The 56560-nt window shown below is 63.1% G+C and carries 55 protein-coding genes and 1 pseudogene (1 of these 56 cut by a window edge); 22 read left to right on the top strand and 34 right to left on the bottom strand.

What is annotated here, in order from left to right:
* From R2N11_RS25050 to R2N11_RS25020, 7 genes are all read right to left on the bottom strand, one after another.
* Positions 1–188, bottom strand: the 5' portion of a protein-coding gene (locus tag R2N11_RS25050; protein ID WP_316682786.1) for an H-NS histone family protein. The gene continues 97 nt to the left of window position 1, outside the view; only the first 188 of its 285 coding nucleotides appear in the window; the start codon lies at positions 186–188; its stop codon lies off the left edge, out of view.
* Between the two features lie 135 nt (positions 189–323).
* A complete protein-coding gene (locus tag R2N11_RS25045) occupies positions 324–1283 on the bottom strand; it encodes a hypothetical protein (RefSeq protein WP_316682785.1) in 960 nt (319 codons plus the stop codon).
* Between the two features lie 235 nt (positions 1284–1518).
* Positions 1519–2115 carry a YkgJ family cysteine cluster protein gene (locus R2N11_RS25040; RefSeq protein WP_316682784.1) on the bottom strand — a complete coding sequence of 199 codons (597 nt, stop codon included), beginning with the start codon at positions 2113–2115 and terminating at the stop codon, positions 1519–1521.
* Between the two features lie 56 nt (positions 2116–2171).
* A complete protein-coding gene (locus tag R2N11_RS25035; protein ID WP_316682783.1) occupies positions 2172–4049 on the bottom strand; it encodes a hypothetical protein in 1878 nt (625 codons plus the stop codon).
* The gene (locus R2N11_RS25030; protein ID WP_316682782.1) at positions 4046–4543 is read right to left on the bottom strand and encodes an ABC-three component system middle component 2; all 498 of its coding nucleotides are present in this window, start codon (positions 4541–4543) and stop codon (positions 4046–4048) included. The genes R2N11_RS25035 and R2N11_RS25030 overlap by 4 nt, the downstream gene beginning before the upstream one ends.
* A complete protein-coding gene (locus R2N11_RS25025) occupies positions 4540–5667 on the bottom strand; it encodes an ABC-three component system protein (protein ID WP_316682781.1) in 1128 nt (375 codons plus the stop codon). Before R2N11_RS25025 ends, R2N11_RS25030 begins: the two co-directional genes overlap by 4 nt.
* Before the next feature lie 141 nt (positions 5668–5808).
* Complete coding sequence (locus R2N11_RS25020; protein WP_316682780.1) at positions 5809–6135, bottom strand: helix-turn-helix domain-containing protein; 327 nt, start codon at positions 6133–6135, stop codon at positions 5809–5811.
* Between the two features lie 308 nt (positions 6136–6443).
* On the opposite strand from R2N11_RS25020, the gene R2N11_RS25015 reads away from it, so the two are divergent.
* On the top strand, positions 6444–6836 hold the full coding sequence (locus tag R2N11_RS25015; protein WP_316682779.1) for a hypothetical protein: 393 nt from the start codon (positions 6444–6446) through the stop codon (positions 6834–6836).
* Between the two features lie 409 nt (positions 6837–7245).
* Here R2N11_RS25015 and glmS read toward each other — a convergent pair whose 3' ends face one another.
* Both glmS and glmU read right to left on the bottom strand, forming a co-directional pair.
* Positions 7246–9084 (bottom strand): glutamine--fructose-6-phosphate transaminase (isomerizing), encoded by a 1839-nt coding sequence (glmS, locus tag R2N11_RS25010; RefSeq protein WP_199032916.1) that lies wholly within the window; start codon positions 9082–9084, stop codon positions 7246–7248.
* 126 nt (positions 9085–9210) lie between these two features.
* Positions 9211–10578: a bifunctional UDP-N-acetylglucosamine diphosphorylase/glucosamine-1-phosphate N-acetyltransferase GlmU gene (gene glmU / locus R2N11_RS25005; protein ID WP_316682778.1), complete on the bottom strand. Its 1368-nt coding sequence runs from the start codon at positions 10576–10578 to the stop codon at positions 9211–9213.
* A 311-nt stretch (positions 10579–10889) separates the two neighbouring features.
* On the opposite strand from glmU, the gene R2N11_RS25000 reads away from it, so the two are divergent.
* Positions 10890–11711 (top strand): DUF6279 family lipoprotein, encoded by an 822-nt coding sequence (locus R2N11_RS25000; RefSeq protein ID WP_316682797.1) that lies wholly within the window; start codon positions 10890–10892, stop codon positions 11709–11711.
* A 9-nt stretch (positions 11712–11720) separates the two neighbouring features.
* Here the strand turns inward: R2N11_RS25000 and ttcA are convergent, their stop codons facing one another.
* Positions 11721–12644 (bottom strand): tRNA 2-thiocytidine(32) synthetase TtcA, encoded by a 924-nt coding sequence (ttcA, locus tag R2N11_RS24995; protein WP_316682777.1) that lies wholly within the window; start codon positions 12642–12644, stop codon positions 11721–11723.
* Between the two features lie 166 nt (positions 12645–12810).
* On the opposite strand from ttcA, the gene panE reads away from it, so the two are divergent.
* Positions 12811–13764 (top strand): 2-dehydropantoate 2-reductase, encoded by a 954-nt coding sequence (gene panE, locus R2N11_RS24990; protein WP_316682776.1) that lies wholly within the window; start codon positions 12811–12813, stop codon positions 13762–13764.
* A 285-nt stretch (positions 13765–14049) separates the two neighbouring features.
* Here the strand turns inward: panE and R2N11_RS24985 are convergent, their stop codons facing one another.
* The 6 genes from R2N11_RS24985 to R2N11_RS24960 all read right to left on the bottom strand — a co-directional run bounded on the left by R2N11_RS24985 (position 14050) and on the right by R2N11_RS24960 (position 20843).
* A complete protein-coding gene (locus R2N11_RS24985) occupies positions 14050–15486 on the bottom strand; it encodes an efflux transporter outer membrane subunit (protein WP_316682775.1) in 1437 nt (478 codons plus the stop codon).
* A gap of 322 nt (positions 15487–15808) precedes the next feature.
* Positions 15809–16972, bottom strand: a complete 1164-nt coding sequence (locus tag R2N11_RS24980; RefSeq protein WP_316682774.1) for an ABC transporter permease — start codon at positions 16970–16972, stop codon at positions 15809–15811.
* Complete coding sequence (locus R2N11_RS24975) at positions 16969–17940, bottom strand: ABC transporter ATP-binding protein (RefSeq protein WP_199032946.1); 972 nt, start codon at positions 17938–17940, stop codon at positions 16969–16971. Before R2N11_RS24975 ends, R2N11_RS24980 begins: the two co-directional genes overlap by 4 nt.
* On the bottom strand, positions 17937–18923 hold the full coding sequence (locus tag R2N11_RS24970) for an HlyD family secretion protein (protein WP_316682773.1): 987 nt from the start codon (positions 18921–18923) through the stop codon (positions 17937–17939). The genes R2N11_RS24975 and R2N11_RS24970 overlap by 4 nt, the downstream gene beginning before the upstream one ends.
* 48 nt (positions 18924–18971) lie before the next feature.
* A complete protein-coding gene (locus tag R2N11_RS24965; protein ID WP_199032948.1) occupies positions 18972–19709 on the bottom strand; it encodes a TetR/AcrR family transcriptional regulator in 738 nt (245 codons plus the stop codon).
* A 207-nt stretch (positions 19710–19916) separates the two neighbouring features.
* On the bottom strand, positions 19917–20843 hold the full coding sequence (locus R2N11_RS24960; protein WP_316682772.1) for a LysR family transcriptional regulator: 927 nt from the start codon (positions 20841–20843) through the stop codon (positions 19917–19919).
* 144 nt (positions 20844–20987) lie between these two features.
* Between R2N11_RS24960 and rocD the strand changes: the two genes are divergently transcribed.
* Both rocD and R2N11_RS24950 read left to right on the top strand, forming a co-directional pair.
* Complete coding sequence (rocD, locus tag R2N11_RS24955) at positions 20988–22214, top strand: ornithine--oxo-acid transaminase (RefSeq protein WP_316682771.1); 1227 nt, start codon at positions 20988–20990, stop codon at positions 22212–22214.
* Between the two features lie 32 nt (positions 22215–22246).
* On the top strand, positions 22247–23185 hold the full coding sequence (locus R2N11_RS24950) for an arginase (protein ID WP_199033250.1): 939 nt from the start codon (positions 22247–22249) through the stop codon (positions 23183–23185).
* Here the strand turns inward: R2N11_RS24950 and R2N11_RS24945 are convergent.
* Together R2N11_RS24945 and R2N11_RS24940 are read right to left on the bottom strand one after the other, a co-directional pair.
* Complete coding sequence (locus tag R2N11_RS24945; RefSeq protein WP_199033251.1) at positions 23182–23574, bottom strand: dihydroneopterin aldolase; 393 nt, start codon at positions 23572–23574, stop codon at positions 23182–23184. The two genes, R2N11_RS24950 and R2N11_RS24945, sit on opposite strands and share 4 nt — an antisense overlap.
* A gap of 21 nt (positions 23575–23595) precedes the next feature.
* Complete coding sequence (locus tag R2N11_RS24940; RefSeq protein WP_316682770.1) at positions 23596–24402, bottom strand: SDR family oxidoreductase; 807 nt, start codon at positions 24400–24402, stop codon at positions 23596–23598.
* A gap of 16 nt (positions 24403–24418) precedes the next feature.
* On the opposite strand from R2N11_RS24940, the gene R2N11_RS24935 reads away from it, so the two are divergent.
* Entirely contained in the window at positions 24419–25612 is a 1194-nt protein-coding gene (locus R2N11_RS24935; protein ID WP_316682769.1) for a class I SAM-dependent methyltransferase, read from the top strand.
* On the opposite strand, the gene R2N11_RS24930 is transcribed toward R2N11_RS24935, so the two are convergent.
* On the bottom strand, positions 25604–26905 hold the full coding sequence (locus tag R2N11_RS24930; RefSeq protein WP_199032767.1) for a muropeptide transporter: 1302 nt from the start codon (positions 26903–26905) through the stop codon (positions 25604–25606). The genes R2N11_RS24935 and R2N11_RS24930 overlap by 9 nt on opposite strands.
* A 104-nt stretch (positions 26906–27009) precedes the next feature.
* Between R2N11_RS24930 and R2N11_RS24925 the strand changes: the two genes are divergently transcribed.
* Positions 27010–27954 (top strand): M48 family metallopeptidase, encoded by a 945-nt coding sequence (locus R2N11_RS24925; protein WP_430715477.1) that lies wholly within the window; start codon positions 27010–27012, stop codon positions 27952–27954.
* On the opposite strand, the gene R2N11_RS24920 is transcribed toward R2N11_RS24925, so the two are convergent.
* Both R2N11_RS24920 and R2N11_RS24915 read right to left on the bottom strand, forming a co-directional pair.
* Positions 27955–28872 carry an EamA family transporter gene (locus R2N11_RS24920; protein ID WP_316682767.1) on the bottom strand — a complete coding sequence of 306 codons (918 nt, stop codon included), beginning with the start codon at positions 28870–28872 and terminating at the stop codon, positions 27955–27957. It lies immediately after the preceding gene.
* Between the two features lie 52 nt (positions 28873–28924).
* Entirely contained in the window at positions 28925–29512 is a 588-nt protein-coding gene (locus R2N11_RS24915; RefSeq protein ID WP_316682766.1) for a nitroreductase family protein, read from the bottom strand.
* Between the two features lie 121 nt (positions 29513–29633).
* On the opposite strand from R2N11_RS24915, the gene R2N11_RS24910 reads away from it, so the two are divergent.
* The 4 genes from R2N11_RS24910 to R2N11_RS24895 all read left to right on the top strand — a co-directional run bounded on the left by R2N11_RS24910 (position 29634) and on the right by R2N11_RS24895 (position 32663).
* On the top strand, positions 29634–30146 hold the full coding sequence (locus R2N11_RS24910; protein ID WP_316682765.1) for a MarR family winged helix-turn-helix transcriptional regulator: 513 nt from the start codon (positions 29634–29636) through the stop codon (positions 30144–30146).
* A gap of 81 nt (positions 30147–30227) precedes the next feature.
* The gene (locus R2N11_RS24905) at positions 30228–30581 is read left to right on the top strand and encodes a signal peptidase (protein ID WP_199032774.1); all 354 of its coding nucleotides are present in this window, start codon (positions 30228–30230) and stop codon (positions 30579–30581) included.
* Between the two features lie 92 nt (positions 30582–30673).
* Complete coding sequence (locus R2N11_RS24900) at positions 30674–31441, top strand: YdcF family protein (RefSeq protein ID WP_316682764.1); 768 nt, start codon at positions 30674–30676, stop codon at positions 31439–31441.
* Positions 31442–31751: 310 nt separating this feature from the next.
* Positions 31752–32663 carry a prohibitin family protein gene (locus R2N11_RS24895; RefSeq protein ID WP_199033203.1) on the top strand — a complete coding sequence of 304 codons (912 nt, stop codon included), beginning with the start codon at positions 31752–31754 and terminating at the stop codon, positions 32661–32663.
* Positions 32664–32731: 68 nt separating this feature from the next.
* Here the strand turns inward: R2N11_RS24895 and argC are convergent, their stop codons facing one another.
* Both argC and R2N11_RS24885 read right to left on the bottom strand, forming a co-directional pair.
* On the bottom strand, positions 32732–33745 hold the full coding sequence (argC, locus tag R2N11_RS24890) for an N-acetyl-gamma-glutamyl-phosphate reductase (RefSeq protein WP_316682763.1): 1014 nt from the start codon (positions 33743–33745) through the stop codon (positions 32732–32734).
* A gap of 125 nt (positions 33746–33870) precedes the next feature.
* On the bottom strand, positions 33871–34656 hold the full coding sequence (locus R2N11_RS24885) for an exodeoxyribonuclease III (protein ID WP_199033205.1): 786 nt from the start codon (positions 34654–34656) through the stop codon (positions 33871–33873).
* A gap of 32 nt (positions 34657–34688) precedes the next feature.
* On the opposite strand from R2N11_RS24885, the gene pyrE reads away from it, so the two are divergent.
* Positions 34689–35366, top strand: a complete 678-nt coding sequence (gene pyrE / locus R2N11_RS24880; RefSeq protein WP_199030944.1) for an orotate phosphoribosyltransferase — start codon at positions 34689–34691, stop codon at positions 35364–35366.
* Between the two features lie 81 nt (positions 35367–35447).
* Here the strand turns inward: pyrE and R2N11_RS24875 are convergent, their stop codons facing one another.
* The 4 genes from R2N11_RS24875 to R2N11_RS24860 form a co-directional block, all read right to left on the bottom strand.
* Positions 35448–36275, bottom strand: a complete 828-nt coding sequence (locus tag R2N11_RS24875; RefSeq protein ID WP_199030945.1) for a polyphosphate kinase 2 family protein — start codon at positions 36273–36275, stop codon at positions 35448–35450.
* Between the two features lie 61 nt (positions 36276–36336).
* Positions 36337–37215, bottom strand: a complete 879-nt coding sequence (gene dapF, locus R2N11_RS24870; protein WP_316682762.1) for a diaminopimelate epimerase — start codon at positions 37213–37215, stop codon at positions 36337–36339.
* 88 nt (positions 37216–37303) lie between these two features.
* The gene (locus tag R2N11_RS24865; RefSeq protein ID WP_316682761.1) at positions 37304–38197 is read right to left on the bottom strand and encodes a lipid A biosynthesis lauroyl acyltransferase; all 894 of its coding nucleotides are present in this window, start codon (positions 38195–38197) and stop codon (positions 37304–37306) included.
* A gap of 17 nt (positions 38198–38214) precedes the next feature.
* Positions 38215–39063, bottom strand: a complete 849-nt coding sequence (locus R2N11_RS24860) for a lysophospholipid acyltransferase family protein (protein ID WP_316682760.1) — start codon at positions 39061–39063, stop codon at positions 38215–38217.
* A 252-nt stretch (positions 39064–39315) separates the two neighbouring features.
* On the opposite strand from R2N11_RS24860, the gene metK reads away from it, so the two are divergent.
* From metK to R2N11_RS24840, 4 genes are all read left to right on the top strand, one after another.
* The gene (gene metK / locus R2N11_RS24855) at positions 39316–40506 is read left to right on the top strand and encodes a methionine adenosyltransferase (RefSeq protein ID WP_199030949.1); all 1191 of its coding nucleotides are present in this window, start codon (positions 39316–39318) and stop codon (positions 40504–40506) included.
* Between the two features lie 135 nt (positions 40507–40641).
* Positions 40642–41868 carry a DUF2252 domain-containing protein gene (locus tag R2N11_RS24850; protein WP_316682759.1) on the top strand — a complete coding sequence of 409 codons (1227 nt, stop codon included), beginning with the start codon at positions 40642–40644 and terminating at the stop codon, positions 41866–41868.
* A 63-nt stretch (positions 41869–41931) separates the two neighbouring features.
* The gene (locus R2N11_RS24845; protein WP_430715476.1) at positions 41932–42852 is read left to right on the top strand and encodes an AraC family transcriptional regulator; all 921 of its coding nucleotides are present in this window, start codon (positions 41932–41934) and stop codon (positions 42850–42852) included.
* A gap of 117 nt (positions 42853–42969) precedes the next feature.
* A complete protein-coding gene (locus R2N11_RS24840; protein ID WP_199030951.1) occupies positions 42970–44148 on the top strand; it encodes an HPP family protein in 1179 nt (392 codons plus the stop codon).
* 22 nt (positions 44149–44170) lie between these two features.
* Here R2N11_RS24840 and R2N11_RS24835 read toward each other — a convergent pair whose 3' ends face one another.
* Positions 44171–44785 (bottom strand): glutathione S-transferase, encoded by a 615-nt coding sequence (locus R2N11_RS24835; protein WP_316682758.1) that lies wholly within the window; start codon positions 44783–44785, stop codon positions 44171–44173.
* Positions 44786–44932: 147 nt separating this feature from the next.
* Here R2N11_RS24835 and R2N11_RS24830 point away from each other — a divergent pair, with 147 nt between their 5' ends.
* The 3 genes from R2N11_RS24830 to R2N11_RS24820 all read left to right on the top strand — a co-directional run bounded on the left by R2N11_RS24830 (position 44933) and on the right by R2N11_RS24820 (position 46976).
* Entirely contained in the window at positions 44933–45403 is a 471-nt protein-coding gene (locus R2N11_RS24830; protein ID WP_316682757.1) for an Lrp/AsnC family transcriptional regulator, read from the top strand.
* Between the two features lie 69 nt (positions 45404–45472).
* On the top strand, positions 45473–46372 hold the full coding sequence (locus R2N11_RS24825) for an RNA polymerase sigma-70 factor (protein WP_316682756.1): 900 nt from the start codon (positions 45473–45475) through the stop codon (positions 46370–46372).
* 133 nt (positions 46373–46505) lie between these two features.
* Complete coding sequence (locus R2N11_RS24820) at positions 46506–46976, top strand: carboxymuconolactone decarboxylase family protein (protein WP_316682755.1); 471 nt, start codon at positions 46506–46508, stop codon at positions 46974–46976.
* Between the two features lie 51 nt (positions 46977–47027).
* On the opposite strand, the gene R2N11_RS24815 is transcribed toward R2N11_RS24820, so the two are convergent.
* On the bottom strand, positions 47028–47543 hold the full coding sequence (locus R2N11_RS24815; protein ID WP_199030968.1) for a GNAT family N-acetyltransferase: 516 nt from the start codon (positions 47541–47543) through the stop codon (positions 47028–47030).
* Between the two features lie 575 nt (positions 47544–48118).
* Here R2N11_RS24815 and R2N11_RS24810 point away from each other — a divergent pair.
* Positions 48119–49513 (top strand): annotated as a pseudogene (locus tag R2N11_RS24810) (lactonase family protein); the annotation flags it as partial.
* A gap of 91 nt (positions 49514–49604) precedes the next feature.
* Here R2N11_RS24810 and R2N11_RS24805 read toward each other — a convergent pair.
* Positions 49605–50156 (bottom strand): contractile injection system tape measure protein, encoded by a 552-nt coding sequence (locus tag R2N11_RS24805; protein WP_316682753.1) that lies wholly within the window; start codon positions 50154–50156, stop codon positions 49605–49607.
* Here R2N11_RS24805 and R2N11_RS24800 point away from each other — a divergent pair.
* Positions 50155–50343, top strand: coding sequence for a hypothetical protein (locus R2N11_RS24800; RefSeq protein ID WP_316682752.1), 189 nt, complete (start codon positions 50155–50157; stop codon positions 50341–50343). The genes R2N11_RS24805 and R2N11_RS24800 overlap by 2 nt on opposite strands.
* Before the next feature lie 95 nt (positions 50344–50438).
* Here the strand turns inward: R2N11_RS24800 and R2N11_RS24795 are convergent, their stop codons facing one another.
* Both R2N11_RS24795 and R2N11_RS24790 read right to left on the bottom strand, forming a co-directional pair.
* Positions 50439–51386, bottom strand: a complete 948-nt coding sequence (locus R2N11_RS24795) for a bestrophin family protein (RefSeq protein WP_316682751.1) — start codon at positions 51384–51386, stop codon at positions 50439–50441.
* Between the two features lie 421 nt (positions 51387–51807).
* The gene (locus R2N11_RS24790; RefSeq protein ID WP_199030958.1) at positions 51808–52080 is read right to left on the bottom strand and encodes a fucose-binding lectin; all 273 of its coding nucleotides are present in this window, start codon (positions 52078–52080) and stop codon (positions 51808–51810) included.
* 501 nt (positions 52081–52581) lie between these two features.
* On the opposite strand from R2N11_RS24790, the gene R2N11_RS24785 reads away from it, so the two are divergent.
* On the top strand, positions 52582–54405 hold the full coding sequence (locus R2N11_RS24785; protein ID WP_316682750.1) for a hypothetical protein: 1824 nt from the start codon (positions 52582–52584) through the stop codon (positions 54403–54405).
* Between the two features lie 159 nt (positions 54406–54564).
* Here R2N11_RS24785 and R2N11_RS24780 read toward each other — a convergent pair whose 3' ends face one another.
* Together R2N11_RS24780 and R2N11_RS24775 are read right to left on the bottom strand one after the other, a co-directional pair.
* The gene (locus R2N11_RS24780) at positions 54565–56112 is read right to left on the bottom strand and encodes a GGDEF domain-containing protein (protein ID WP_316682748.1); all 1548 of its coding nucleotides are present in this window, start codon (positions 56110–56112) and stop codon (positions 54565–54567) included.
* A 328-nt stretch (positions 56113–56440) separates the two neighbouring features.
* The coding region (locus tag R2N11_RS24775) for an integrase core domain-containing protein (protein WP_316682795.1) at positions 56441–56560 on the bottom strand (120 nt) is incomplete at its 5' end.

Here is a 56560-nt window from a genome sequence, read left to right as displayed (position 1 = left end):
GGCGCGACCACCGTTCCCTTGCGCTTCTTCGCTTTAGTAGCGAGTCCGAGGTCCTCAGCCGTCAGTCCGTATTCGTGAACGATTTGACGCACCTGCTGGATAGCGGTCTCAACCTCAGCTTGCCGTGCGGCTTCGAGCTGCTCTTCAAGCTTAGCCTTCTGTGCGAGCAAGTCTTTATATGTCGCCATACGTTCCTCTTAAGTATCGTTGTTGCTCAATAAGTGGAGCAACTGGGGTTCTGAAAACCTGCGGTAATTTTGATAGGTAGCGGACACCATCGAGGCACAGCGAGGACCTAAGAGCTAGTTCACCGAGCCACTGCTTTAGCGCTGATGCTGACCAATCCAGTAGAGATGGTCCAAAGAGTCCACATTGAGCTCAAAATGGTCCATCTGGAGCATTGGCATACCGTAGGCATACCACTCGACATATTGGTCAGCGGTGGCAAGGCGCTCCAGCTCATCCAAAGCCCTCAAATGACTGGTCGGCGCGTCAGCCTCTAATATCCGACTGAGCCTGACCTCGAAGGGCACTAGGTCGGCCTTGTTTTTTGGCAGCTTCGGCCAAGAATCTTTGTCATTGATAACTAGATGACCGCCCTCTGTTCGAACCTTCCCTGAGCCGTAGTACACGCGCTCAATCCGCCAGGGTTGCAATTTGCTGCCTTGGAACGCGTTCCCATACGTCAGCTTGTGCTCGTAGAGCGACAAATTGTGGGCGTTGAGAGTCTTCCGGAAACTCTCGTTGTAGTCGGCACTTCCCTGTTTGAAGTTGGCTGCAACAGCCTGCTCATACGCATGCTTTCGCAGACGCTTGTAAGCATGAACGATGGGGCGGAGTTGAGACGTGGTGAAGAGGCTCGAAATTGTCTGGTCGGTAGCCACTAGCCTGCGGCGTCTGGTCACCTCAATCGCGTCAGGAGGTGCACCGAGTCCATCGTCACCAGGTCTGCGCACGACCGACGCCTTTCGGCGCTTCACCAGAGCTTCTGGGAGTTCGATTTCGCCCAAAACCCTTCGCCTCGGTCCATTCGGTAAGCCACTCCCACCAGGGGACACATCTTCGCCCGCTTCACCATTGCAGCCACTGCGGTGCGCCGTTTCATTCGGCAACTTGAAGTGTGGAGCCTTCACGCATTCGGTAACGATGCACCTGTCCTCGTATCGGACCTCGCAGAACGGACATCTGTAAGGCCCGTATGAGTTGCCTGTCTCCTCAAAGATTTCCTTGAACTCGGAGGCGCTGCGCACGTCCCCGTTTTTGTTCATACCGAGCGAACTCAAGTTGACCTCTCCTTCCTCATTGAAATTTCAGCCCCACTGAATCGCCCCGGCTTTCGAGGAGGCCGGTTGGTTTAAGTTGAGACCGTTGCGGTGGTCTCGCTGGCGAGTTCTGGCATTTGCACTCCGGTGATTTGCGTCGCCTGTTAGGGCGCTAGCCACAAGTCCACGGTTAGCGGCTCAGCATCCCAAAGCACGTAGCGGGGCAGGAACCGGCCCGCGCGCTGCCGCGCCGCACTCAAGGAAAGAAGTCTCGGATGTCACCGTGTATGCCGCCGGTGTCCAGTCGGGTGACCGAGCGGTGAGCCTGCTTTGCAGCACCAAAGGAAACCATTGGCATCTCCGCAAGGTGCGCTCTCTCCGGTGCGCACCAGTACGCATCCAAATTGAACGACAAGTGATGTCGGCACATGAACGGGCGAACCGAATATATCGAGCAAGCTCCATCTACCAAGAATGGGCAGGGCACTCCAGTGAACTTGTCTAATGGATGCCGAACGGGTGTAGCTAGTCGTGTATAGCGTCGCCCAGTTTGCTCTTCGATAACCTGCGCTTCGACCTCTGTGATATTGATGTTGATATGACAGCAGGCGCTGCAGCCGCGTTTGCAAGCTACAAAAGGACCAGCCGCGTCGACAAGCTTGTCGACCAGCGCATAAATCTTGCGCAGCTTCGGCCGAGCCCCACTGTTCATCAGCCCAACCGTCCGGGCAATCGTATCTTCCTCTTCCAGCAACTCTTTGGAGACACTTGCCATGAACAGGTCTCGCTGCTGTAACGCCTCAGCGCGCGCATGCTCTGCGTCGGTCGAACCAGCACCATTTCTCTCATGCATGGATAGTTCACTCCCCGAATATGTATTGGTTACACCGACTGACACAGCGCGCACGCTCAAGTTTGCGCGGCGACGGCAGGAATTAGTGCGGCGCGCTCCCCCGCGTTGGCGTACTCTCCCGCAAACCATTCGTAGTGAACCTCGTCCGCGACGGAATTCGGCGGCTCCTTATTTTCAATAACAATTATTTGCACGTCCTTTGGTACGCGCGTGAGTGAATGCCAGAAACCCGCTTCGACACCGGCTTCAATTGGCTCGTCAGAGCCTGACACTTCCTTCGCTGCTTTCTTCTTATAGCTTGTTAGCGGAGAGTCGATTACTACTACACCGGGGTGAGGAAGTTGGTTTGCGGCGCAGAATCGAAGGAGACCGATGACAAAGGCCGAATAGAGAACCGCCCGTACACCTTTGCCGTGAGATTGGCGCGCTTGCCCATCGACAACGATGTCAAACTCCTTCTCGTCAAAGGAAACGCGAGGCGTGCCCTTCCAGTGCCACTCGACCAAGACCTTTTCAATTTCTACGCAAAGGCCGCGCAAAGGCTCAGAAGGCAACGCATCCCATTCTTGCTTCACTTGACCGCGCTCGTTGATGGAGGCTTCAAGATTTGCTCGGAGCTCGAGCAGACTTGACCAGCGCTCACGTTCAGCGCGCTCAGCTTCTTTGTCGGCACGTAGCTCGACTAGCAGCTCAAGGCGTTTTGCAGTGTCATCCAGCCTCGGTGCAAACGTCTGGGTAAGCTCTTCTTGGAGAAGCCAAAGAGCAAGCTCCGCGTTTTGCTTTTCATCGCTGAGTTCGTCCCTCCGCAGCTCCAGACTTCCGATTGCTCTTGCAAGGTCGGTTCTGTGCGCAAGAATCTTTTCGGCCTCAGCAGTCGCGGCACGTCGAATCGACTGGCCGTCGGTCGCCGTATCAGTTCCCTGTTCCTCGGTATGTCCGTGCGGCATCTTCTGCTCGCAGAGCGGACAAGGGACCTCTTGTAGAGAGCCAAAATAGTGGGCGCCTTCGCTGAGAAAGTCCAGTCGCTCCAAATCAGTGCGATACCGTTCGCTCAGAAGGTGATACTTCGAGAGTATTTCGGAAACGCCAAGCAATTGCGAATCGGCGCGTACGCTCCGTGTCATTGCCGCCTGAGACTTCTCGCGCAAGGCGGCGGTGGCGCCAGTGACCGACTCAAGCTCTTGGGTCAAGTTGCCAATGAGCTCGTCGAATTCAATTGACGGACCCGCCTGCGTATCTCTATCAGATGCAGCGAAGCGCTCGTTGAGTGGTCGCAGCAGGTCATCGACAAGCTCGAGCTTCGCCTTGAGGCGGGCTTTTACAACCTCGTCCTTCTCAGCCGCGACAATACCGTCATCATCCTTGCCAGTGAGCAGGAACGAGAGCATGCGCTTGCGAGCCGTATCATCGAATCCTGTTCGACCTGTTACGGGCGACTGCTCATCAATGATGGAGACTTCGTCAACAAGAAAAATCGGCGCGAGCGTTCGTATGCTTAGGCGTTGCGTTTCGCCTCGAACATTCTTGCGCAGCCGAGCCTCTTCGATGCCGCAGAAGGGAAATATTACAGAGGTGACATCGGGACCTTTGCTCGTTCCTTTGCGGACAGGAGCAATCTCCTTACCCACCTCCTTGATGTCCTTAATTTGAGTTTGGTGCGCAAGTAGGTTCCCGCCTTTAAGGGGGCGCTCAAGCGTGAGGAAGCCCAGCTCGGAGTTCTCGAACTCGACGAAGAGATGTGTATATGGCGCCGCCTCCTTGAGATTTTTTTTTAGTTTTTCGGCGCCGAAAATATAGTCTAGACAACGCACCAGGAAGCTCTTGCCGGTATCAGACTCCCCAGCAAGAATGTTTGCTCCACTGTCGAATTCAACGTACGCGTCTTCAACACCGTGGCCACGCAAGAGTATCTTTCTTATCCGAAGCATCGTCACAAATCCAGTAAATCAACCGCAGTAAGCTGGTCGAATTCGGCACCCCAACGACCGATATTATTTTCCATAAACGAGGCAAGTTGTTTGTCTGTATGACCACCAAAACAACTGACAATCCATAGCGCTCGAGTATGCAACTCGTAAGCATACGGCGATTTCAGAAGCCTTATAAATGGGTTCGTTAAATCGGTCGCCTGATACAAGAATCCTTCGGAAGAAAAAATCACCTTAACTAATTCTCTTGAGAGCATCTGGTTAAGGCCAGCTTGAATCAAGCTGCGTTTCACAAGAAGCTCCGTGCCCCGATGAGGAACAGCCGGGTGCAGGCTCGCTGGCCCGTCTTCGACATCTCCAGAGTGCACTAGAAGGTAGTCGTAAGAAACAACACGCTGGAGGTCTATCGGAGCCGACTTGGAGGCATTCAAAATGAACAGAGTGCGCAATCCATACTCGAGCGAAGAATTGAATGGCCTCACGTATTGGCGTTCGCTCATGGATTACACCAGTCAACTAAGCTCTCATTGGCCAACTGGTGACACATACCTTCACGGTCCTTGGTGGTCACGTGGGGTGCGAGAGGGTGAGCACCCAACTGCAGGGCTTGCGCAGCCTGCACAGTACTTTTCATGCGGGCAAGTGGTTGTCCCGACCGGTCGGTGTAGGCGTAGTAAAGACCATTGCCGAACTCGTCTAGCAGAGACTTAAAGTGTGCTGGGTCCATGTGGTCACGAGCGAGTTCTTTGAGGCCTTCAGCGCAGTAGAAAGTGATACGTGAACGCTCGAAAATCTTTTGGTGTGCAAGGCTGTGCTGGAAATCTGCAGCGGTCTGAACAGGGGTGCCCATGTCGTGACCGATAACGCTGTACAACTGCTGAATGTACTGTGTCTCCGTAAGTGCCACGGTGGAGGGCGGGGATTGTGGCGGCGGGCGGTCTATTAGCGGTGCTCCGAAGACCGTAAGGTGGAACTTGGTCTGCGCGTGCTCTGCGAGCAACTCATGGGGCTGCTTCGCACGGAAAATGCTGAAATCAAACTCTTCTATGTGTGTCTTGAGTTCGGAGGTCAGGGTGATAACTTGCGTTGTTGTAATGGACTTGGCGTGAGTGTCCCAGTTCGAGATGAATTCCTGTTTCAGCTTGTCTGGGTCGTCGAGAAGGTCTTGGAACGGCGACGTCACACCTTTATGCGTCACGAAATAGTATTCGTCCGGCGCCGTGTAGCCTCCCACTTGCGTGTAGAACAGCACCTTCGCGATTTCGCAGCCGGCCTTTGGCAAACCAAGATTGGCATCGTAGTGCTTACATTGGTATAAGTGCCACCTTCTGGGTTTCGCCTCAACCGGGTCGAGCCATACAATAACGTCCCGCCCCTTGTCGCCTGAACCGCCTCTCTGCTGCACTTCAACAACATTCACTTGTTTGGCGAGATAACCGGTTGCCCATTCGAGCGTGAAACGCTCGAACTCGGCTGCGCCAAACTGTGCAAGGCGGTCAATGGGAGAAATCGGCAACCCTACGCCCAACCCTAACAACCGTGCATTCGCCCCAGGCCACGGCGAAGGGTCAGGCAGAGCACTATAGTCGTCGACATTGGCTTTCTGTTTTTGATTCTTGGCCACAACGCGCCCCATCCCCAAAGGATTATGTTGGCTTTTTTTATATTCTAGCCGGCCCGGTGGGAGCAGTTTCAGAACCGGCGAAGAACCCCTACCTAAGTGGGGTGCGCTGGCGCAAATCCACTGATTATTTGACGGGCGACTTCAAGCCGTTTTCTTTTCTCGTGGCTTACTTGCCCGCTGTCGCGGCGCAGCGGCTCGAGTCAGCATGAGCGGATTGATAGTTGGGACTGGAGCAATGGTCTCAAACCACTGCTCACGCCCCAGCGCACGAACGACCTGGATGAGGGTGTGCAGTGACGAGCCGCGACCGCTCTCGAGATTCCGCAGCGTACGAACACTGATACCCGCCCGGGCGGCAAGCGTGGCCTGGTCCAGATTCCGGAGCACTCTGAGTTTCTTCAATCGTTCCCCGAGTTCGCCCTCAATCTCTAGTGGAGTGAGATGCCTTTGTGTTGTGCTCGTTCCCATCTTCGCAGCCGCCTACCCGATTCGTCCTTGCCCACCGCAGCAATCGGCAACATTATGCCCATTAAGCCGCGATAAGTTCAATAATAGGCAGAATACTGCCGATTGTTGCAACCACCAGCCAGAATGTGATGCATCGACCAAAAAATGGACGCTCGCATCTAAACTCACGATTAGCCACCAATTATTGGTCATCGACACCGAATACGGTTTCAGTGACAATTAGACCCGCGACATGAGGCACCGCCCTCAATAGCACCCCAATTTCTGCCCTTGTAGGGTGTTCATAACCTTTTGAATGAGATTTCAAGATGAAGAAGCAACACCGCTCCGCCCTCTCCACAGCCCAACTGCTGGCAATCAACGCGAAGCTCTATGAGCAGGAACGCGACCGCCAAATCACGCGGTACCGCTTTTCCATCAACACGCTTCGCAAACTCGCAAATCGAAAGGCGCTGCGCGCAAGCTTCCTGGCGGAGCTCGAAGACGAGCTCGAGGAGTTGAACTGGTTGTTCGTGCGTCTCGGTGGCGAATTTGCCATCATCTCGCTGGAAAAGTCGGATTCCTGGGTGAAGCTTGGTTACAAGCGTTTGGCCCAGGGCGGCACCCGCCTTCTCAATATGAGCGAGGAGGACATCGACACAACGTACGACGATTTCTTCCCCGAAGAGGATGGCGACGAAGCGGATGGCAACGAAGACTAAGCCCTAGCTTTCGCTGAGCCGGCTGCTGCCGGTTCGCTTGATGGCCGCGAAACATTAGGTGGGCAAAGCCCTTCCGGAGAATCTGCTCAAACTTGAGCAGATTCCCGCCAACTATTCGACATGCCTCAGTTCCGCGCTATACACACCACGAACCGCGAGATGTGTTTCTCAACGGCGGAATGAGCGCACGCGTGCGACAGGAAATGCGCGCGAACCATGGAAAAACAATTGGACTATGCGGGGTGAGAAGTGCGGCACCACGGCGGCGCGCCCGCAAACATGAAGTAGTGTTTGAAGCCTTACAGTACAGCGGTTTCTGGAGGAACTTCCCCCCCAGAAACCGGGCTGTACTCAGCGAGTTTGAAACGCTTTCATTTCCTCGCCACATTTTTTGGCACAGCGATAAGACTTACTCGACTGTGACCGACTTGGCGAGGTTCCGCGGCTTATCGACATCGGTGCCACGCGCCAGCGCCGTGTGATACGCCAGCAATTGCAGCGGCACCACGTGCAGGATCGGCGAGAGCTGGCCGTAGTGCTCCGGCATGCGGATCACCTGAATACCGTCGCTCGACTGGATGTGCGTGTCGGCATCGGCAAACACGTACAGCTTGCCGCCGCGCGCGCGCACTTCCTGGATGTTCGACTTGAGCTTCTCGAGCAGCGCGTCGTTGGGCGCCACCGTCACCACCGGCATCTCGTCGGTCACCAAGGCCAGCGGGCCGTGCTTGAGTTCACCGGCCGGATACGCCTCGGCGTGGATGTACGAGATTTCCTTGAGCTTGAGCGCACCCTCCAGAGCGATCGGGTAGTGCAGGCCACGCCCCAGGAACAGCGCGTTCTCACGACGGGCAAACTCTTCCGACCACGCAATGATCTGCGGCTCCAGCGCCAGCACGGCGTTCAGTGCCGACGGTAGGTGGCGCAGGTGGCGCAGCGCGTCTTCTTCCTGCGCGTCGCTCAGATGGCCGCGCAGCTTGGCAAACGTCAGGGCCAGCATGTACAGCGCGGCCAACTGCGTGGTGAACGCCTTGGTGGAGGCCACGCCAATCTCGGTGCCGGCGCGCGTGAGGAACTTGAGTTCGGTCTCGCGCACCATGGCGCTTGTCCCCACGTTGCACACAGCCAGCGTGTGGGTGTGGCCCAGCTCGCGTGCGTGGCGCAGTGCGGCCAGCGTGTCGGCGGTTTCGCCCGACTGCGAGATCACCACAACCAGCGCGTTCGGGTTGGGCACCGTCTCGCGGTAGCGGTATTCGCTGGCGACTTCCACCTGCGTCGGGATCTTGGCGATCGACTCCAGCCAGTACTTGGCCGTGCAGCCCGAGTAGTAACTCGTGCCGCAAGCCAGAATCAGCACGCTGTCAACCTTGGATAGCACCTCGGCCGCGTTCGGGCCGAACAGGTCGGGACCAAAACCCTGAATGCCTTCAAGCGTGTCACCCAGTGCGCGCGGCTGCTCGAAGATTTCCTTTTGCATGAAGTGGCGGAACGGGCCAAGCTCCACGGCGGCAGCGTATCCGCCCACCTCCTTGACCTCGCGCACGGCAGGCTTGTCGTGCGCGTCCATCACGGTGAAGCCTTCGCGGGTGATCTCCACCACATCGCCCTCTTCCAGGTAGGCCATGCGGCTCGCGGTGCCAGCCACGGCCAGCGCGTCAGAGGCGAGGAACGTCTCCTTTTCGCCAAGTGCCACCACCAACGGCGAGCCGGCACGCGCGCCGACCACCACGTCGGGATTGTCGCGGGCAAACACGGCAATGGCATAGGCGCCATGCAGGCGCTTGACCGATGCACGCACCGAGGCAAACAGGTTGCCGCGTGTGGCGCTGCTCGGGTACGTGTAAGCCTGATGGATCAGGTGGGCGACCACCTCGGTGTCGGTCTGCGATTCAAAGCCGTAGCCGACGGCCTTGAGCTCTTCACGCAGCGCTTCGTAGTTCTCGATGATGCCGTTGTGCACCAGGGCGATGGTGTCGCCCGAGAAGTGCGGGTGGGCGTTGACGGTATCCGGCTTGCCATGCGTGGCCCAACGCGTGTGGGCGATGCCGATGGCGCCGTCCAGGTGGCTGGTCTGCGCCTGCGTGTCGAGGTCTGCCACGCGCGACACGGTACGCGCGCGTTCAAGCTGGCCGTCGCGCTGCACGGCAACGCCGCAGGAGTCATAGCCGCGGTATTCCAGGCGGCGCAGGCCCTCGATCAGGACGGGAACGATATTGCGCGTGGAAACCGCGCCGACGATACCGCACATGTTGATTTCTCCAGTTGGAGCACAGCGTCGCGATGCGCTGCGCTCGATACGTATTCCATTCAGTATCGATGCTCGTGCGCCGCAGCGGCATCCGCTGTTCGGCGCAGGCGGGCATCTGACGCCGCTTCAGGCGCCCTTCTTTTGTTTGACCGGACGCTGCCAGTTTTCGATAGTGACTTGGCGCGCACGCGAGACGGTCAGCTTGCCATCCGGCGCATCCTTGGTCAGCGTAGTGCCAGCACCCAGCGTTGCGCCCTTGCCCACGCGCACCGGCGCCACGAGCTGCGAGTCGGAACCGATAAAGGCGTCGTCTTCGATAACGGTGCGGAACTTGTTCGCGCCGTCGTAGTTGCAGGTAATGGTGCCCGCGCCGATGTTCACGCGCGAACCCACCGTGGCGTCGCCCACATAGGCCAGGTGGTTGGCCTTGCTGTGCGCCGCCACTTGGCTGTTCTTGACCTCGACAAAGTTGCCGATGTGCACGTCTTCGGCCAATTGCGTGCCCGGGCGCAGGCGTGCGTATGGACCGATGCGCGAGTCCGCGCCCACGCTGGCCTGCTCGATGTGGCAGAACGGCAGGATCTCTGCGCCGGCATGGATGGCCGATTCGCGGATCACACAGTTGGCACCCACATGCACGCCGTCAGCCAGCGCCACATGCCCTTCAAACACGCAGTTCACGTCGATTACCACGTCGCGACCGCACGACAGGTGGCCGCGGATGTCGATACGCGCCGGGTCGACCAGGGTGACGCCGTCTTCCAGCAGTTGCTGCGCAAGGTTGCGCTGGTGAATACGCTCCAGCTCGGCCAGCTGCACCTTGCTGTTCACGCCCAGCGTTTCCCATTCGGCCAACGGGTGTGCGGAGGTGATCGGCACGCCTTCGGTGGCGGCGCGCTCGATCACGTCGGTCAGGTAGTACTCGCCTTGCGCGTTGTTGTTGGACAGCGAGGCCAGCCACGTCTTGAGCTTGGCCGTCGGGCAAACCAGGATGCCGGTGTTGACCTCGTGAATGGCAAGCTGCGTTTCGTTGGCGTCCTTCTGCTCGACGATGCGGGTGATCCGGCCGGCAGCGTCACGCACGATGCGGCCGTAGCCGGTCGGGTCATCCAGGTGCACAGTCAGCACGCCCAGGTGGTCCTGCCCGGCGGCGCCGACCAGCGCATTGAGCGTTTCTGCGCGGGTGAGCGGCACGTCGCCGTAGAGCACCAGGGTGGGCACGCTCTCATCGAGCTGGCCAAGCGCCTGCATGACGGCGTGGCCGGTGCCGAGTTGCTGCTCCTGCGTCGCGAAGGTGACATCGGGCGCGCCGACCATCTCACGCACACGCTCACCGCCATGGCCAACCACGACCACCAGTCGCGTTGGCGACATGGAGCGCGCGGTTTCGATCACGTGGGCCAGCAGCGGTTTGCCGGCCAGCGGATGCAGCACTTTCGGCAGGGCGGAACGCATGCGTTTGCCCATGCCTGCGGCAAGGATGACGATATTCACAGGAGGTTCCTAGAGTGACTCGAAGCGATAGCCTGCAGCGGTGTCCCAAGCATGCACATGGCCACCCGGAACCTGCTGCCCGCCACCTCCCCTCAAGTTGGCTGGACCGCCAGCAAACCCTTCTATGGGGCGCATTTGCGGCGTATAAGACACAGATGAAAAATTTTAGCATGGGGCCTACCCCCCAGCTGAACCCGTCAAACGGTCGAATTGTTGCAATTGCGCCATTACCGGGCCGGCTAAGCCGCTGGCTGGTCGTGCTGGCGGCGGTCGTCTCGTTAGCCTGTCTGCAGGCGTGCAGCACCTTGAAAGTGGGCTATAGCCAGGGGGCGCGACTGACCTATTGGTGGATCGACGGCCAGCTTGACCTGCAGGACGCCCAGGCCGGCCCCACGCGCGAAGCCGTCGCACGCTTCTTTGTCTGGCACCGACAAGACCAGTTGCCACGTGTGGCGGCGCTCCTGCGGCGCGCGCAGGAAGCGTTGCAGCAACCTGTGACGGCGCAGCAAATGTACGTTTACCAGGAAGCGTTCCAGCAATTCGGGCGCGCCGCCTTTGACCAGGCCAAGCCCGACATCGCTCGCCTGCTGCTGAGCACCACACCCGCGCAGCTTGCGCATGTGCAGAAAAAATTGACGGAAAGCAACGAGAAGTATCGGCGCCGCTACCTGGGCGACGACGCTGAAGAGCGCCTGCGCGCCCGCCTCAAGAAAGTGATGGAGGATGCACGCCTCATATACGGCAGTTTCTCCGCCGAGCAGGAGGAGGCCATTCGTACAGCCATCGCCCCGATGGTGGACAGCACGCCGGCCCGGTATGAGGAGCGCGTCGCGCGCCAGCAGGCGTGGCTGGCGCTGATTGCCCGCGTGCAGCAGGAGCGCCCGGATGAAGCGACCGTCGTGCAGTGGCTCACGGTCTATGCCGACCAGTGGCAGCGCGCCCCGGGCGAGCGTGGCGTCCAGCAGCGCGTGCGCCGCGAATCCGATACCGCGATGCTGGTCACCATCGCCAACCTGACGACGCCGCGCCAGAAACAACATGCGCGCGAGCGCCTGCAGGGTTGGATCAACGATGTACGTGACCTGATGCGCGACGGCGAAACCGGCGGCGCTACTCAGGCGCAGAACAACTGAACGCCGCGATCAGTTCGCGGCGGCCTCGTCGGCGGCCGGCTTGCGCTCGAAGCGCACGAACTCGATGCGGTCGTCATGCGAGCCGGCAAACACCAGCGGCGCTTGATCGTAAGAGGTCTGGCCAAACAGCGAGTCCTCACCAATCTTGGCCAGGCCCGTGCTCAGGCCGTTGAAGTCGAACAGGTCCGTATCGGCCAGGTGCGACGGCACCACGTTCTGCAACGACGCGAAGATGTTGTCGATGCGACCCGGCGTCTGGCGCTCCCACTCCAGCAGCATCTCCTTGACCTTCTTGCGCTGCAGGTTCTCTTGCGAGCCGCACAGGTTGCACGGGATGATCGGAAATTCCATGGCGCGCGCGTACGACGCGATGTCCTTTTCCGCGCAGTAGGCCAGCGGGCGAATGACGATGTGGTCGCCATTGTCGGTGGCCAGCTTGGGCGGCATCGCCTTCATCTTGCCGCCAAAGAACATGTTCAGGAAGAACGTGTTGACGATGTCGTCGCGGTGGTGGCCCAGCGCGATCTTGTTGGCGCACAGCTCCTTGGCCGTGCGGTAGATCACGCCGCGGCGCAGACGCGAGCACAGCGAGCACGTGGTCTTGCCCTCGGGCACCTTCTCCTTGACGATCGAATACGTGTCCGCCTCGACGATCACGTACTCCACCCCTGTCTTCTTCAGATAGGTAGGCAGCACGTCCTCCGGAAAGCCGGGCTGCTTCTGATCGAGGTTCATCGCGATCAGCTTGAAGTTGACGGGCGCGCGCTTTTGCAGCGCCATCAGGATCGACAGCATCGTGTACGAGTCCTTGCCGCCGGACAGGCACACGAGAATGGTGTCGCCGTCCTCGATCATCTTGAAGTCGCCGATGGCGCGACCGACCGCCGACTGCAGGCGGGTTTCGAGGCGGTGGAAGTTATTGGAAAACGTCATGGCATGCTGACCCCGCCAGCGCTGAATAATGGCCGAACGGGCGTCAAATCGTGAGGAAAATCAGTATTTTAGCGTGCAACGGCAACGCGCGGTGGCACCGTCTGCAGGCTTGGACGAACCGGCCTAGAATCGTTTGCTTGATCCCTCGCCCAACATGGAGACAGCAATGCGGATTCTGGTACTTGGCGCCGGCGGCACCGGCGGCTACTTCGGCGGACGGCTCGCCCAGGCCGGCGCAGACGTGACCTTTCTGGTGCGCCCGGCACGGGCGGCACTGTTGCGCGCGCAAGGTCTGGTGATCCGCAGCCCGGCGGGTGATGCGCAGTTGCCCGTGCAGATCATTACCGCCGACGAAGCCAACGCCTGGGGCCATGCCGATCTCATCCTGCTGAGTTGCAAGGCCTATGACCTGGACGATGCGATTGCCGCGATCCGCCCCGCTGTGGGCGAGCGCACCGTCGTGCTGCCAGTGCTCAACGGGCTGGCGCACCTGGACCGGCTGGACGCGGCCTTCGGTGAGTCGCGCGTGCTGGGCGGCCTGTGCCACATCAGCGCCACCACTGCGCCCGATGGCGCCGTGCTGCACCTCGGCATTGGGTCAGGCCCGGCGCCGCAGTCCATCACCTTTGGCGAGCGCACGCCGCACGCCCCGCGCGCGCGCACCGAGGCCATCCGCAACGTGTTCGCCACGGCCAGCTTTGATTCGGTGCTGGCCAACAACGTGATGCAGGACATGTGGGAGAAGTTTGTCTTCCTGACCTCGCTGGCGTCGATGACGTGCCTGATGCGGGCCAACGTGGGCGAGATCGTCGCCACGGATGAGGGGCGTGCGCTCAACGAGGCGATGTTTGCGGCGTGCCAGTCGGTGTCTGCCGCATCGGGTTATCCCATCCGCACGCAGGCGCGTGAGCGCGGCCAGCAGGTGCTGACGCAGGTGGGGTCGCCGCTTACGGCGTCGATGCTGCGGGACCTGGAAAACGGTGGCCGAGTGGAGGCCGATCACATCGTCGGTGACATGCTGCAGCGGGGGCGCAAGCTGGGGGTGGATGTGTCGCTGCTGCGTGTGGCGTATGCGCATTTGCAGGCGTATCAGCAGCGGTTGTTGCGGCCTGCTGTTTGAGCGGTGGTGCTTTTGGGGAGGGTTGGGGCTTGGTGGCCCACCTCCCTTTCATCCTCTGCCGGGGCTGACTCACTTTCTTTGTCTTGCCAAAGAAAGTAAGCAAAGAAAGGCGCGCCCGAGATGGCGACTTCCCCTTGAATTTATGTCGCAGGGAGGGGGAGGAGGCAAACTCGCTTCGCTCAAACAGCCTCCTCTCTTCTTCCTCCCAGCAACAGAAATTCAAGGCGCCATCTAGGGCAGGGTACGGCCACACCGTCTGGATGCAGATGTTGTCGCCAACGTCGTTTATTGCTGCCAACCGCCGCCTAGTGCTTGCATCAGGACGGCGGAATCCAACAGACGATCTGCGCGGCTCTGTACCTGCTGCAGCGTTGCTTGGTCGACTTGACGCTGTGCATCGAGCAGCGTGAGCGTGCTGATGCCACCTGCGGCGTGGCGGGCTTGGGCAGCTTGCAATGTCTGCTGTGCTTGATCGGTTGCCAATGCGCGTGCCTGCAGCGCTTGCGCGTCGTTGTGCACAGCGTGCAATGCATCGGCCACCTCTTGCAAGCCCTGTAACACCGTCTGTTTGTACGCGGCGCCCGCTGCGTCGTAGGCGGCTTCGGCCTCGCGCTTCTTTGCGCGCAGCGTACCGCCGTGGAAGATCGGTTGCGTGAGCCCGGCGCCCAGGTTCCAGATGCTGGAGCCGGCGCCCAGCACACTGCGGAAACCCGTCGTCTCAGAACCCAGCCCCGCTGACAAGGTGATCCGCGGGAACAGGTTGGCCGTGGCAACACCCACGTTGGCACTGGCTTCGTGCAGCATCGCCTCGGCCGCGCGAATGTCAGGCCGGCGCTGCGCGAGCGTAGACGGCAACGACACCGGCAGTGGATCAGGCAAGCGCATGGCATCCAGCGTGGGCGTATCTGGCAACCCCACCCCCGGCTCACGGCCTAGCAGCACCGACAACCGATGCCGCATCTGCGCGGCCTGCTGGGCGAGCGGTGGCAGTGTCGCTTCCGTCTGCGCGACGAGGGTGCGCTGCGAGAGCACGTCAACGTTCGCCACACCACCCAGGGTCAAGCGGCGCTCGGTGATCTGGAGCTGCTTGCGCTGCTCCGCTACCAGCCGCTGCGTGGTGGCGATCTGCGCATCGAGCGAGGCGATGCGCACCACCGACGTCACCACATTGCCGGCGAGTGCCAGGCGTGCTGCCTCCAGCTCATAGCGCTGCGTATCCACTTCCGCACGCGATGCTTCCAATGCCCGGCGCACGCCGCCGAAGATGTCCAGCGCATACGACACCGACAGCGATGCCGAGTACAACGTGAACGGCCCAGGCTTGGGCGTGTTGAAGCCAAACGCTTCCGGGTTGACCTGCTGCCGCACGGCAGACACGGTGCCATCCACCGTGGGCAGCGCATAGCCGAACTGCGCCTCGGCTTCAGCCTGAGCCTGGCGCAGGCGTGCCTCAGCCTGCGTCACCGTGGGGCTGGCATGCAGCGCTTCATCGACCAGCGCGTCGAGCGCTGGAGATTGAAACAGGAGCCACCAATCGGCCGGCACATTGGCATCAGCCAAATGCTGCACTTCACCACCTGGGATGGGCGCCGACGCCGTCTCGCGCGGCACAGGCTGTGCGGAGTAGCCCGATGCCACAGGCGCGGCAGGCGTCTTGAAGTCGGGGCCGACGGCGCAACCGCTCATCGCCAGCGCAACAGCCAGCACAGCACCCAAGCCCAACGCACGCGCCACCCGCAATTGCCCAAACGCCGCCCACCGCCCACCGACGGTTTGGTCGTTCCCTGCCCTAGATGGCGCCTTCAATTTTTGTAAGCGGGCGGAAAAAAGACGGGAAACTGTTTGAGCGAAGCGAGTTTTTCCCGTCTCCGCCCGGTTACGGAAATTCAAGGAGTCTTTCGCCATCTCGGGCGCGCCTTTCTTTTGCTTACTTTTCTTTGGCAAGACAAAGAAAAGTGAGTCAGCCCCGGCAGGGGATGAAACAAGGGATGGCCCACCACGGCCATCACTGCGAAACATCAGAAACATATGCATGGCCGCCACCTCAATCCAGCGTCTTGCGATAAAACCGCAACGCAATACTCAGCACCACCACCGTAAACACCATCAACGGCCAGATGCTGGGCCACAGCTCAAACCACCCATTCCCCTTGAGCAAAATCCCACGCGTGAGCCGGTTGAAGTACGTCATCGGCAGCAGGTTGCCAATCACCTGCGCCCACTTCGGCATGCCCACAAACGGAAACATGAACCCCGAGAGCAAGATGTTCGGCAGGAAGTAGAAGAACGTGAGCTGCGTTGCCTGCAACTGGTTCTGCGCGAGCGACGACAACGTGATCCCCACCGTCAGGCTCGCCACGATAAACAGCAGCGCCGACACGTAGACCATCCACACGCTGCCAACAAATGGCACCTGAAACACGAAGTACGCCATCAGCAGAATGATGGTCACCTGCACCAGCCCGATAAAGATGTACGGCACGATCTTTCCCGTCATCACCTCCAGCGGATGCACCGGCGTGGCGAGCAGGTTTTCCATGGTGCCGCGCTCGCGTTCGCGCGTCATGGCCAGGCCCGTCATCATCACCATGGTCATCGTGAGGATGGTGCCCATCAGGCCGGGGATGATGTTGTACTGCGTGACGCCTTCCGGGTTGTAGAGCTTGTGGACGCGCACGTCGAATGGCGGTGCGCCACCGCTCGTGCCACCAGCCAGCGGTGCCAGCGCGCCCTTCATGTCCTTGTCGATCACGCCTTGCACCAGTTGCGAGAGCGAGGCCACTGCCAGCCCCGTAGCGGCGGGGTCGGTGGCATCCGCCTCGACCAGCAGCGAGGGCTTTTCGCCGCGCACCAGCTTGCGCGTGAAGTCCGGCGGGATGGAGACAACGAACTGCAGCTGCCCCTTGGCCAGCGCCTCGCGCCCGGCCGTTTCGTCGGGCAGGGTCTTGGCCAGGTCGAAATATTCGGAGTTGCGCATGCCGGCCAGGAAGCTGCGCGTGAACTCGCTCTGGTCCGCCGCAATGACACCGGTCAGCAAGTGCTTCGGGTCGGCGTTGATGGCAAAACCGAACAGGAACAACTGCATGATCGGAATGCCGATCATCATGGCGAAGGTCACGCGATCCCGCCGCAGTTGCAAGAACTCCTTGAGCACCACGCTCCACCAGCGCTGGAACGAGAAGCGGTTGCCGTTAATGGTGAGGCTCATGGCTGCGCTCCGTAGTTGTCGGACGAGCCACGCATCATGTGGATGAAGACGTCTTCCAGGCCGGTATCGATCGGCGCCACGCGCACGCCCGATTCACTGGCAAGACTGCGCAGCGTGGCTTCCAGTGCCTGTGCATCGGCGCCCGTCACATGCAACACCGAGCCGAACGCGACGGTCTGATCCACGCCGGGCTGGCCTTCGAGCTTGCGCCCCAAGTCGACCAGATTGCCACCCATCACCGACCACGTCGACAGCCGCTGGCTGGCAATCACCTCGCTGGCGGTGCCTTGTGCCAGCAGTTCGCCATACGCAATGTAGGCGAGCTTGTGGCAACGCTCAGCCTCATCCATGTAGTGCGTGCTGACCAGCACCGAGATGCCCTGTGCGGCAAGGCGGTGCAGTTCCTCCCAGAAGTCGCGGCGGGCTTTCGGGTCGACACCGGCGGTGGGTTCGTCAAGCAGCAGCAACTCCGGCTGATGCAGCATGCAGGCCGCCAGCGCAAGCCGCTGCTTCCAGCCGCCCGACAACGCGCCCGCCAGTTGCTTGGCACGCGAAGCGAGACCAAGGGTCTCCAGCGCGTGGTCCACCGCTTCGCGCCGGTTGGGCATCTCATACAGGCGCGCAACGAAGTCGAGGTTCTCGCGAATGGACAGGTCATCCCAATACGAGAAGCGCTGCGTCATGTAGCCGACGCGACGCTTGATCTGGGCAGACTCCGTGAGGATGTCGAAACCGAGACACGTGCCACTGCCGCTGTCGGGGGTGAGCAGCCCGCACATCATGCGGATCGACGTGGTCTTGCCACTGCCGTTGGGCCCGAGAAAGCCAAAGATCTCACCGCGCGCAACCTGCATCGAGAGGTCTTTTACGACGTGCTTGTCGCCGAAGTACTTGTTCAGCCCGTGCACGTCGATGGCGTAATCACGCGCACTCGCGCCACTGCCGTTGTGATTGCCCGAGGTGGTCATTGCAACGTCACCTCAACGGGCTGGCCCGGGCGCAGCTTGGGGCCATCGGCCGCCGTGGGACGCGCCTCCACCATGAAAACAAGCTTGTCGCGCGTGGTGTTGCTATAGATCACGGGCGGCGTGTACTCCGCCTCGTTGGCAACGTAGGTGACGGTGCCATTCACATCTGCCGCGCAGCCATCGCAGTGAATGCGCGCCGCCTGCCCCGGCTTGAGCGCACCGACCACACCCTGAGGCACGAAAAAGCGCACCTTCACGTTGGCGGGCGGCAACATGCGCACGACCGGGCTGCCGGCGCCCACCCATTCACCCTCTCGATAGAGGGTGTCGAACACAAGACCGCCCTGGCTTGCCTTCTGCGCCTTCTGGTCGAGCTTCCATTGGGCTTGGGCGACGGCGGCACGTGCCGCCTCAACCTGTGCCGCTTGTGCGCGGATCTGGTCATTGCGTGCCGGCAGTTGGGCAATGCGCAGCTGGTTAGTCAGTTCGCGTACGCGCTGGGCGTTGGTCTGTGCGGTGGAGCGACTGGAGTCGAGCTGCGCCTGCGGGATACCGCCCGCACGGAACTGCGCCTCATCACGCATGAGCTGAATCGCAGAGAGCTTGTCAGCCGCCACCGCCTGCGCCAGTTGTGCGCGCACCGCATCGACTTCGGGCACGCGCTTGCCAAGGTTCAGATCGGCCAATTGTGCTTCGGCCGATTGCAGTTGCGCGGCGGCCTGCTGGCGCGCGGCAGTTTCATCAACGGACTCGAGCACAAACAACGGTGCCCCGGCGCTGACGGTCTGCCCACGCTGCACACCCAGATGGTCCAACCGCCCACCCACGGACGAGGCGACATAGACGAACTCGCCTTCCACATAACCCTGATAGGTGTTGGTGTCCTGCTTTGCGCAGCCACTCAACGCCACGACAGCCGCCGCAACCGCCGCTGAGGCCGCCACCAGACACCCTGTCCTGCTGTTCCACAACGCTTGCCGCATACCGTACTCCGCCGGAATGGATTGATGCGATTGATCCGTTGCAACGCCCTACTTGCGCGTCTTGCTCTTGGCTGCCTTGACCGCCTTGCCGCCAGCATCCGCTGCCACGCTCCCCGGGCCGATGCCGTGCAGCAGCAGCGCTGCCACATGTCGGCCGATCGCCGCATCGTCCACCTGGTCTGCCTGGGGCAACCGCCCCCACAGTGGCCGCGTGGCCAGCGGCAGCATCGCGAGACCGATCACCGAGAGCATCAACAGCGGCGGCTGCAACGCGGGGTTCACAGCCCCGGCAGCCTGCGCGCGGGTAATGCGCTCAACGATCAGCTTGGCGCGCTCCAATGCAATGCGCTCGAACACGCGCTCGCGCAACTGGCCGCCATCACTGGCGACCTCGCGAATCCACAGCGGCGGAAACCACGGCGTGCTTGCGGCCATCGCCACCATGCGCTGCGCCACGCCCGCGATCGTCTGCGCCAAGTCCTGCAGGTGGCTGTCGTCGGCAATGCGCTCTAGCGCCGGGCCCGTCACCTGATCGACCAGCGGACGGATGCGCGCCTCAACCACCGCGTCAAGCAACTGGTCGCGCGTCTTGAAGTGGTAGTGCACCATCGGCGCCGTCACGCCAGCCTCGCGGGCAATGGCGGCGAGCGTGGTCGGGCCGACACCGTCACGCGCAAACAGCGTCACAGCCATGTCGAGTAGGCGGTCGCGCAGGTCGTCCTGCGTCGAACCATCGCGTCGACGGGGACGGCCCGGGCCGCGTGGGGAAGGTTTGCGTGTTGCCATGCGCCAAATATTAATTGTCGAATTAATTAATTTCAAGGCAAAGACACGGAGCCGAGCAACTCAGTGAGATCGGCTGCGCGTTCGGGGAGGCGCGCGGGACTTGGGCGGCGGCCGGAAGCAAGTTCTGACGCCGGGATGACCCCACGGTCAACGACGGCACCGTACTGCCGCTACGACAGCAGCATCCGCTTCGACGTGGCTCACGCCTCAGCCATTCGCTGTTGCGGCATCGAGCTGGGCAAGGCGTACGAGTAGACGATCCTGCGCTTCGCTCGGGAAGCTCGACGTGCGACGTACGGCAAACACGGTATTCAGGCAGCGCCGCGTTGTCATCGGTCGCACGACTTGCAAGCGTCCGCGCTCCACCGCCTCGTGAATGGCATGCAGCGGCAGCACCGACCAGCCCACGCCAGCCTCCACCAGCGTACTCACCTCCTCCAGATCCGACACGTGATGTGCGCTCACGGTCGTCTCGGGCATGCGCCGGAAGAGCGCCTTGAACCACAGGCCGTACACCGCATCGGACTCGTCATAGGTGACGAAGGGCAGCGCGGCACAGTCGGCCAGCGTGCGTGGGGCACCCTGCTCGCGCAATGCGCGCGCGCTGCACGCGAGCACGAACTCCTCGGTGTAGACAGCGTGGTGCTCAAACAAGCGTGAAGTGCGCGGTGTGTAGACGAAGCCGAGGTCTGCGCGACCGGATTCGACATGGCCAAAGACTTCGTCGTCGCTGCCGAACGCCAGCTCCAGACGCACGTCGTCGAGCAGCGGTGCATCGGATTCCGGCGACGGCGTCAGCAGTGCCGGCATCAACACATAGCGCCCAAAGCTGGAGCCGCTGGCCAGCTTGAGCGACACGCGTTCCATCTCGCCGCTGTGCAGTGCGGCGCGCAATTCATCGAGCCCGGCAAACGCATCGCGGCACCACGCACGCACCGAAGCACCGGCCCGCGTGAGCACGAGCTTGCGCCCCGAGCGCTCAAACAGGGGTACGCCCAGCCATTGCTCCAGTTGCCGCATCTGGTACGACAGTGCCGGCTGCGACACAGCCAGGCGGTCAGCCGCACGCACGAAGCTGCCCTCGTTGGCGACAGTCAGAAAGCTATGCAGATACCGCAGCGGAGAGTGCGACATGGAGAAGACGGCGCAACCGTAAAAAGTGACGCATCAACCTATCAAATTTTTGGATCGAAAAACCAAAAACATTCGATTTGATTTTGAGTTTGTCAGATCGCAGAATTCGCCGCAAGTGAACGACCAACGTGCCCGGAGGCCATCATGACGACCGCACTGCAACATCCGAGCTATGCCCTCGAAGAGCGCTATGGCGCGCACAACTATGCGCCCCTGGCGGTCATGCTGGAACGTGGGGAAGGTGTCTGGCTGATCGACACCAGCGGCCGCCGCTACCTCGACATGATGTCCGCCTACTCAGCCGTCAGCTTCGGACATTCGCACCCCAAACTCGTGGCTGCGTTGGTTGAACAGGCCGGCCGCCTGACGCTCACCTCGCGTGCCTTCCACAACACGGAACTTGGCCCCTTCCTGGCAGACGTGTGCCGCATCACCCGCATGGACCGCGCGCTGCCGATGAACACTGGTGCCGAGGCGGTGGAAACCGCCATCAAGGCCGCCCGCAAATGGGCGCGCGACGTGAAGGGTCTACCGCCCGAGGTGGCGGAGATCATCGTGTTTGAGAACAACTTCCATGGCCGCACGACCACCATCGTCGGCTTCTCGTCGCACGATCAGTACCGCTACGGGTTCGGGCCGTTCGCAGCAGGCTTCCGGCGCATTCCGTTTGGCGATGCCGATACGCTGCGCGCGGCAATCGGCCCCAACACGGGCGCGATCCTGATGGAGCCCGTGCAGGGCGAGGGCGGCATCGTGGTGCCACCACCGGGTTACCTGAAACTGGCACGCGAGCTGGCAACGCAGCACAGCGTGTTGCTGGTCTGCGATGAAGTGCAAACCGGCCTGGGCCGCACCGGCGATGTTCTGGCGAGCTGGCACGAAGGCGTGGATGCCGATCTGGTGGTGCTGGGCAAGGCATTGGGCGGCGGCATGGTGCCGGTGTCGGCCATTGCCGGGCGCGAGTCGGTCATCGGGGTGTTCCAGCCGGGTGACCACGGTTCGACCTTCGGTGGCAACCCGCTGGCAGCGCACATCGGCCGCGCGGCACTCGCCTTGCTGATCGAAGAAGAACTGCCGCAGCGCGCGGCGCGTCTGGGTGACGCCTTCATCGCCGAGCTGAAGACGTTGGTCGGGCATGGTGTGCGCCAAGTACGCGGCCGCGGTCTGATGATTGGCCTGCAGCTCGATGCCGACATCGAAGCCCACGACTTTGTCGCGGCGCTGGCTGAGCATGGTGTGCTGTCCAAGGACACCTACGGCAACGTGATCCGCCTGACACCGCCGCTGGTGATCGGCCAGGCCGAGCTGGAGCTGGCGCGCGACGTGATCCGCCGCACGCTGGCCGACTGGCCGCGCCGCAAAGCGGCATGAGCAACAACGCAATGCATCAAGGGGAGCAGCACATGACCATCATTGACCTGATCGGCGCGGCCATCGGCTGCGGAGCGCAAGACGACGGCTGCAAGGACGGCCCGCGTGCGCTGCTGCAGGCCGGCGCGCTGGCGCGGTTGCAGACGCCGGATACGCACGGTGGACTGGTTCACGACATCGAGCTGGCAACGTCGGCCGGGCACAACCGGTCTGCGCGGCTGGCGGCGCTGCCGGGTGTGGCAGGGTTCTCACGTGCGCTGGCCGATGCGACGGCGCACAGCGTGCACGCGGGGCATGTGCCGGTCGTCATCGGCGGCGATCACTCATGCGCGATCGGCACGTGGTCAGGCGTGGCGAATGCGTTGCGCTCGAAAGGGCAGGATGGCGCACTGGGCCTGATCTGGATCGACGCCCACCTCGACAGCCATACCCCGCAGACGAGCGACTCGGGCGCGATCCACGGCATGCCGCTGGCAACGTTGCTCGGCCACGGCGCACCAGCGCTCACCCAGGTGCGCGACGCCGCGCCCAAGCTGCTGCCGCAGCATGTGGTGGTGATTGGTGCGCGCAGCTACGAGCCGGCCGAACGCACGTTGCTCGATCTGCTGGGTGTACGTGTGATTGATGCCGCAGAGGTCGCGCGCAACGGCTTGCGCGCTGTGATGGCAGATGCCATCCGCCTGGTCACGTCAGGCACGGCGGCCTTTGGCGTCACGCTGGATCTGGACGCCTTCGACCCCGCCGTCGCGCCGGGTGTGGGCTCGCCCGAAACGGACGGGCTCACCGCCCAGGGCATGACGCAAGCGCTCGCCGCCTGTGCGCGCGATGCGCGCTTTGCGGCGTTTGAACTGGTGGAATACAACCCGCGCCACGACAAGGACGGGATCACGGCGCACCTGGCGCTCGACCTGCTGGGCAGCGTCGCGGGCGCGTTGCACGCCCAGCGCCGTGAATATGCGAGTGCCGCTTAGTCTTTGATGCGGAAGACCTCGACACCCACCGACTCGCAATCCGGATAGACATCCGGCTTCTCCGTCGACACCCGTGCGGCCAGCACGTGCGGGTGCTTGAGCATGGCTGTCAGCACGTCATCGCACAGCGTTTCCTGCAGATGGATGTGACCTTGTGCCATGCGGCGCGCCACAGTGTCGCGCATGAAGTCGTAGTCGACCACTTCGTGCAGTTTGTCCTGCGTGGGCGACGAGTATTCCAGCGGCACGTACAACTCGATGTTGATCAGGACGCGCTGCTCGCCCTTCTTCTCGAAGTCGTGCACGCCGATGTTGATCTGCACCTCGTAGTCGCGCAGAAACATGCGGCGGCAATTCGACAGGCGCGGGTGGGATAGCAGGGAAAGCATGGGGAGCGTCCGGGGAAAAAATTATTCGGTCAGGAACATCACGTCGCGGGCCAGTGGCATCAGGTGCTGGCCGCCGTCGACGAACAGCGTGGTGCCGGTCACGGCGCGGGCGGTGGCGAGGTAGCACACCGCCTCGGCAATGTCTTCCGGCGTGGACGACTGGCCCAGCGGCGTCATCTGGTGTGCGCGCGCAAACCCGCCTTGCGACTGATCGCCCGACACCATCGTGATGCCCGGGGCCACGCCCACCACGCGCAGCGCGGGCGCGAGTGCCTGCGCGAGCTGCATGGTGGCCGTCGACAGCGCCGCTTTCGACAGCGTGTACGACAGAAAATCCGGGTTCAGATTGTCGAGCTTCTGATCCAGCAAGTTGATGACAACACCACGATGTTCCGCATCACCGGCCGTGAGCGCACGGTGCAGCTCGCGCGAGAGCAGCAGCGGTGCCGCCACGTTGGTACGCATGTGCGTATCGAGCGATGCGTAGCTGAAGCTGGTCGCCACGTCGTACTGAAACAGCGAGGCGTTGTTGACCAGGCAGGTGGGCGTACCCAGTGCAGCGATGCAGTCGCCAATCAGGCGGCCGGCAGCGGCTTCGTCCGACAGGTCGGCCTGCAGCACGGCGGCGCGACGGCCCATGGCGATGATCTCGGCGGCCACGGCGTCGGCCTCGGCGCGCGAGCGGTGGCAATGCACGGCCACATCCCAGCCATGGCGGGCCAGGGCTAGGGCGATCACGCGGCCCACGCGGCGGCCAGCGCCTGTCACGAGGGCAATGCGGTGCGGTGAGGCGGATGCTGCGTTCGGTTGAGTCGGCGTCTGCGCCATTGTTTACAATCCGGCAATGAGCAAAACCGTGAGTCTACCGCTTCCCAACGAGGCAGCGCAGGCGCAATCCGCGCACCTGTTCGCCCTGATCGCCGACGCCATTGCGGCCGCCGGTGGCTGGCTACCGTTCGACCGTTACATGGAACTGGCGCTCTATGCGCCGGGCCTGGGCTATTACAGTGGCGGCGCGGCCAAGTTCGGCCGCCGCGTGGAAGACGGCGGCGACTTCATCACCGCCCCGGAACTGACGCCATTCTTCGGCCGCACTGTTGCGCACCAGATCGCGCAGGTGTTGAAAACGCTGCCCGAAGGCCAGCGCCACGTGCTGGAATTTGGTGCCGGCACCGGCAAGCTGGCCGCCGACATCCTGAGCGAACTCGATGCACTGGGTATGCGCCCCGACAGCTATGGCATCGTCGAACTCTCCGGCGAGCTACGCCAGCGCCAGCAGGAGCGCCTGACTGCCCTCGGCCCCGAACTGGGGGCCCTCGCGCAGTGGCACGACACGTTGCCCGCGCCGTTTACCGGCGTGATGGTGGGCAACGAAGTGCTCGATGCGATGCCCGTGTCGCTGTGGGCGCGGCGCGGCGGCGTGTGGCACCAGCGCGGTGTGAAGCTCGATGCCGAGCACGGCCTGCAGTGGGAAGGCCGTCTTGTCGAGCCGTCCGAGGTGCCCGCCAAACTGGCGGTGCTGCCCGACACCGGCGACCTCATCACCGAATCGCATGAAGCCGCCGAGGGCTTCATCCGCAGCACGGGCGCGGAGCTTGAGCGCGGCCTGCTGCTGCTGATCGATTACGGCTTCCCCGCTGCCGAGTACTACCACGCACATCGCGCCAACGGCACGCTGATGTGCCACTACCGCCAACACGCACACGACGACCCATTCTGGCTGCCGGGCCTGCAGGACATCACCGCGCACGTCGATTTTTCGGGGATTGCCCAGGCGGGGCAGGAAGCCGGGCTGGAGCTGCTCGGCTACACGAGCCAGGCGCGCTTCCTGTTGAGCGCGGGCGTGGGCGAATTGCTGATGACGCTCGATCCGTCCGACCCGATGCAGTTCCTGCCGGCGGCCAACGCCGTGCAGAAGCTGCTATCGGAAGCGGAGATGGGCGAGCTGTTCAAGGCCATCGCGCTGGGCAAGGGCATCGACGCGGCGCTGCCGCTGGCCGGCTTTGTGGATGCCGACCGCTCGAACCGCTTAGGCTGAGGCGGCTTTCGCAGCCTGGGCTTCGATGGCACGCTCGTTCTGCTCGGCTTCGTAGCGGCCAATCGTGCCACGCATCCACCACAGCAGCGCCAGGCCCGGGAAGGCAAACACCACCGTCATCAGATAGAACGCGGGCCAGCCGTAGGCTTCCACCAGATAGCCCGAGGTCGGCCCGACGTACACACGGCCAATGGAAGCCAGCGCCGACAGCAGCGCATACTGCGTCGCCGAGAACGACCGGTTGCACAGCGCCATCAGCAACGCCACGAAGGCTGCCGTGCCCATGCCACCGCAGATGTTCTCTATGCCGATGGCCACCGCCATCGTCCACAGATGCTGCGGCGTGACGGCCAGCACCCAGTAGCCCAGGTTCGACACCGCCTGCAGCACGCCGAAGAGCAGCAGCGCGCGCACCAGCCCCAGGCGCACCATCAGCGTGCCGCCATACAGCGCGCCAACAATGGTGGCGGCCAGCCCCAGCGTCTTGTTGACGAGACCCACCTCCCCCGCGGAGAACCCGACGCCCCGGATCAGGAACGTGGTCGACAGGCTGCCAGCAAACGCATCGCCCAGCTTATAGAGCACGATCAGCGCCAGCAGCGCCCAGGCGCCGCGGCGTGAGAAAAAATCCTTCAGCGGGCCGACCACCGCTTCCTGCAGCGTGCGCGGCGGGCGCGCCGACACCTCCGGCTCCGGCGACCACAGCGTCGTAAAGATGCCCAACGCCATCAGCCCAGCCATCAGCAAATACATGTTGCTCCAGCCCATCACGCGATCGGCCAGATACAGCGCCAGGCCACCCGACACCAGCATCGCCAGCCGGTAGCCAAGCACCTTCACGGCAGCGCCGACGCCACGCTCGCTGGTGTGCAGCACATCGGTGCTATAGGCGTCGAAGACGATGTCCTGCGACGCCGACAGAAACGCCACCAGCACCGCCAGCCCGGCGAGCGCCCACAGCGCGGCGTGCGGCGGCGTGAACGCCATGGCGGCAATCGACGCCACCAGCCCCGCCTGCGTGAGCACCAGCCAGCCGCGGCGCCGGCCCAGGGATGACGAAAACCCGGGCGGCGTGAAGCGGTCCATCAGCGGCGCCCACAGAAACTTGAAGATGTACGCCTGCCCCACCAGCGAGAACAGCCCGATGGTGCGGATATCGAGCCCCTCCACCGTCATCCACGCCTGCAGCGTGCCCGAGGTGAGCGCCAGCGGCAGGCCGGAAGCAAAGCCCAGCAGCAGCATCGCGCCGATGCGGCGGTTGCGGAAAACGTCAAGGTAATCGTGGAAGGTCATGTGGCGGGCGGGAATGCGATGCGGGTTGCCACGTAGCGTGGGCGGGTGCGTTGGCCGATATTATGTCTCAGTCGATTCCGCTTACCGCCTCCATGCCACGTCTCATGTCGCCTGTTCGGCGCGCCCTGCTGACTGCCGCCGGACTCACCCTGGCAACCTGGGCCACTGCCATGGACGGCCCACTGCCGGTGCCCGCCGACGGCGTCAAGCTGGAAGCGCCGACCACCACGTCGCCCAATATCCGCCTCGTCATTCCGGCCGAAGAAATCGAGAAACGTGCGCAGGCCGAGTACAAGGGCATCATCGACAATGCTGCGCACGAAGGAGCGCTTGCCCCGGATAACGTGCCCGACCTGATTCGCATCCGCGCCATCGTCGCGCGAATCGCCCCGCAGGCCTCACGCTGGAACCCCGACGCCGCCCATTGGCAATGGGAGGTCAACCTGATCGGCTCACCACAGGTGAATGCGTTCTGCATGCCCGGTGGCAAGATCGCCGTGTTCTCGGGGCTGGTGGAGCAGTTCAAGCTGACCGACGACGAACTCGCCATGGCGCTGGGCCACGAGATCGCCCATGCGCTGCGCGAACACGCCCGCGCCCGTGCCGGCCAGCGCGAGATCACCAACCTGGGCGCCAACGTCATCTCGCAGCTCTTCGGCTTCGGCAACCGGGGCGATACGGACCTGGGCGAAGGCGCCAAGATGCACCTGCTGGCGTTCTCGCGCGCGGAAGAGACGGAAGCGGATCTGGTCGGCATGGACATCGCCTCGCGCGCCGGCTACGACCCGCGCGCCGCGCTCACGCTGTGGCAGAAGATGGGCTCGATCGGCGGGGCTGAGCAAAAGCAGTTCCTCTCGACGCACCCGTCCGGGCGCACGCGCATGGTGGTGCTCTCACGCCATCTGCCGGAAACGCTACCGCTGTTTGCCGACGCCATGCAAATGCCGATGGCCAAGCTGTCGGCCTATCGGTCGAACATGCAGTATCTGGGGGCGGCGCCTGTTGATAATGGGGATGAGGCGCCGATGCGGCCGATGGTGCGGCCCTGATCAACGCGGCTCAGGTAGCTGGTTGGGGACTGTTCTCTTCGCCAACCCACTTTCTGCCACCCGCCGCCCATGTCGAGATAGCGCCATCCCCGCCACCGTCGCCCCCAGAACCAGCACCGCGCCGCCCGTCTGCACCGGGCTGAACCACTCCCCCAGCACCAGCGCACCCAGCACGGTCGCCGTCAGCGGGCTCAGCAACGAGAGAAACGTCACGTCCGCGCCCAGCACGCCAATCCCGCGAATCCACAGCCAGTAGCCCAGCGCCGTGCCGATCACGATCAGGTACGCAAAGCCCACGGCATTGCGCAGCGTGAGCGCAGGCGGCAAACCCTCCACAAACAACGCGACCGGCAGCAGCACCAACCCACCCAGCGCGAGTTGCCACGCGGCCACGGCCAGCGGCGTGCCGATGCGGCCCCAGCGCTCAATGAGTACCGTGCCCATTGCCATCGACAGTGCTGCGGCCAGCGCCGCCACCACGCCAATCGCATCCAGCTTGGCGGCCGGACCGAGAATCAGCAGCCCCACCCCCAACGACCCCGCCAGCGCCACCGCCAGTTGCACCGGACGCGGCTTACGAGCGAGCAGCGGCCACGCCAGCAACGCCACCACCAGGGGCTGCGCAGACATGATCGTCGCCGCAACGCCCCCCGGCAGGCGCTGCGCCGCCACAAACAGCAGCGCGAAGAACACACCAATGTTGGCCAGCCCGAGAAACAGCAATGGCAGCAGCTTATTGCGCGGGGGTAAGCCGGGGCCAAGCAGCATCAGCAACACGCCTGCCGGCAGCGCACGCAATGCACCCACCAGCAGCGGGTGGTCAACCGGCAGTGTCTGCGTGAAGACGAGGTAGGTTGTGCCCCACAACATGGGTGCCACTGCGGTGGCCAGCATTGCGGTCAGGCGGTTGAATGGCATGATAAATCTCCACGTTACGTAATTTGATATCGAATTAAATGAGCCAGAAAACTCAACCCGGGAAGCGCCCGCTGAACGCCAGCTCACTGATCGGCTTGCGCGGCGTGGGGCCTTCCACCGATTGCAGCGGTGCCGGCAACGACGCCACATAGCCGCGGCGGCCAACGGCCACGGCAATCTCGATGCGGAAGTGCTCCGGCACGTGCAGTACAGCGCGGGCCCGGTCGTAATCCACACCCGCCATGCCGCGCGCGTGATAGCCGAGGCTGACCGCCTGCAGCCCCAGTTGCGCCCATGCGGCACCGGCATCGAAGCTGTGCGTGTGCGACGGCACAGCGTTGGCCGGGTCGTCCCGATGGATGAGCGTGTCGGACAGCACGAAGATCAGTGCCGAGGCGTGCTGTGCCCAATCGCCGTTGAAGGGCACGAGCAGGCTGACGAACTCGGCCCAGTGCGCATCGTCGCGGCGGGCGTAGAGGAAGCGCCACGGCTGGTAGTTGTAGGCCGATGGCGCCCAGCGTGCCGCCTCCAGAATGCGCAGCAGATCGGCCTCGGGCATGGGCTGGCCGTCATAGGCGCGTGGCGACCAACGCGCCAGGAACAGCGGATCGATCGGGTGATCGGCAAGTCGTTCAGTCATGAGATACCTCGTGAAAAAGATGCGTCGGGATGCCAATTGCCTCGCACCGGCAAACCCGATACGATTCCAAGAATCTTGATATCAAATAGTTTGATGTCGAAATACTAGAACGAGGTTTTCGATGGGTCAAGGTGATCCCACACCCACGCAAGGGGGACCGATGGACGGCATCCTCGCGCAATGGCGGCGCGAGCGCCCGGACGTCGACGCCAGCCCGATGGCCGTCTGCGGCGAGGTCTGGCGCGCGGGTGAACGCCTGCGCCAAGGCGTGATTGCCAACATCGCCAGCGCCGACCTGGACATGGCCGGCTTTGACGTGCTGCTCACACTGCGCCGCAATGGTCGCGAACAGGCACTGTCACCCTCCGCGCTGGCCAAGGACATGCTGTTGTCCACCTCCGCCATGACCAACCGGCTCGACCGCCTGGAAAAGCGCGGTCTGATCGCCCGCAGGACCGACCCTGATGACCGGCGCGGGCTGCAGATCGTGCTTACCGATGCGGGGTTCGCCTTGGTCGATGGATTGGTCGTCTCACATGTGGAGACGGAGGAGCGGATGCTCGCGGCGCTGAGCCAGGCCGAGCGGGCGATGTTGCGGGAGTTGCTGGGGAAGATTGGCGGGCCGGCACCGTAATTTCCCGCAACACAAACCTCAAACTCCCCACCCGCAAGCAGCGCCACAATCGCAATCATCCAGCCCGATTGCGAGTCGACCATGCTCCGCACCACCCTCCTCCCCCTGGCCTGCGCTGCCGCCCTTGCTGCGGCGGTGCCACCCCCGGCCGTTGCCCAGACAACCTCTGCACCGGCTGACGACAGTGAAGCCCTGCACAACATCCAGAGCAACTTCGCCCACATGACGCCGCCGCCACGCTCGGTGGAGTCGATCAACAAAGACCTGCAGCAGGCCAAGGCGGCACCGGTCAACCGCCCGGGCGGCGGACGCGGTGGCCGGGGCAAACGTCAGCAACAGCAGCAAGACAACACCAGCCCCGACGCCAAGCCGCAGGCGGCACAAGACGTGTCCACGCCGTCAGTCAATCCGCAGCCGAGCGCAACAACCCCGTAAGAAGACGGGTCGCACGGCCGGCCATTCCTCTTTACGATGGCACTTCATGCACGCGCGTGGCGTGCCCTGATGTGCTGGAGGGGGAGAAACCTGTGAGCCTGGCCGTGCTGTGTGTGCTGGTGATCGTGGCGACGGTGTGCGCAGCGCGTGCCCGGCGCCGGGCTGCGCGCACGCTGGCGGTGCTCTGCGCGGTGCTGGTGGTGGCCATTGGCTGCGGGCCGGTACCGGCCTGGTTGCTCGATTCCCTGGAAAAGCCCTTCGAGAACGAGCCGCAAATCACCTGGGGCGCGCGCAACGCCATCGTGCTGCTGGGTGCGGGCACCTTCCGCATCGGCCAGACGGTGGAGCCGGGCGTCTTCTCGTACGCGCGCATCGTCGAGGCCGTGCAGCTGTACCAGACCTGCAAGAAGGCCAGCGGCGGGGCCGCCGGCGACTGCAAGATCCTCGTAAGCGGCGGCGACGCACGCCACCATGGCGAACCCGAAGCGACGGTCTATCGCCGCGAGATCGTCGCGCTCGGCGTCAACGGCGACGACGTGCTCATGGAACCGAAGAGCATGAACACGTGGCAGAACGCACAGTTCTCACGCGCGGCGCTGGCCGACTATGCGCCAGATCGCACGCTGCTGGTGTCTTCCGCCATCCACCTGCGGCGCAGCCTGCTGTATTTCGCGCACTTCGGCATGACGCCGATTCCCGTACGCGCCGACGATCTGCAGGCAACCGCATCGCCGCTGCCGATGGCGTACAACTTTGCACTGACAGACTATGCGCTGCACGAGTGGATCGGCATTGCGCGCTATCACGTGTACAACGCGTTCGGGTGGAACCCGGAGCGCGTGCAGCCCGGGCAAGCCTGACCTCCCGCCTCATTCGTGCATTTGAAGCAGGGCTCTAGTGCTTCTGGTTGGGCAGCAAAATTCCGGCGCCGCCCTATACTTTGTGCATCGCAACATCCGGGCTTTGCAATGCGCCACCTCGGTCGTATTGACGCTCACCGCCTAATCACCATTGGCAAGTTCGCTTGCCACCACCCGCCCACCGGGCGCGGCCAGTCCTGACGGGAATCGCTGACGATTCCTGCGCCAGCAGCGGGCCTTTGCTTTGGCAAACGCGCCCGCCCCGCCAGCCAACACCTCAGAAGCAAACCAACAAGCAAGGGGACCCCTCATGCCTCAAGTCACGGCAAGCAAGCTGCCGGTCAAACTGCTCGCGGTCGTCTTCGGCGCCCTCGCGGCGCTGGTGATCGCGCGGACTTTCCTGCTGAACTGGCAGATCATTCCGCCCGGCTACACGGGCATCAAGATCAACCGGCTGGTCGATCGCGGCATCTCGCGCGAGAACGTGGTCACCGGCTTCGTGTTCTACAACCCGGTGCAGACGGTCATCATCCAGTACCCCACGTTCGTGCAGCGCGTGGTCTGGACGCAGGACGTGAACGAAGGCCGGCCGATGAACGAAGAGCTGACCTTCAACACCAAGGACGCCGTCCCCGTGAACGTGGACGTGGCCGTCTCGTACCAGCTCGACCGCGACAAGGTGCCGGCGTTCTACACCAACTTCCGCGCCGACCATATCGAAAGCTTCACGCACGGCTATCTGCGCGATACGGCACGCAACGTGATCGTCGCCATCGGTTCGGAGTACAACTTCGACGACGTGAACGGCGCGAAGAAGGAGGAGTTTGTCGCGCGGCTGACCAACGAGCTCGACACGCGCTTGACGCCGCTGGGCGTATCGATCAAGCAGTTCGGCATCGTCGGTTCATTGCGTCCGCCGCGCGCATTGCTTGACGCGGTGAGCGCCAAGACCAAGGCCATCCAGGATGCCATCCGCACCGAGAACGAAGTGCGCTCCGCCCAGGCCGAGGCCAAGAAGAAGGTGGCGATTGCCGAAGGTGAAGCCGCCGCCAACCACGCGCTGGCCTCGTCGCTGGATGACCGCCTGCTGGCTTGGGAGCGCCTGAAGCTGGAGCGTGCCGCCATCGAGAAGTGGAACGGCGTGACGCCGAGTGTGATGGCGGGCGGCGCCAATGGCGGTGGCATGCTGTTCAACATCCCGGCGACAGGGCAGAACCACTAACGATCCAGCCAACGCACCAAAGAAAAACGCGCCCGAAGGCGCGTTTTTCGTATCGGCTCAACCGGCGATCAGCTTGCGAAACCCGGAGCAGCCTCACGCACGGCGTGCTCAGCACCGGCGGCGGGAATCGGCGCTTCCACGTGCAGGCTGGTCGACTCATCCACGCCCAGGTGCACGTTCATGCATTGCACCGCTGCGCCGGCCGCGCCCTTGCCCAGGTTGTCCAGGCGGGCGGTGACGACCATGCGCTCGTCAGAGCCGAACACGAACAGGTCGGCACGGTTGGTGTCGTTGGCGCCTTGCACATCGAAAAAGCCGTTATCGAGCGTCGCGACGTTGTCGGCCGGGGCCACGCGGATGAACTGCTCGCCCTGGTAGTAATCGGCCAGCACCTTGGCGACGTCCGCCGGGCTCACCTTGCGTGCCAGATGCTGCGGATGCAGACCGATGGTCACGGCCAGGCCCTTGAGGAAGTTGCCGACCACCGGCGTGAAGATCGGCGGGAGGCTCAGCTTGCTCTGCACACGCATTTCCGGCAGGTGCTTGTGCGCCAGCGCCAGCGCATACGGGCGCGGGCTGTCGAGCTTCGGGTTATTGGCGGCGAGGTAGTCGGCAATCATCGCCTTGCCGCCACCGCTGTAGCCCGTAAGCGAGAACGCGGTGACCGGGTAATCGGCCGGGACGATGCCCGCCTCCACCAGCGGACGCATCAGCAGCACAAAGGCGCTGGCATGGCAGCCCGGCACGGCGATGCGCTTGGTGTTGCGCAGGCGCTCGCGCTGGCCCTTGTTCAGCTCGGGCAAGCCATAGACCCAGCTATCGTCCGTGCGGAACGCGGTGCTGGCGTCGATGATGCAGGTGTTCGGGTTGTTGACCAGCGAGACGGCCTCGCGCGAGGCGACGTCCGGCAGGCACAGAAATGCGACATCGGCGGCATTCAGGAATTTGGCGCGCTCAGCCGAATCCTTGCGCTTGTCTTCGGCGATGCGCAACAGCTCGATATCGTCGCGTTGCGACAGATAGTCGAGCAGGCGAAGGCCGGTGGTGCCTTCCTGACCGTCGACGAAAACCTTGAATGCCATGGCGATCTCGCTTGAAAACTGTGAGTAGAAACCACGCGCCAGCCCCTGCCGGCGCGTGAGTTTTGCATTGTAGCGGCTGACGAAGAATTTTCTGCGGCAGCGCAACAACGTGACGCTTGTGCCGCTTACCAGTGCACGGGCGCGTCGTAATCAACGGTGAGCGGCGCGTGATCGCTGAACTTGATGTCCTTGAACACCGACGTGCGGCGCGCCGTGGCGGCAATGCCCGGCGTGGCGATCTGGTAATCGATGCGCCACCCAACGTTCTTTGCGTACGCCTGGCCGCGGTTGCTCCACCACGTGTATTGCTCGGGGCGCGGGTCCAGCGTGCGGAACACGTCCACATAGCCGACCTCGTCGAACAGCTTGGTCAGCCACGCACGCTCTTCGGGCAGGCAGCCGGAGTTCTTCTGGTTGCCCTTCCAGTTCTTGATGTCGATTTCCTTGTGGACGATGTTGACGTCGCCACACAGCACGACCTCGCGGCCCTTTTCGTGGCGCAGGTCGGTCAGGTGCTGCATGAACAAGTCCATGAAGCGGAATTTGGCCTGCTGGCGCTCTTCGCCACTGGAGCCCGAGGGCACGTAGACCGAGATGATCGACAGCTTGCCGTAGCGGGCTTCCACATAACGGCCTTCGGCATCGAACTCACCGCCGTCAAAGCCGACGATGACCTCGTCCGGCTTGTGGCGCGTGTACAAGCCGGCACCGCTGTAGCCCTTCTTGACGGCATGCTGGAACACGCCGTGGTAGCCGTGCGGCGCCAGAAATTCGGGCGTCATGTCGTCTTGCGCGCATTTCAGTTCCTGCACGCAGACGAAATCGGCGTCCTGCTTGCCCATCCAATCGAAAAAGCCCTTGCTGGAGGCAGAGCGAACGCCGTTGAGGTTGGCGGAAATGATGCGTAACATGGCGGGACTTTTTTGCAGACCAGAGAAAAAAGATGAGCCAAAACAGCGAGTTGCGCCAATCCTTCATCCGCTTTGCGGTGGAAGCCGGCGTGCTGTCGTTCGGGGAATTCGTGACCAAGGCGGGGCGGACATCGCCCTATTTCTTCAACGCCGGCAAGTTCGCAGACGGCGCGTTGCTGGGCCAAGTCGCGCAATTCTATGCGAAAACCCTGCTGGACTCGGGCGTGGAGTTCGACATGCTGTTCGGGCCGGCCTACAAGGGCATCACGCTGGCATCGGCCACGGCTGTAGCACTGGCCGGCATGGGCCGCAACGTGGGCTTTGCGTACAACCGCAAGGAAGCCAAGGACCACGGTGAGGGCGGCAGCCTAGTCGGTGCCAAGCTGGGCGGGCGTGTGATCATCGTTGATGACGTGATTTCTGCGGGCACGTCGGTGCGCGAATCAGTGGAGCTGATTCGCGCGGCAGGTGCCACGCCGGCTGCAGTGCTGATCCTGATGGATCGGATGGAGCGCAGCGGTAACGCTGTGGATATCGGCGAGCGCTCTGCGGTGCAGGATGTGCAGGCGCAATACGGCATGCCAGTGGTTTCGATTGCCAATCTGGATGACCTGCTGGGCTATCTGGATAACGCTGGCGATCCTGCACTGGCTGGCTATCGGGCCAAGGCTGCAGCCTACCGCGACAAGTACGGCGTCAGCGCGATCTGATTTGCTGCTTGAGGCTTGTAAGACCCCGGTGGATGCTATTCGCCGGGGTTTTGTTCGTTTTGGCCGATCCCCAAAAAAAGATCACTCGATCTTCAACCCTTCCAGCGCCGGATTCGCCTCCGGATAGGCGGGCTTCATCCCCTCCAGTACCTGCAGCAGAATCTCCGCCACCATCAAATTCCGATGCGTCTTGGAATCTGCCGGCACCGCATACCAAGGCGCATCTCGTGTTGCCGTGGCATTGATGGCGGTCTCATAGGCTTGCATGTAGTCATCCCAGAGCTTGCGCTCAGTAATGTCAGACGGGTCGAACTTCCAGTGTTTTTGCGGAATATCGATGCGCTCCTGCAACCGCTTGCGCTGTTCGTCCTTGGAGATGTGCAGAAAGCATTTGACGATGGTCGTGCCCGTCTCAGCCAGCATCTGCTCGAACGCGTTGATCTGCGCGTAGCGGCGCTTGCACTCATCGGTGTCGATGTCGCCATGCACACGCGTGATGAGCACGTCTTCGTAGTGGCTACGGTTGAAGATGACGATCTCGCCGCGCGCAGGCGCCTGGGCATGCACGCGCCAGAGGTAGTCGTGTGCCAGCTCCAGCGGCGTCGGCGCCTTGAAACCGACCACGCGCAAGCCCAGCGGATCCATCGCACGAAACACGCTGCGCACGGTGCCATCCTTGCCGGAGGTGTCCATACCCTGCAGGATCACCAGCACCTTGCGGCGGTGCTCGGCATAGAGGACGTCCTGCAGCGTATCGAGCCGCGCACCGATCTCGGCCAGGCGCTCCTGGTCACTGGCCTTGTTGCCGGTTGAAAACGGCTTGGCGCCCGCATCTACCTTGGCGATCTTGAATTTGTTGCTGCCGTCGTAACGCCACTCGTCGATCAGGGTCTTGCCGTTCGATGCCATGGAATCTCCTTGTTGTTATGACGGCTGCAGTCGTGCGCCCGCAGTCGGCCGTTCGGGCTTGTCAGTGTGCTGCAGTCAGCTTCAGGGCATCCAAGTCCAGCGTGCCTTCGAAGACGGTCGTGGCGGGGCCGGTCATCATCACCGCCTCGCCCTCGCCCGCCCAGGCGATGGTCAGGTCACCACCATGCGTGGCCACCTTGACGGGCGAATCAATCAGGCCACGGCGGATGCCAGCCACCACGGCTGCGCAGGCACCTGTACCGCAGGCAAGCGTCTCGCCCGCACCGCGCTCATACACGCGCAGGCGCACAGAGTGGCGATCGACGATCTGCATGAAGCCCGCATTCACGCGGCGCGGAAACACGGCATGCGATTCGATCAGCGGGCCGTCTTCCAGCACGGGGAAGGCCTCAGTATCGTCCACCACCTGCACCGCGTGCGGGTTGCCCATCGATACGGTAGACAGCCACTCAGTGCGGCCGTTGATCTGCAGTGCGTGCAGCGTGTCGCGGCCTTCAACGCGCGTGGGCAAACCCTCGGGCAGGAACGGCAGGCGTGCAGCCTCGAACACGGGCGCGCCCATGTCGACCGTGACCTGGCCGTCGTCCTGCATCGTCAGCGTGGCAACGCCGTTCATGACTTCCACGCGCACAGTGCGCTTATCGGTCAAACCACGGTCGGTGACGAACTTCACAAAGCAGCGCGCGCCGTTGCCGCAGTGCTCCACCTCGCCGCCGTCGTGGTTGAAGATGCGATAGCGGAAATCGACATCCGGGCGCGTCGAGCGCTCGACCAGCAGGAGCTGGTCTGCCCCCACGCCAAAGTGACGGTCGGCAATGGCAGCCCATTGCTCGGGCGTGAAGTCGATCGGGGTCTGGATGCCGTCGAGCACGACAAAGTCGTTGCCCGCACCGTGCATCTTGGTGAAGTGCAGTTTCACAATGGTAGGCCGCCCAAGGTGGCATGGACGGCAATGAGCGTTCAGAAAACGCCCATTCTAAAGCGAGTTACCGAAGGCAGCGGCCCGCTCAATAGATGCCGGGCATGCCCTCGGGGCGATGCTTGAAGCGCTTGTGCACCCAGTAGTACTCGGTGATGCGCGGGCGGATGGCGTCTTCAAAGAAGGCGTTCATGCGACGCGTGTCGGCAGTCAGGTCGCCGGTCGGGTAGTTTTCCCACGCGGGCAGGATGCGCAGCGCATAGCCCGCGTAGTTCGGCAGGATCTCGGTATACATCGGGATGACCTTGGCCCCGGTCATCGACGCCATGCGCGGGATGGCGTTGAGCGTGAGCGCCGGCACACCAAAGAATGGCACGAACTCCGAGTCGCGCTCGCCGAAATCCATGTCGGAGATGAGCTGCAGCGCCTCACCGCGCTTGATGGTGCGCATGATCTGGCGAATGTTCTCGTTGCGCGACACCATGGTCGCGCCAAAGCGGCTGCGCAGCGCCTTTACGGCGTCATCCAGCTCGGGGTTGGCCATCCGCGTGTAGAGCGAGCAGCCGGCATTGCCGGTGTTCGTACGCAGATACTCCGTCAGCGCCAGCGCGCCAATCTCCACACCCGACAGGTGCAGCGTGACGAGAATATGTGGCTGACCATGCAGCGCCGGCAGGTTGGCCTGATCGTCGATCTTCACCACGCGCATCAGGCGCTTCTCTGATGCGAACCACGCGAACGAACGCTCCGCAAAGCTGCGGAAAACTTTGCGGAAGACCTCGTGCGCCATCGCCTCGCGCTCGGCGTCGGACTTCTCGGGAAAGCACGCCTTCAGGTTGGCCAACACCACACGGCGGCGGCCATTGGGGATGCGATACAGCAGCCCCCCCAACCCCTCGCCAAAGCGGGCGACGAAGCTGTAAGGCAGGAAGGACAGCAGCCACAAAAAGCCGAGTCCGAGATTGGCAGTGAAACGTTCCATAAAGTGCGGCAGTCTCGTCAGGCAGTGGGCGGAGCGTCCGCGCCCTGCGGATGCTTGTAGCGGTTATAGCCCCAGAGATATTGCGTCGGTGCCAGGGCAATCAACTGTTCGATTTCGGCATTGATGCGTGTGCAGGCTTCCGTTGCATCGTCAGGCAACGCGCCAATCACTCGCATATGTGCACGATAGCCCGCCCCGCGGGGCAGGCGCTCACTTGCCAAAATCACCACGGGAGCGCCCGTCAGCCGGTGCAGGCGATGCACCAGCGTCATCGTATAGGCCGGCTTGCCGAAGAACGGTGCCCAGACGCCCTCACCCGCAGTGGGTGTCTGGTCGGGCAGGATGCCGACGGCCTCGCCGCGCTTGAGTGCACGCACCACCATGCGCACGCCGCGCGGGTCAGCCGGCGCCATGTGCATGTTTGGCCGCGTGCGCATGGCCTCGATCCAGGTGCGCAGGCTTTCCTTGTGCGGCGGCTTGAACATCGCCGTGATCGGGTGACGGCGTGCAAAGGCCTGCGGCAGAATCTCGAAGCAGCCCAGATGCGGAGTCAAGAAAATGACGCCGGTGCCGTTTTCAAGCAGGCTGTCGACGGTCGGCCAACAATCATCGAGTAATCCCGGTGAGATGTCCGCCCCGTTCTTGCGCATCCAGAAGTACGGCATTTCGAACACCATGCGGCCAGCGGATCGGCCAGCCTCTTTGAGCATGGCGGGCGTGGCGTCAGGGTAGGCGTGGCGGAAGTTGGCGATGAGCCGGTCGTGATAACGGCCGGGCACCTTCGCTGCCAACGCCCCCAACCAGCCGCCCAGCGCCTGCAGCCATGAAAGAGGCCAGCGTGAAAACAGCCAGAAAACAAAGGTCATGCGTGCGTACGCGGCAGTGCGTGTTGGTCGCTGTCGACAAGGGAGCAGGGTCTTGATGTGCCTTGTATTTGCGGTACTGCAGACCCGAAAAGTGCCGCGTATAATAACGCGATTCGCCGAGTTAACTGACAACTTGCGGGGCGAATCCTTGTCCGGCCACAAACCTGGGCAACGTTGCTAAATACCGCTAAAGCGTCGCCGGCCGTGGCTCAACGGATTGGCAACGTGATAGCCAATCTGGAGCTAACAGCCGTGTCAAACGACTTCCTCTTCACCTCGGAGTCGGTCTCCGAGGGCCATCCCGACAAGGTCGCCGACCAGATTTCCGACGCCATCCTGGATGCCATCCTGGCCCAGGACAAATATGCGCGCGTCGCTGCAGAAACGCTGTGCAACACGGGTCTCGTGGTGCTGGCAGGTGAAATCACCACGTCGGCCAATGTGGATTACATCCACGTTGCGCGCGAAACCATCAAGCGCATCGGCTACGACAACACCGACTACGGCATCGACTACAAGGGATGTGCCGTGCTCGTCGCGTACGACAAGCAGTCGCCCGACATCGCCCAGGGCGTCGACCGCGCATCGGACGACTACCTCAACCAAGGCGCCGGCGACCAGGGCCTGATGTTCGGCTACGCGTGCGATGAAACGCCCGAGCTGATGCCCTTCCCGATCTACTACGCCCACCGTCTGGTGGAGCGCCAGTCGCAACTGCGCCGCGATGGCCGTCTGCCCTGGCTGCGCCCGGACGCCAAGTCGCAGGTGACGGTGCGTTATGTGGACGGCAAGCCACACAGCGTGGACACCGTGGTGCTGTCTACGCAGCACGCGCCGGAAATGTCGCAAGAGGCCATCCGCGAGGCCGTGATCGAAGAGATCATCAAGCCGGTGCTGCCCTCGCACATGCTGGCCGACACCAAGTACCTGGTGAACCCGACCGGCCGCTTCGTCATCGGCGGCCCGCAGGGCGACTGTGGCCTGACCGGCCGCAAGATCATCGTCGATACGTACGGCGGCGCAGCCCCGCACGGCGGCGGCGCGTTCTCGGGCAAGGACCCATCGAAGGTCGACCGCTCGGCTGCGTACGCCGCACGCTACGTGGCCAAGAACGTGGTGGCCGCCGGTCTGGCGCGCCAGTGCCAGGTGCAGGTGAGCTATGCGATTGGCGTGGCGCGCCCGATCAACATCACGGTGTACACGGAAGGCACGGGCGTCATCCCCGACGAGCAGATCGCCAAGCTCGTGCACGAGCACTTCGACCTGCGCCCGAAGGGCATCGTGCAGATGCTCGACCTGCTGCGCCCGGTCTACGAAAAGACCGCCGCCTACGGCCACTTTGGCCGCGAAGAGCCGGAGTTCAGCTGGGAAGCCACCGACAAGGCCCTGCTGCTGCGCGAAGCGGCAGGCCTGGCGGGTGAGCCGGCCAAGGCGTTTGCCTGAGCCTGCGCATCGGCGCAACGAGAACCGCCCTTCGGGGCGGTTTTTTTATGGCCATCCGTTTCCTAGGATGGACAACGATGCACATCAGGCACGTGGCGTGCTCCACCATGCACACCGCTTACAACCCGCCTCCCCATGCCGATCTCCACGCTCCCCCGTGGCGCCGTCCGCCCACGCGACCGACAAGATGTTCTGCGCGACACCCGCAACCGCAAGATGGCGCGCTCCGCCCATGCCTATGTGCGCGGCAACACCGTGCGCTTCTATGAATGGCTCGACTCGCTGGCGGTGCACACCCTGCCCGAAGGGCCCGCGATCTGGATTTGCGGCGACTGCCATGTCGGAAACCTCGGCCCTATCGGCAATGCGGAGGGCGACATCGAAGTGCAGATCCGCGACATGGATCAGACCGTCATTGGCAACCCGGCACACGACTTGATCCGGCTGGGGCTCTCACTGGCTACAGCGGCGCGTGGCTCAGACCTTCCTGGCGTCACCACGGCACGCATGATCGAGGCGCTCATGGAGGGCTACATCCATGCCCTCGGCGCCAGCACTGCCAGCAGGCGCAAACGCCTCGACAAACCCGACACGGTGCACGTGGTGATGCGCCAAGCCGTCAAACGCTCGTGGAAGCACTTGGCGCGCGAGCGCATCGAAAACACCCGCCCAACCATCCCCCTGGGCAAGCGCTTCTGGCCACTGCGCGCCGATGAGCGTCGAGCGCTGGCCCGCCTGTTTGAAGACGAGGCGATGCGGCATCTGGTCACGCACCTGCGTTCGCGCGATGACGATGCACAGGTGGAGTTGCTCGACTGCGCCTATTGGGTCAAGGGCTGCAGCTCGCTCGGCCGCCTGCGCTATGCAGCACTGCTGGGCCTGCATGGTGGCAATGGCGACGGCGATCTCTACTGCATGATCGACGTGAAGGAAGCCGTGCAAGCGGCCGCACCGCGCTACCCACGCGTGCGCATGCCACGCGACAACGGCCAGCGCGTGGTGGAGGGCGCACGGCACCTGGCCCCATTCCTGGGCGAACGCATGGTGGCAACGCGCTTTCTCGACCACGGCGTGTTCGTGCGTGAACTGCTGCCACAAGACCTCAAGCTGGAGATCGACACGCTAAAGCAGAGCGAAGCCATGCGGGTAGCGTACTTCCTGGCGGAAACCGTGGGCAAGGCCCACGCCCGGCAGATGGACACAGACACGGCGCGCGCCTGGCAACAGGAACTCAAGCGCCAGCGCTCCAAGACACTGGCCGCACCGTTCTGGCTGTGGACGAGCATCGTCGAGCTGATGAGCAGCCACGAGCGCGGGTATCTGGAGCACTGTCGGCAATACGCCCTTGGCGCACTGGAATAGCAATCCTGATCAGGCACACGTGCGCGCGCCCCGCTATCGTATTGCCACCCAGGAGCCACGCCATTGCCATTGACTGCCCCCGCCACCACCACCACCACCACCACCACCACCACCACCGACCGCTACCTCGCCCGCATGCGCGCCGCGCTCGCACACATCGACGCGCATCTGGAGAACGCGCTGGACGTGGACGGACTGGCCCAAGTGGCGGCGTTCTCGAAATACCACTTTCACCGCCAGTTCACGTTGCTGTTCGGCATGAACGTCGGGCGCTACGTGCAGTTGCTGCGCCTCAAACGTGCCGCGCACCAGCTCGCCTATCGCGATGCGGCGCGCATCACAGACATCGCGCTGGCGTGCGGATACGAGGCGCCGGAGGCTTTTGCGCGCGCGTTCCGCAAGCAGGCGGGGCAATCGCCGTCGGATTTTCGGGCGGCGCCGCAATGGGGCACCTGGGCCACCGATCTACAGGCGCTGCGCGCCCTCAGGAGCGAACACATGCCCGCACAACCACAAACCCACACCGTCGAGATCGTTGAACGCGAAGACGTGCCTGTCGCCGCCATCGAGCACCACGGCAACCCGGCGCGCCTGGGCGAGACCATCCGCACGTTTATCGCCTGGCGCCGCGAACACCGGCTGCCCCCTTCCGTCTCGGCCACCTACAACATCGTCTACAACAGCCCCGACGATGTGGCACCCGACGACTTCCGCATGGACATCTGCGCCGCCACGCTGGCACCGATCGCACCCAACGCCGCCGGCGTCATCGCCAAAACGCTGGCCGGTGGCCGCTACGCCGTACTGCGCCACACGGGCTCGGACGACACGCTTGGCCAGAGCGTCGCCACCCTCTATGCCGAATGGCTGCCCGCCAGCGGGGAAGAACCGCGTGATGCGCCGCTGCTGTTCCAGCGCGTGCGCTTCTACCCCGACGTGCCCGAGCACGAGGTCATCACCGACATCCTGTTGCCACTGAAGTGACACCGCGTGCACCCGCACGTTATGTCACAGCGTGATATAATTTGCGACTGCACTCTTCCCGCATGTCTGTCTTGGTGAGGCCTGGTCCGGGCAATCGCCGTTTGACCACGCTCGACCATGTCTGCCCCGCCCGCTTCCCGCGCACCTTCAAGCGCCACATTCGCCCGCTGGCTCCACAGCTTCGTCCCCGCCCCCGTCACCGTGCGTTGGCGCGAGCGTGTGCGCTCGGCCGTTGGGGCACTGATCGGCATTTTCTTTACCGGCACGATGATGAAGCTCGTGCCCGGTGCCGCCACGCTGATCCCCTTGCTGGTGGCGCCCATGGGCGCCTCTGCCGTGCTGCTGTTTGCGGTGCCGGCCAGCCCACTGGCGCAGCCGTGGTCGATCATCGGCGGCAACCTGGTGGCAGCCACGGTGGGTGTCACATGTGCGCTGCTGGTGAAAGACCCGGTGGTGGCCTCTGCGCTGGCGGTGTCGATTGCCATTGCTGGCATGTTTGCGCTGCGCTGCGTGCACCCGCCCTCGGGCGCGGTGGCGTTGACCGCCGTGATTGGCGGGCCGGCCGTGCACGCGCTCGGCTATACGTTCGTGCTGGAACCCATCCTGATCCAATCGGCGCTGCTGCTGGTGGGTGCGCTGGTGTACCACGCCGCCACGGGCCACCGGTATCCGCACGCGCAGCGCCTGCCCGCCGCTGAGCGCACGCCCACCGCCGGCGGCTTCACCCGTGCCGACATCGTCGCCGCGCTGCGCCGCCAGAGCGAGTTGCTCGACATCGACCCCGAAGACATCGAAGCCGTGCTGCGCGAGATGCAGTTGCAGGCCCAGGAAGAGAAACTGCGTCGCACCTTCCAGGCGCTCACCTGTGCCGACATCATGTCGCAGCCGGTGATTGCCGCCACGCCCAGCACGTCGATCCCGCGTGCGCTGCAGCTGCTGCGCCAGCACAGCGTCAAGGCCCTGCCGGTGGTGGATGCGGGCCAGCGCGTGATCGGCATCGTCACCCGCGCCGACTTGCTGGGCCTCACGCCGCGCGACCTGCGCCAAACGCTGCGCCACTGGTTCAGCATCGCCGCCGCCCTGACGCCGCCGCGCGTGGCTGACCACATGAAGACGCACGTGCAGACCATCCCCGCCACCGCGCTCATGTCAGAACTGGTGCCGCTGTTTGCCGGCGCCGGGCACCACCACATTCCTGTGGTGGATGCCGAGGGCCGGCTGGCGGGCATCATCACCGAGTCAGACCTGGTGGGCGGGCTGTACCGTCAGGCAGCCATCCAGCCAACGGCGGCCTGAGCACGCGCAGCCAAGCCTTGCATCACTCCGCGTCGATCGGCCACGCGCGAAACACGTCGAGCTGCTCTGCCGCAGCCGAAAACGCCGCCACGCGCGGGTAGCTTGCCGCAGGCACGCGGTCCGGCACCATCAACTGGATAAAGCCCCAGGCCACGGCCGTCGTCACCCCGGCTTGCGTGAGTGCGCTTGCATTGGCGGGCAGCGGCGCATCCTTCCACTCCGCTTCCAGCGCATCGAGCGCGGCATGCAGCTGACCGTGCACGCGGTCTACCCACGGCGCATGTACCTTCTCAGCCGGGCGCAGGTTGTGTTCATAGACGATCTGCACCGCCTTCTCGCATGCGGCCAGCGCCAGCCCCACTACACGCAACGCCTGCCCGCGCGCTGGCACTGCGGCGGGCATCAGGCTGCGGCCCGCCAGGCTTTCCGCATAGTCGATGATGAGTGTGGAATCCATCAGCACGGTGCCGTCATCACACACCAGCGTGGGCGCCTTCACCACCGGGTTGATCTCGTGAAAGCGATCGAAATGCCGAAACACCGACACTGACGCATGCTCGAATGGCAAGCCGAGCAACTTGAGCGAAATGGCGGTACGGCGCACGTAGGGGGAATCAAGCATGCCGATCAGCTTCATGGGGTCTCCTGGGTTAGCGTAAATAGCGCGGGTGGCTGGACGCCCATGATAAGCAGCGGCGCTGGCGCGTCTAAGCGGTTTCCATCCAAAATCAGGGTTCCTTGCCGATGATTCATCGGTCACATCCTCCCGCTACCCAGACCCGCCATGCCCTTGGACAAGAAAGACTGGCTGATCCTCGAAGCCCTGCAGACCGACGCCCGCCAGAGCCTGGCCGCACTGGGCAAGCGCATCGGCCTGTCGCAGCCGGCCATGAGTGAGCGCGTGCGCAAGCTGGAAGACGCCGGCGTGATCGAAGGCTACGGCGCACGCGTCAACCTGCGCAGCATCGGCATCGGGCTGCAGGCTTACATCCACATCGAGACCACCCACGCGCACATCCGCAAGTACCTCAAGCTGTTTGAAGAGATGCCGGAGGTGCTGGAAGCCAGCCGCGTAACCGGGCAGCACTGCTTTATCGTGCGCTGCGCGATTGCTGAGCCCGGCGATCTGGAACGCGTGGTCGACAACCTGGCCGTGCATGGCTCGGTGACAACCTCGCTGGTGCTGTCCAACCCGGTGGACAAGGCGGTGACGATTCGCGCAGCCAGAAGACCGGGCAACACCAACGCGGTATGACGATCGCCTGTCACAAACGCCGCCCCCATCCGTCTAGGGAATAGACCCCTAGACGACTCCGCCCAGACCATGACCACCACCAAGCGCACCCAGATCGGCACGGACAGCGAAGACACCGCGTTTACCACGGCCCGCCCCCGCCTGTTTGCCATTGCCTACCGCATGCTTGGCACGCGTGCCGATACGGAAGACGTGCTGCAGGATGCGTGGATGCGCTGGCACCAGGCGGATCAATCTGCCCTGCAATCGGCCGAGGCCTGGCTCATCACGGTCGTCACCCGGCTGTCGATCGACCGCCTGCGTGCGGCCAAGGCGGAGCGCGAGGCCTACGGGGGCTGGTGGCTGCCAGAGCCGCTGGTGGAGGCGGAATCCAACGCCCCCACGCCTGAAACCGCCGTGGAGCTGGCGGGCGACCTGTCGGTGGCGTTGCTGTGGGTGCTGGAGCGCCTGTCGCCCGAAGAGCGCGCGGCCTTCCTGATGCGCCAGGTGTTCGACCAGGACTATGCGGAGATAGCCGCCCTGCTGGGCAAGAGCGAGGCCGCCTGCCGGCAGATGGTGCATCGCGCGTCTGACCGCGTGCAGCAGGATCGCCCGCGCTTTGATGTGTCCGACGACGCGCACCGCGACTTGCTGGAACGCTTTGCCGAGGCATCGCGCAGCGGTCAGCGCGACGCCATTCGCGCACTGCTGGCAGATGACGCCCACCTGGTGGGCGACGGCGGCGGCAAGGTGCCCTCGTTCGCGCGCATCATCCAAAACGCCGAACAGATCACCAAGATCTACTGCGAGCTCGTGCGCGCGATGGGCAACGTCCGCTACCAGCACGCCCGCGTCAACGGCGAGCCGGGCCTGCTGCGCTATGTGGACGAGAAGCTGGAATCAGCGCAGTCTTTCGTCATCGAGAACGGCCGCATCGTCGGCATCTACGTGGTGCGCAACCCCGACAAGCTGGCGCACATCACCGCCTGACCCAAAACGCTTGAGCAATGTGGGCCGAGCCTGTCACAACCCAGCCAGGCGAGGCGTCTTAAGGGTATGGAGCGACGCAAAAACAGCAGCGTGCGAACGCTCCAGGTATCCAACCCAGCCCCAGGAGCCGCTTATGTCGCAAGCACCCCGCATTGCCTACTACCAACTCGCACCGAAGTCCTTCAACGCGCTGCTGAACCTGTCCAACGGCCTACGCCGCGACTTGCTGGGCGCCAAGCTGGTTGACCTTGTGCTGCTGCGCGTGTCGCAGATCAACGGATGCGCGTTCTGCATCGACATGCACTGGAGCGACCTCATCAAGATGGGCGAAGACGCGCGCCACCTGAACGCCGTGGCCGGCTGGCGCGAAGCCCCGTTCTTTACCGAGCGCGAGCGTGCCGCGCTGCGCTGGGCCGAGCTGGTCTCGCAGATTCCGGCCACCGACCCGAGCGATGAAGCATTCGCCAAGCTGCGCGAGCACTTCAGCGATGAAGAGATCGCCGCGCTGAGCTTTGTGATCGTCACCATCACCAGTTGGAACCTGTTGAACGTAAGCCTGCGCAACCCGGTGCCCGCCAAACCCTATGCAGCGGAAGCCGCGTAAATTGGCGAACGAATGTCAGGCCGTGCCGACGTGTTCACGTAGGCACGGCGCTTACACCCGCAGGAAGCGCACCATCAGTATTTCATCCGCGTAACCACCGGCCGACTTGAGCGCGCGTGGCTCGATGCCATAGGTTTCAAAACCGCAACGCTCGTACAACGCCAGCGCTGCTGCGTTGCCGTGCACTACCGACAGCGTGAGCTGCTCGACCACGCCCGTGGCTGCGGCCACGATGCCATCCACCAGCGCCGTGCCCACCCCGCGCCCACGCACCTCGGGCGACACGTAGAAGCCCCACACAAACCCCTTGTGCGCCAGCTTGGCCGTCGTCTGCTGCTTGAAGCCGACCATGCCCACGATGCGCCCGCCGTCATAGGCCCCCAGCACCGTTGTCGTGGCGAGCCGCTCTGCAAAAGCCGCCTGCGAGAACCCCGCCTCCGCCTCGTACGTTGAACCGAAGGCCTCGGGCGAATCCTTGAGCGCGGCCAGGCGAATGGCGCGGTAGTCGGCTACGTCGGCAGCATCAGCCGGCAAAAGTTGGCGAAGGGTGATGGCGTTGGTGGGCATGGTGATGACTGACAGGGCAACGAAAGAACGGCCCCCAGTATCAGGCCAAACATCGGCACGCGGCGTGTACCGCATGTCTGCCTCCATGCGGCCGAGGGCTTTGTCGATCAATTGGCCTATGTCGGCATGTGGCCTCAGGTTTCTATCCTTCCGGAAAACGCGGGTCCACATACGCATCGAGAACGGGGGGAGTCATGGCCGAGCTATCGAACGCCAACGCCGAATGGGCCGGCAACGTACCAACGCAGCCGATGCCAGCACCGGTTCCTCCAGCACTGCGCCGACACCCGCATGGCGTGCATGGCGCCGCCCTGGTGATGGCCGCCGCGCTCTCGCTCGGGCTCACCGCTTGCGGCGGAGGCGATGACTCCGGCGGCGATACGGGCACGACACCGCCGACGAACAACGCCACGCCTGCACCGACGCCCACGCCAACACCCGCGCCTGCACCAACCCCATCACCCACACCGTCGCCTTCTCCGACGCCCGCGCCAACACCGGCACCGACGCCTTCTCCGACGCCTGCACCAACACCGGCACCGACGCCTTCTCCGACACCTGCACCAACACCGGTACCGACGCCCGCACCTACGCCCGCACCTACGCCCGCGCCCACGCCGGCGCCAACACCTGCACCTACACCGGCGCCAACGCCGAGCCCCACGCCAGCACCATCACCCGCACCCGCGCCTGCTCCGGCACCGGCACCTGCACCGACGTACTCGGTGGGCGGCACGGTCAGCGGCCTGAGCACCGGCAAATCCGTCACGCTGCTGGACAACGGCGGCGATGCGGTGACCGTCAACGCAGACGGCAGCTTCCAGTTCCCGACTGCACTGGCACAGGGCGCGCCCTATGCCGCCACGGTAGGCACGCGGCCGTCGGGTGAGAACTGCTCCGTCACCAACGGCAGCGGCAACGTGGGCACCGCCAACGTCACCAACATCATGGTGACCTGCTCCGTGCGGCCGCTGTTCGGCTATGCGGTCAACTCGAACGACGGCACCGTCTCTGCCTTCACGCTGGATGCCACCACCGGCATGCCCACGGCGATTGGTTCATCCGTACCGGTGGGTTCCGGGCCGCTGTCGCTCACCATCGACCCGGCGGGCAAGTTCGTCTACGTGGCCAACGCCAACGACAACACCATCACCACACTCTCCATCGATCCGGACACCGGGCTGCTGACCGTGGTGGGCTCACCCACGGCCACCGGCATACAGCCGTACAGCATTGCGCGCACGCCCAACGGCAGCTTTGCGTACACGGCCAACTATGGGGACAACACGCTCAGCGCGTTCTCGGTCAACACCGGCACCGGAGCGCTCACTGCGCTGTCGGCCATCACGGCCGGCGCCAACCCGTACACCGTTACCATCAACAGCGCGGGCACATACGCGTATGTGGTGAACGCCAACAGCGGTGGCACGACCGGGACGGCCATGGCGTTTGCCATCAACAGCAGCACAGGCGCCTTCACGCTGGCGGGTACCGCAGTCAACACCGGCAACACGCCCGAGTTCATTGCCGTGAACCCCGCTGGCACGTATGCCTACGTGTCCAACGCGGCAGACAACACCATCGGCGTGTACAGCATCAACGCAGGCACAGGCGCGCTGGCGGCGTCAGGCAGCCCGGTGGCATCGGGTGTCAACCCGTTCTACATCTCGATCGCGCCGTCGGGCGGCTTCCTGTACGTGACCAACCTGCTGGACAACACGGTGGGCGTGTACGCCATCAACAGCAGCAACGGCGCCATCACGCTGGTGCAGACCGTTGCCACCGGCAACGTACCGGTCACGGTGCTGCTCAACCCGGCGGGCACCTTCGCTTACGTCGTCAACGGGGTGGACAACACCATCTCGGCCTACAGCGTGGACGGCACCACAGGCATGCTGACGGCAATCACCGGCGGCTCGGCTGCCACCGGCAACATCCCGCGCGGGATGGCGATTGTGGCGGTGCCTTGAGCGTGATCCAGTGGTTCAGGGAGTGAAGGCAACTGCCCGGAGCCCCTTGCGTTTGCAAGGGGCTTCGTTTTTGGAGCGCACTAGCGCGGGCTCACCATGGCCACTGCACACGCAGCGGCTCCGGCATCCACGCAAACTTGATGACAGCGAAAGACAGTGGAAACGTTCCGAGCAGCATGTCGTACGCGCGCTTTTCCACATCCAGCTGCCAGCTCCCACTCTGGTGCGTCAGGCGCCCGTCGCGCATGAGGAAGTTGCCGCGCAGGCCATCGATGGAGCTGCCGCGCTGTGTATCCCAATGCTGCATGACAGCCGCCAGCAGCGAGTCACACAGATCGCGTTCGCCTTCGGTTGGCGCATCGTCCATCGTCATGAGCGGCGTGAATACCGAGATACCGCACATGACCTTGGCCAGCGGCAGCGTGACTTCGTCCTGCGCCCACTGCCCGCTTGCCAGCAGATGCACCAGGCGCACCGCACGATGATTGGCCGCCGCATCGGCAAACTGCCCATCGCGCGTCAAGCCACACCTTTCAAAATAGAGTGGCAGATACGCCTGGAGCAGCACCAAGCCAGCGTTGGAGACCTTGATGGGCGCAGCGCCGGCGTTGTGGGTGGCGCCGGCAAGATTGGCTGTTGTCATGCGTGGCCTGTGTCAGGTGGTGGTCATCTGCTGCTGGAACGTCATCACGATGAACTCGGCCGACATGGTGGTGCGCAGGCCGACGTCCATCGAGTACGCATCGGAGGCGCTGCCGCCCCTGGAGCGCACCCTCCATCCATTGCTGGTTGAGGAGCGTGCTGATGGCCGAATGGACCGCTACCGCTAGCCGCCAATCAAGACCATGGACGCGCCTTGGATGATGCTGTCTGCCATTGCTTCCATTGCTGCCATCGCGGCGCCTGCGCAAGCGTCAAACCCGCATCAATCGAGAATGAAATCCCGCTCCGCGTTGCTGCCGGCCAGGCTGGGTTCGCCCGCCATGTCGCGCACGGCGTCTTCAATCATGGTGGACATGGCGTTGAGGGCAAGGTCGTTGTCTTCGGTGCCGAAGGGCTCTTCGATTTGCGAGGCGATGGCCTCGTGCGCCATGAAGGTGTACGCCACAAACACCGCAAACACCGGCGTGAAATTGCCGATGCTCTCCACCAGCCCGAACGGCAGCGCCGCGCAGAAGAAGTACACCGTGCGGTGGATCATGACCGAGTACGCAAACGGCAGCGGTGTGCTGACAATGCGCTCGCACCCGCCGATGATGCTGGACAACTCGTTCAGGTTGCGGTCCATCGCCAGCGCGGCATAGGCATCGAACGCGCCGGCCTGGCCGTTGCGCTGCATCCTGAGCTGAACCCATTCCCCCAGCCACAGCATGAGGGTGGCGGGCCGGTAGCGCGCGGCCATCACGCGATCAAACAGCGGCGCGGGCAAGCGGGCGGCCAGGTCTTCACGCGGATCGGTGCGGCGCAACTGGTGGCGCAGCGCATGCGGCAACGCACCCAGCACCTGCATGAACTCGCGCACCTCGGCATCGGCCACACCGCCGTTCGAGCCATCGCCACGCGGCAGCGTGAGCGCCTGGCGCATGAGCGAGCGCGCATCATTGAGCAACTGACCCCAGAGCTTGCGCGCCTCCCAATAGCGGTCGTAACTGGCGTTGTTGCGAAAGCCCAGGAACACCGCCAGCGCAATGCCGATGAGCGAGAACGGCGTGGTGCTCAGGTTGACGGAGATGGGCAGCCAATGCGCATGCACCGCCATGGCCACCAGCGAGATACAGAAGATCAGGAACAGCCGCGGCAGCAGCTGCGGCAGAACGGAACCGCGCCACGCGAGCAGCATGCGGAACCAGTGCAAGTGTGGGCGGACGACCATGGAATGCGCGCAAGGGAAGCAGGAGTGCGGCGATTATGGCAGACCGCCCCCACTGCCCGGCACCCCCGCGTAGCGGCATCCGCGCCGAAATACCCAGCCTGAAAATTCACAATTTGAGGCCGGAGATATGCGGTACCGCGATGGTGACGTTAATCATGAATTCAGGCAAAACCCGGCAGCAAAAATATTCCGCCACCCTGTTAATACAAAATCGATCAACCCCACCCAAACAGCAATACAACGTGATTCATTCAATCACAGCAAGTCGAACAACAAACGCACGACAGGCCCTCGCCAATGCAGCGCGAAGGCCATTTTCAATACAACAGCAATCAACACAGAATCAGCATCAAGCCAAACGAACCTGTCTTGTGCCGATACGTGCGCGGACCCCGACGGACCCCGCATTGCCGGGTACCGATCAGAGCGTGGTGTAGGCGCCCTTGGTCCAGCTGCTGCCGTCCCAGCACCATTCCGTGGTATTGCTGCCGGTGCTGGCATACACGCGGATGTGCACGTTGCTGCCGACCAGCCAGGCCGTGGCAGACACGTTGTCGCCGGGCTCATTGAAGGCGCCCGTGTACCAGTTCTTCCCATCCCAGCAACGCTCGGTGATCTTGCCTCCATTGGCCGTGTAAACACGGATCGACGGCGTAGTCCCCCACGAAACGGCAGCAGTCTGAACGTTCGACATGTTTTATCTCCAGATTTAAGTGAACGCGTTGGATCACTTCGGGTGATTTCAGTATCAATCAAGAAAATGCAGCGCGATTTGCTGCCGCATTTACCACGGCCCGGGTTCAGGGCTCCGGTAGCATAAGCAAAGAAAATTCCAACTGCTGCTGAGAGATACGCATGGCAGATGGAGAGGGAATTTACTGAACACATTACCGACAGAAATTGCCACGTCGATTATGTGGAACACGCAGAAGAAAATACCGACCGCAACCACCTGGAAGGGTTATTAGAAAATGTCTAACCCAAAATGGCTGCAAGAGATGGCATAGCAGCGCCCATGCGGCATGGCGGCATGCGCGAACAGCAGAACGTAGCAGGCACCCGATGGTGGCATCCCTGCCCACCTCGGAGGCGCGTCTTGCTGCGCCTGCCGGGCTTTCTCCTCCCGCGGCAGGGCATGGACACACTGTGGGTGCGCTGTTAGTGTCTACGCCGACATCACTTGCTCGGATGCGCCATGCGTGAATCCCTAAAGAAGCAGGATTTCTCTCGTACGCCAACGGACGAACACAGCACCGGTAGGCGCATCGCGCCGGCGGTGCCCGGTGGTTTGCAGGCAACGGTCGACAGCTCGCCGCGAATGGTGGCGCAGCGGGCCAAATTGCAGTCACTGAGCAGTGGTGCGCACCCGCCCGTGGTGCAGGGCCAGTTCATCTACGACGATGACCCGATCGACAACGAGAAGTCTGCGCAAAAACTGGGACGTCAGCTTTTCGGCAAGGCGCCAAAGGCCAAAAGCAAGGTCGCGGCACTCGTCGCGCTTGCCACGGATGGCGAGGATCACGGCACGCTGAGTGAACACGCGCTGCGGACCATGATCGAGGGCGAGCAGTTTACGCTCGAGCAAAAGGGACGGCGGTTGCATACGCGCCGAAATACCGAGGCCTCGTATCCTGAGGAGCGCTCGCTCACGTATCAGCATCTGGAGCAGGGCAAGGTCAACCACAAGAAGCGCAAGCGCAAGAGTAGCAATGACGGGAGCGACGCCGATGCCGAGGAGGAGGCCGAACCGGTCGGAGATTTCTCGTATGTGGACCTCAACACGATCCTGACGCAGGCCACGACGGACATGGAGCCGGCGCAGGTCAAGCTGGCCACTGAAACGGCCGTGAAGAAATTCAAAGTGAGGGAACTCAGCGTGGACGCGGATATGAATCCCGACGTTCAGTTGATGGTGCAGCACGCATTGCAGTATCAGGCGTTCAATCATCCGCAGCTCAAGGGCCGGGGCAAGAAGGGACCCACTGCGCGGGACCGGAAGCAGAACGCGTTCCGCTCGTTCGAGCTGGAGAAATCGAAGGCGCTTCTCGTGCAGGATGCGGAAGACAACTTCATGCATACGCTGCCACCGCGGCCGGTGGAGGGCTCTTCGTCCGAGCACGCGTTCTCGGCGCTGCTCGACGTCAATCGCCCGCTGCCCAAGAGCCCGCTGGACGGGGCCACGTACAAGGCCGTCTACCTCAGCACGCGCGACATTCTGCACAAGGCCTACGAGGCGGCGGATGCGCCGTCGCCCAATGCGGAAAATTTCTTCGGGCAACGACTGCATTTCAACCATGCGTTTGCCCAGCAGCTGACCGAGATGGACGGCTCGCACCTTGAGACAACGGACGACGCCACCGAGTACATGCAAACCGCGCTCGGCTTCCCAAAGTTCAAGACCGATGCCGTGGAGTCCGACGACGACATATCCGACGACGAGTCATTCAAGCCGCAGTCTGAAAAGATGATCGTGGACGAGGACGAGAGCATCTTCGATAACAAGCCGAAGATGGATCTGTTCAGGGTCGCACTCGGCACGTATTCAAAAATGTCCTCGCAGAAGGCACTCGTCGATCGGCTCGATACGGCGCAACAGCCATTGGGCGAGGAGCGCACGAGCACGGCGGAGAAGCGGGACCGCCGGCATACCAAGCGGCGCAAGCTGATCGACGCCCGAGTCAAGTGGGGCCGCGACAAGCACCAGGCTGACTTCAGCGTCACCCGTTCGGAGCACGACTACTACAAGAAGAAGATCGCCCTGATGGAAGACGTGGAAGATGGGCTTTGGAAGGAATACTTCGCGGCGGCGGACGAGGAGGAGCAAAAGGCGCTGGAGGGCCAGATCAACAAATTGTCCGACGTCCGCGAGACTTTCAAGGCGTTCTATCAGGAGACTCCGGTCAAGTCACTGAAGCAACGCCGGCTGACAAGTACCAAGTGGAAAGCCCGCAAGGCGAACAAGCCAGTCTTCGGCCCCGTGGGCAGCGAGGATTCGCTCAAGAAACACTTGTCTGAATAACACGACTCTCCGGCATCCTCATCGGACAATGCCCCATTCAATACCGGCGCCCCGCCCGTCTCAGGAAACCGTCTTGCTGTGGGGATTGGCTTCTCGCCAGCCCGCTCGATGGCGGTGTCCGTTCGCCTTGCTTGAAACGGATTCCGCATCGCCACCGGGCTAACCCACGTGGGCGGGCGGCTCCGGGTGATCGGTCTGGGCACGTGGTTCAACGCTGGCGCAGGTCACGCGATTTCTACCGCTGCGCTTTGCCTCGTACAGCGCAACGTCTGCGGCCCGCGTCAATGCATCCAGTGACGCAAAGCTCGATTGCCGCGCCGTGGCACACCCCACACTGACGGTGAACGGCGCCAAGCCCGGGCTTCTCTGCGTGGCGGAAGATCCCTCAACTTCAGCACGTATGGCTTCAGCAATCTGCATCGCCCCGGCTTCGTCCGTATCGGGCAACACCACCACAAACTCTTCTCCACCATAGCGCGCCGCGAGGTCGCTGCGCCGTCGTGCATGCTTGGCAATGCAGTTGGCGAGATGCTGGAGTGCGATGTCCCCCTGAGCATGCCCGTGCGCATCGTTATATCGCTTGAAGTTGTCTGCATCGACAAAGAGGATGGACAGGCAACTGTCACGGCGTTGCAGGCGGTCCCACTCGTTCTCTAGCGTGACATCGAGTGCGCGACGGTTCTTCAGGCCAGTGAGCGGATCGGTTTGCGTGAGCTCTCTGAGGTGGTGTTCGGCCTGCACCCGCCCGCGCAGCGCAAAGGCGAGCAGCCAGACGCCACCACAGAAGGCGAGACTGACGGACAGTGACGACAGCCCCACCACCCACGACAGCCGCCGCCAGGCAGCCAGTGCATCCGTCATTGCGGGGGCCACCACGGCAATGAAGGGCGTGCCCGGCACGCGTTGAAAGGTGTACAGGCGCAGCACCCCGTCGCTTGCCGAGGGCGCCACATAAAAACCCGACTCCTGATTGACCATGCGCGGGAACACCTGCGACTTGCTGAGGGTGAACGCGCGTGCTGCGCTGGGGGGCGGGTTTCTTGCGACCAACGTGCCATCAACGCGGACAATGGCCGTGATGCCATGCGGCCCCACATCCAGCTTATCCAGCAGTTGCCTGAAGTATTCAAGATCGATCGCGACCAGGGCCGTGCCCCCGAACGTGCCATCCGGCCGGTTGATCCGCCGACTGAGCGCAATCGCCTCCACGCCCGCCCGCGACCGCGCGCGATAGACGGCCGACACATACAGGCCAACGTTTGCGGAATCACGATGGACCTTGAAGTAATCGCGGTCGCTGAAATCCCACCGGTGCGTGGCGGAGCAACAACCGTCGGCAAGCTGGCCTTTGTCATCGGTCACGCCCATGCCAGTCACATAGCGGGCAGAAGCCGTCTGGCCGAACAGCAGGTCGTGCCGCACCTCCGTATCCAAGGCGCGCATGCCGGGCTTATCCAGTGTGGCAATCAGCATGCGTAGCGACTGATCAGCCGATTCCACCGTCCGCGAGATGTGGCTTACCAGCACCGCCGCAACGTTCTTCGACATGTCATGCGCATGCTCGATTGCCGTTTCCCGGTCTGCCCAAAGCGTCAGAACGCTGATGGACAGGACGACCAAGGTCAGCAGCGTCCCAAGCGCACCGACGACGAATGGGTGGTGGCCCGCCAATGTGGCCAGCCTGTGGGCGGATGAACGAAGGGGCATGACGTGGTCTTGAGCCAGACGGAGGCCGCGTGTCTGCTTCTTTTTGGGGCAAATCATGGCGGATGTGGAGACGGCGCCCGATCCGGCAGGGCGAGCGACGCCCCCCGCAGCCGCGCGGGTGACAGCACGGTTATCGGCAGAGGGCCGGAAAACTCCAGTCCGGTGGCCGTGGCCGCTGAGGCACCGCAGGCATGGGGCGCTCCGCATCGCAGATGCTTGCCAAGGCAATGCTCGGGCAGATGACGCCCGCAACGCGTTGCATGGCATTGCCGCTGTGTGCGCGTGAAATACGGATATTCCGGTCCAGTTCTTATGAGAGGATTGAAGTTTATTGGATGGTGCCTAGTTGCTGTGCGGGCATCGGTGTTGGCCAGTGGGCGGCAGGTGCCGGCGGACGGTATCCAAGCGACGAATGCGGTCGCCGCGTGTTGTAGTGCCGGCGCCACTG

Source organism: Ralstonia flaminis (assembly GCF_958415495.1).
Taxonomy (GTDB): Bacteria; Pseudomonadota; Gammaproteobacteria; order Burkholderiales; family Burkholderiaceae; genus Ralstonia; species Ralstonia flaminis.
The sequence above is the reverse complement of the archived record's forward strand: the minus strand, read 5'-3'. Positions and strand labels throughout refer to the sequence as shown.

Bases quoted from the DNA above. Each gene is read 5' to 3' on its own strand.
- R2N11_RS25040 (WP_316682784.1), bottom strand. From the start codon at position 2,115: ATGCATGAGAGAAATGGTGCTGGTTCGACCGACGCAGAGCATGCGCGC.
- R2N11_RS25030 (WP_316682782.1), bottom strand. From the start codon at position 4,543: ATGAGCGAACGCCAATACGTGAGGCCATTCAATTCTTCGCTCGAGTAT.
- R2N11_RS25020 (WP_316682780.1), bottom strand. From the start codon at position 6,135: ATGGGAACGAGCACAACACAAAGGCATCTCACTCCACTAGAGATTGAG.
- R2N11_RS25015 (WP_316682779.1), top strand. From the start codon at position 6,444: ATGAAGAAGCAACACCGCTCCGCCCTCTCCACAGCCCAACTGCTGGCA.
- glmS (WP_199032916.1), bottom strand. From the start codon at position 9,084: ATGTGCGGTATCGTCGGCGCGGTTTCCACGCGCAATATCGTTCCCGTC.
- ttcA (WP_316682777.1), bottom strand. From the start codon at position 12,644: ATGACGTTTTCCAATAACTTCCACCGCCTCGAAACCCGCCTGCAGTCG.
- panE (WP_316682776.1), top strand. From the start codon at position 12,811: ATGCGGATTCTGGTACTTGGCGCCGGCGGCACCGGCGGCTACTTCGGC.
- R2N11_RS24980 (WP_316682774.1), bottom strand. From the start codon at position 16,972: ATGAGCCTCACCATTAACGGCAACCGCTTCTCGTTCCAGCGCTGGTGG.
- R2N11_RS24975 (WP_199032946.1), bottom strand. From the start codon at position 17,940: ATGACCACCTCGGGCAATCACAACGGCAGTGGCGCGAGTGCGCGTGAT.
- R2N11_RS24970 (WP_316682773.1), bottom strand. From the start codon at position 18,923: ATGCGGCAAGCGTTGTGGAACAGCAGGACAGGGTGTCTGGTGGCGGCC.
- R2N11_RS24965 (WP_199032948.1), bottom strand. From the start codon at position 19,709: ATGGCAACACGCAAACCTTCCCCACGCGGCCCGGGCCGTCCCCGTCGA.
- R2N11_RS24960 (WP_316682772.1), bottom strand. From the start codon at position 20,843: ATGTCGCACTCTCCGCTGCGGTATCTGCATAGCTTTCTGACTGTCGCC.
- rocD (WP_316682771.1), top strand. From the start codon at position 20,988: ATGACGACCGCACTGCAACATCCGAGCTATGCCCTCGAAGAGCGCTAT.
- R2N11_RS24950 (WP_199033250.1), top strand. From the start codon at position 22,247: ATGACCATCATTGACCTGATCGGCGCGGCCATCGGCTGCGGAGCGCAA.
- R2N11_RS24945 (WP_199033251.1), bottom strand. From the start codon at position 23,574: ATGCTTTCCCTGCTATCCCACCCGCGCCTGTCGAATTGCCGCCGCATG.
- R2N11_RS24940 (WP_316682770.1), bottom strand. From the start codon at position 24,402: ATGGCGCAGACGCCGACTCAACCGAACGCAGCATCCGCCTCACCGCAC.
- R2N11_RS24935 (WP_316682769.1), top strand. From the start codon at position 24,419: ATGAGCAAAACCGTGAGTCTACCGCTTCCCAACGAGGCAGCGCAGGCG.
- R2N11_RS24930 (WP_199032767.1), bottom strand. From the start codon at position 26,905: ATGACCTTCCACGATTACCTTGACGTTTTCCGCAACCGCCGCATCGGC.
- R2N11_RS24925 (WP_430715477.1), top strand. From the start codon at position 27,010: ATGTCGCCTGTTCGGCGCGCCCTGCTGACTGCCGCCGGACTCACCCTG.
- R2N11_RS24920 (WP_316682767.1), bottom strand. From the start codon at position 28,872: ATGCCATTCAACCGCCTGACCGCAATGCTGGCCACCGCAGTGGCACCC.
- R2N11_RS24915 (WP_316682766.1), bottom strand. From the start codon at position 29,512: ATGACTGAACGACTTGCCGATCACCCGATCGATCCGCTGTTCCTGGCG.
- R2N11_RS24910 (WP_316682765.1), top strand. From the start codon at position 29,634: ATGGGTCAAGGTGATCCCACACCCACGCAAGGGGGACCGATGGACGGC.
- R2N11_RS24905 (WP_199032774.1), top strand. From the start codon at position 30,228: ATGCTCCGCACCACCCTCCTCCCCCTGGCCTGCGCTGCCGCCCTTGCT.
- R2N11_RS24895 (WP_199033203.1), top strand. From the start codon at position 31,752: ATGCCTCAAGTCACGGCAAGCAAGCTGCCGGTCAAACTGCTCGCGGTC.
- argC (WP_316682763.1), bottom strand. From the start codon at position 33,745: ATGGCATTCAAGGTTTTCGTCGACGGTCAGGAAGGCACCACCGGCCTT.
- R2N11_RS24885 (WP_199033205.1), bottom strand. From the start codon at position 34,656: ATGTTACGCATCATTTCCGCCAACCTCAACGGCGTTCGCTCTGCCTCC.
- pyrE (WP_199030944.1), top strand. From the start codon at position 34,689: ATGAGCCAAAACAGCGAGTTGCGCCAATCCTTCATCCGCTTTGCGGTG.
- R2N11_RS24875 (WP_199030945.1), bottom strand. From the start codon at position 36,275: ATGGCATCGAACGGCAAGACCCTGATCGACGAGTGGCGTTACGACGGC.
- R2N11_RS24865 (WP_316682761.1), bottom strand. From the start codon at position 38,197: ATGGAACGTTTCACTGCCAATCTCGGACTCGGCTTTTTGTGGCTGCTG.
- R2N11_RS24860 (WP_316682760.1), bottom strand. From the start codon at position 39,063: ATGACCTTTGTTTTCTGGCTGTTTTCACGCTGGCCTCTTTCATGGCTG.
- R2N11_RS24850 (WP_316682759.1), top strand. From the start codon at position 40,642: ATGCCGATCTCCACGCTCCCCCGTGGCGCCGTCCGCCCACGCGACCGA.
- R2N11_RS24840 (WP_199030951.1), top strand. From the start codon at position 42,970: ATGTCTGCCCCGCCCGCTTCCCGCGCACCTTCAAGCGCCACATTCGCC.
- R2N11_RS24835 (WP_316682758.1), bottom strand. From the start codon at position 44,785: ATGAAGCTGATCGGCATGCTTGATTCCCCCTACGTGCGCCGTACCGCC.
- R2N11_RS24830 (WP_316682757.1), top strand. From the start codon at position 44,933: ATGCCCTTGGACAAGAAAGACTGGCTGATCCTCGAAGCCCTGCAGACC.
- R2N11_RS24825 (WP_316682756.1), top strand. From the start codon at position 45,473: ATGACCACCACCAAGCGCACCCAGATCGGCACGGACAGCGAAGACACC.
- R2N11_RS24820 (WP_316682755.1), top strand. From the start codon at position 46,506: ATGTCGCAAGCACCCCGCATTGCCTACTACCAACTCGCACCGAAGTCC.
- R2N11_RS24815 (WP_199030968.1), bottom strand. From the start codon at position 47,543: ATGCCCACCAACGCCATCACCCTTCGCCAACTTTTGCCGGCTGATGCT.
- R2N11_RS24800 (WP_316682752.1), top strand. From the start codon at position 50,155: ATGCGTGGCCTGTGTCAGGTGGTGGTCATCTGCTGCTGGAACGTCATC.
- R2N11_RS24805 (WP_316682753.1), bottom strand. From the start codon at position 50,156: ATGACAACAGCCAATCTTGCCGGCGCCACCCACAACGCCGGCGCTGCG.
- R2N11_RS24795 (WP_316682751.1), bottom strand. From the start codon at position 51,386: ATGGTCGTCCGCCCACACTTGCACTGGTTCCGCATGCTGCTCGCGTGG.
- R2N11_RS24790 (WP_199030958.1), bottom strand. From the start codon at position 52,080: ATGTCGAACGTTCAGACTGCTGCCGTTTCGTGGGGGACTACGCCGTCG.
- R2N11_RS24785 (WP_316682750.1), top strand. From the start codon at position 52,582: ATGCGTGAATCCCTAAAGAAGCAGGATTTCTCTCGTACGCCAACGGAC.
- R2N11_RS24780 (WP_316682748.1), bottom strand. From the start codon at position 56,112: ATGCCCCTTCGTTCATCCGCCCACAGGCTGGCCACATTGGCGGGCCAC.